General features: G+C 63.6%; 47 protein-coding genes and 1 riboswitch (2 of these 48 only partly in view). Of the genes, 13 read left to right on the forward strand and 34 right to left on the reverse strand.

Features of this window, described 5'->3' with window-relative positions; all coding sequences use genetic code 11:
• From G4G27_RS23295 to ugpC, 10 genes are all read right to left on the reverse strand, one after another.
• On the reverse strand, positions 1–1,262 hold the 5' portion of the coding sequence (locus G4G27_RS23295) for a GH1 family beta-glucosidase (protein WP_183110832.1). The gene continues 85 nt to the left of window position 1, outside the view; the window shows 1,262 of its 1,347 coding nt (coding positions 1–1,262); its start codon is at positions 1,260–1,262; the stop codon falls past the left edge of the window.
• Complete coding sequence (locus tag G4G27_RS23300) at positions 1,259–1,468, reverse strand: hypothetical protein (RefSeq protein ID WP_183110833.1); 210 nt, start codon at positions 1,466–1,468, stop codon at positions 1,259–1,261. The genes G4G27_RS23295 and G4G27_RS23300 overlap by 4 nt, the downstream gene beginning before the upstream one ends.
• Positions 1,465–4,545 carry a discoidin domain-containing protein gene (locus tag G4G27_RS23305; protein WP_183110834.1) on the reverse strand — a complete coding sequence of 1,027 codons (3,081 nt, stop codon included), beginning with the start codon at positions 4,543–4,545 and terminating at the stop codon, positions 1,465–1,467. The genes G4G27_RS23300 and G4G27_RS23305 overlap by 4 nt, the downstream gene beginning before the upstream one ends.
• 146 nt (positions 4,546–4,691) lie before the next feature.
• Positions 4,692–5,507, reverse strand: coding sequence for a carbohydrate ABC transporter permease (locus G4G27_RS23310; RefSeq protein WP_244624478.1), 816 nt, complete (start codon positions 5,505–5,507; stop codon positions 4,692–4,694).
• On the reverse strand, positions 5,504–6,382 hold the full coding sequence (locus G4G27_RS23315) for a sugar ABC transporter permease (RefSeq protein ID WP_183110835.1): 879 nt from the start codon (positions 6,380–6,382) through the stop codon (positions 5,504–5,506). The genes G4G27_RS23310 and G4G27_RS23315 overlap by 4 nt, the downstream gene beginning before the upstream one ends.
• 124 nt (positions 6,383–6,506) lie before the next feature.
• Positions 6,507–7,910: a sugar ABC transporter substrate-binding protein gene (locus G4G27_RS23320; protein ID WP_202049628.1), complete on the reverse strand. Its 1,404-nt coding sequence runs from the start codon at positions 7,908–7,910 to the stop codon at positions 6,507–6,509.
• Positions 7,907–9,319 (reverse strand): glucoamylase family protein, encoded by a 1,413-nt coding sequence (locus G4G27_RS23325; protein WP_183110836.1) that lies wholly within the window; start codon positions 9,317–9,319, stop codon positions 7,907–7,909. The genes G4G27_RS23320 and G4G27_RS23325 overlap by 4 nt, the downstream gene beginning before the upstream one ends.
• Before the next feature lie 85 nt (positions 9,320–9,404).
• Positions 9,405–12,344, reverse strand: a complete 2,940-nt coding sequence (locus G4G27_RS23330; protein ID WP_244624479.1) for a TonB-dependent receptor — start codon at positions 12,342–12,344, stop codon at positions 9,405–9,407.
• Positions 12,341–13,405, reverse strand: coding sequence for a LacI family DNA-binding transcriptional regulator (locus G4G27_RS23335; RefSeq protein WP_183110837.1), 1,065 nt, complete (start codon positions 13,403–13,405; stop codon positions 12,341–12,343). Before G4G27_RS23335 ends, G4G27_RS23330 begins: the two co-directional genes overlap by 4 nt.
• 165 nt (positions 13,406–13,570) lie before the next feature.
• The gene (ugpC, locus tag G4G27_RS23340) at positions 13,571–14,680 is read right to left on the reverse strand and encodes a sn-glycerol-3-phosphate ABC transporter ATP-binding protein UgpC (protein ID WP_183110838.1); all 1,110 of its coding nucleotides are present in this window, start codon (positions 14,678–14,680) and stop codon (positions 13,571–13,573) included.
• Between the two features lie 337 nt (positions 14,681–15,017).
• A riboswitch (cobalamin riboswitch) is annotated at positions 15,018–15,243 on the forward strand.
• A gap of 107 nt (positions 15,244–15,350) precedes the next feature.
• Here ugpC and metE point away from each other — a divergent pair.
• Positions 15,351–17,654, forward strand: coding sequence for a 5-methyltetrahydropteroyltriglutamate--homocysteine S-methyltransferase (gene metE / locus G4G27_RS23345; RefSeq protein ID WP_183110839.1), 2,304 nt, complete (start codon positions 15,351–15,353; stop codon positions 17,652–17,654).
• A 268-nt stretch (positions 17,655–17,922) separates the two neighbouring features.
• Here the strand turns inward: metE and G4G27_RS23350 are convergent, their stop codons facing one another.
• Positions 17,923–18,264: a hypothetical protein gene (locus G4G27_RS23350; protein ID WP_183110840.1), complete on the reverse strand. Its 342-nt coding sequence runs from the start codon at positions 18,262–18,264 to the stop codon at positions 17,923–17,925.
• Positions 18,265–18,416: 152 nt separating this feature from the next.
• Here G4G27_RS23350 and G4G27_RS23355 point away from each other — a divergent pair, with 152 nt between their 5' ends.
• On the forward strand, positions 18,417–19,523 hold the full coding sequence (locus G4G27_RS23355) for an RNA ligase RtcB family protein (RefSeq protein ID WP_183110841.1): 1,107 nt from the start codon (positions 18,417–18,419) through the stop codon (positions 19,521–19,523).
• Positions 19,520–20,140 carry a peptide chain release factor H gene (gene prfH / locus G4G27_RS23360; protein ID WP_183110842.1) on the forward strand — a complete coding sequence of 207 codons (621 nt, stop codon included), beginning with the start codon at positions 19,520–19,522 and terminating at the stop codon, positions 20,138–20,140. The genes G4G27_RS23355 and prfH overlap by 4 nt, the downstream gene beginning before the upstream one ends.
• On the opposite strand, the gene G4G27_RS23365 is transcribed toward prfH, so the two are convergent.
• The 5 genes from G4G27_RS23365 to G4G27_RS23385 all read right to left on the reverse strand — a co-directional run bounded on the left by G4G27_RS23365 (position 20,137) and on the right by G4G27_RS23385 (position 25,070).
• Positions 20,137–20,451, reverse strand: a complete 315-nt coding sequence (locus tag G4G27_RS23365; protein ID WP_183110843.1) for a hypothetical protein — start codon at positions 20,449–20,451, stop codon at positions 20,137–20,139. The genes prfH and G4G27_RS23365 overlap by 4 nt on opposite strands.
• Positions 20,452–20,462: 11 nt before the next feature.
• Positions 20,463–21,881: an MBOAT family protein gene (locus G4G27_RS23370; protein ID WP_183110844.1), complete on the reverse strand. Its 1,419-nt coding sequence runs from the start codon at positions 21,879–21,881 to the stop codon at positions 20,463–20,465.
• A gap of 1 nt (position 21,882) precedes the next feature.
• Positions 21,883–23,154 carry a GDSL-type esterase/lipase family protein gene (locus tag G4G27_RS23375; RefSeq protein ID WP_183110845.1) on the reverse strand — a complete coding sequence of 424 codons (1,272 nt, stop codon included), beginning with the start codon at positions 23,152–23,154 and terminating at the stop codon, positions 21,883–21,885.
• Positions 23,151–23,963: a DUF459 domain-containing protein gene (locus G4G27_RS23380; protein ID WP_244624480.1), complete on the reverse strand. Its 813-nt coding sequence runs from the start codon at positions 23,961–23,963 to the stop codon at positions 23,151–23,153. Before G4G27_RS23380 ends, G4G27_RS23375 begins: the two co-directional genes overlap by 4 nt.
• A gap of 585 nt (positions 23,964–24,548) precedes the next feature.
• Positions 24,549–25,070 (reverse strand): DUF1993 domain-containing protein, encoded by a 522-nt coding sequence (locus G4G27_RS23385; RefSeq protein ID WP_183110847.1) that lies wholly within the window; start codon positions 25,068–25,070, stop codon positions 24,549–24,551.
• A 178-nt stretch (positions 25,071–25,248) separates the two neighbouring features.
• Between G4G27_RS23385 and G4G27_RS23390 the strand changes: the two genes are divergently transcribed.
• A complete protein-coding gene (locus G4G27_RS23390; RefSeq protein WP_183110848.1) occupies positions 25,249–26,796 on the forward strand; it encodes an amidohydrolase family protein in 1,548 nt (515 codons plus the stop codon).
• 87 nt (positions 26,797–26,883) lie between these two features.
• Here the strand turns inward: G4G27_RS23390 and G4G27_RS23395 are convergent, their stop codons facing one another.
• The 3 genes from G4G27_RS23395 to G4G27_RS23405 form a co-directional block, all read right to left on the reverse strand.
• Complete coding sequence (locus tag G4G27_RS23395; RefSeq protein WP_202049629.1) at positions 26,884–27,123, reverse strand: hypothetical protein; 240 nt, start codon at positions 27,121–27,123, stop codon at positions 26,884–26,886.
• A 123-nt stretch (positions 27,124–27,246) separates the two neighbouring features.
• Entirely contained in the window at positions 27,247–28,467 is a 1,221-nt protein-coding gene (locus G4G27_RS23400; protein ID WP_183110849.1) for a serine hydrolase domain-containing protein, read from the reverse strand.
• Positions 28,468–28,549: 82 nt separating this feature from the next.
• On the reverse strand, positions 28,550–30,931 hold the full coding sequence (locus G4G27_RS23405) for a penicillin acylase family protein (protein WP_183110850.1): 2,382 nt from the start codon (positions 30,929–30,931) through the stop codon (positions 28,550–28,552).
• A gap of 196 nt (positions 30,932–31,127) precedes the next feature.
• Between G4G27_RS23405 and G4G27_RS23410 the strand changes: the two genes are divergently transcribed.
• Both G4G27_RS23410 and G4G27_RS23415 read left to right on the forward strand, forming a co-directional pair.
• Positions 31,128–32,177 carry a hypothetical protein gene (locus G4G27_RS23410; protein WP_244624481.1) on the forward strand — a complete coding sequence of 350 codons (1,050 nt, stop codon included), beginning with the start codon at positions 31,128–31,130 and terminating at the stop codon, positions 32,175–32,177.
• Positions 32,174–32,599, forward strand: coding sequence for a DUF5990 family protein (locus G4G27_RS23415; protein WP_183110851.1), 426 nt, complete (start codon positions 32,174–32,176; stop codon positions 32,597–32,599). Before G4G27_RS23410 ends, G4G27_RS23415 begins: the two co-directional genes overlap by 4 nt.
• Positions 32,600–32,601: 2 nt before the next feature.
• Here G4G27_RS23415 and G4G27_RS23420 read toward each other — a convergent pair whose 3' ends face one another.
• Positions 32,602–33,186, reverse strand: coding sequence for a DUF308 domain-containing protein (locus G4G27_RS23420; protein WP_183110852.1), 585 nt, complete (start codon positions 33,184–33,186; stop codon positions 32,602–32,604).
• Between the two features lie 137 nt (positions 33,187–33,323).
• Between G4G27_RS23420 and G4G27_RS23425 the strand changes: the two genes are divergently transcribed.
• Positions 33,324–33,776 (forward strand): MarR family transcriptional regulator, encoded by a 453-nt coding sequence (locus tag G4G27_RS23425; protein ID WP_183110853.1) that lies wholly within the window; start codon positions 33,324–33,326, stop codon positions 33,774–33,776.
• 500 nt (positions 33,777–34,276) lie between these two features.
• Here the strand turns inward: G4G27_RS23425 and G4G27_RS23430 are convergent, their stop codons facing one another.
• The 6 genes from G4G27_RS23430 to G4G27_RS23455 form a co-directional block, all read right to left on the reverse strand.
• Complete coding sequence (locus tag G4G27_RS23430; protein ID WP_183110854.1) at positions 34,277–35,728, reverse strand: TolC family protein; 1,452 nt, start codon at positions 35,726–35,728, stop codon at positions 34,277–34,279.
• Positions 35,729–35,740: 12 nt separating this feature from the next.
• Positions 35,741–38,935 (reverse strand): multidrug efflux RND transporter permease subunit, encoded by a 3,195-nt coding sequence (locus G4G27_RS23435; RefSeq protein ID WP_183110855.1) that lies wholly within the window; start codon positions 38,933–38,935, stop codon positions 35,741–35,743.
• Between the two features lie 122 nt (positions 38,936–39,057).
• Positions 39,058–40,329 (reverse strand): efflux RND transporter periplasmic adaptor subunit, encoded by a 1,272-nt coding sequence (locus G4G27_RS23440; protein WP_183113994.1) that lies wholly within the window; start codon positions 40,327–40,329, stop codon positions 39,058–39,060.
• A gap of 2 nt (positions 40,330–40,331) precedes the next feature.
• A complete protein-coding gene (locus G4G27_RS23445) occupies positions 40,332–40,742 on the reverse strand; it encodes a hypothetical protein (RefSeq protein WP_183110856.1) in 411 nt (136 codons plus the stop codon).
• Positions 40,743–41,049: 307 nt separating this feature from the next.
• On the reverse strand, positions 41,050–41,667 hold the full coding sequence (locus G4G27_RS23450; protein ID WP_183110857.1) for a TetR/AcrR family transcriptional regulator: 618 nt from the start codon (positions 41,665–41,667) through the stop codon (positions 41,050–41,052).
• Between the two features lie 58 nt (positions 41,668–41,725).
• On the reverse strand, positions 41,726–42,304 hold the full coding sequence (locus G4G27_RS23455) for an NAD(P)H-dependent oxidoreductase (protein ID WP_183110858.1): 579 nt from the start codon (positions 42,302–42,304) through the stop codon (positions 41,726–41,728).
• A gap of 77 nt (positions 42,305–42,381) precedes the next feature.
• Here G4G27_RS23455 and G4G27_RS23460 point away from each other — a divergent pair, with 77 nt between their 5' ends.
• The 3 genes from G4G27_RS23460 (at position 42,382) to G4G27_RS23470 (ending at position 44,696) form a co-directional block, all read left to right on the forward strand.
• A complete protein-coding gene (locus G4G27_RS23460) occupies positions 42,382–42,780 on the forward strand; it encodes a helix-turn-helix domain-containing protein (RefSeq protein ID WP_244624482.1) in 399 nt (132 codons plus the stop codon).
• 235 nt (positions 42,781–43,015) lie between these two features.
• On the forward strand, positions 43,016–43,837 hold the full coding sequence (locus tag G4G27_RS23465; protein WP_183110859.1) for a phytanoyl-CoA dioxygenase family protein: 822 nt from the start codon (positions 43,016–43,018) through the stop codon (positions 43,835–43,837).
• Between the two features lie 13 nt (positions 43,838–43,850).
• On the forward strand, positions 43,851–44,696 hold the full coding sequence (locus tag G4G27_RS23470; RefSeq protein ID WP_183110860.1) for a phytanoyl-CoA dioxygenase family protein: 846 nt from the start codon (positions 43,851–43,853) through the stop codon (positions 44,694–44,696).
• 18 nt (positions 44,697–44,714) lie between these two features.
• On the opposite strand, the gene G4G27_RS23475 is transcribed toward G4G27_RS23470, so the two are convergent.
• The 5 genes from G4G27_RS23475 to G4G27_RS23495 all read right to left on the reverse strand — a co-directional run bounded on the left by G4G27_RS23475 (position 44,715) and on the right by G4G27_RS23495 (position 52,101).
• Positions 44,715–46,094: a glycoside-pentoside-hexuronide (GPH):cation symporter gene (locus G4G27_RS23475; protein ID WP_183110861.1), complete on the reverse strand. Its 1,380-nt coding sequence runs from the start codon at positions 46,092–46,094 to the stop codon at positions 44,715–44,717.
• Between the two features lie 61 nt (positions 46,095–46,155).
• Positions 46,156–47,049: an FCD domain-containing protein gene (locus G4G27_RS23480; RefSeq protein WP_183110862.1), complete on the reverse strand. Its 894-nt coding sequence runs from the start codon at positions 47,047–47,049 to the stop codon at positions 46,156–46,158.
• Positions 47,050–47,056: 7 nt separating this feature from the next.
• The gene (locus tag G4G27_RS23485) at positions 47,057–48,952 is read right to left on the reverse strand and encodes a cellulase family glycosylhydrolase (RefSeq protein WP_183110863.1); all 1,896 of its coding nucleotides are present in this window, start codon (positions 48,950–48,952) and stop codon (positions 47,057–47,059) included.
• Positions 48,945–49,841, reverse strand: a complete 897-nt coding sequence (locus G4G27_RS23490; RefSeq protein WP_183110864.1) for a hypothetical protein — start codon at positions 49,839–49,841, stop codon at positions 48,945–48,947. Before G4G27_RS23490 ends, G4G27_RS23485 begins: the two co-directional genes overlap by 8 nt.
• Positions 49,828–52,101 carry a TonB-dependent receptor gene (locus tag G4G27_RS23495; RefSeq protein WP_183110865.1) on the reverse strand — a complete coding sequence of 758 codons (2,274 nt, stop codon included), beginning with the start codon at positions 52,099–52,101 and terminating at the stop codon, positions 49,828–49,830. Before G4G27_RS23495 ends, G4G27_RS23490 begins: the two co-directional genes overlap by 14 nt.
• Before the next feature lie 282 nt (positions 52,102–52,383).
• Between G4G27_RS23495 and G4G27_RS23500 the strand changes: the two genes are divergently transcribed.
• Positions 52,384–53,790 (forward strand): amino acid permease, encoded by a 1,407-nt coding sequence (locus tag G4G27_RS23500; protein WP_183110866.1) that lies wholly within the window; start codon positions 52,384–52,386, stop codon positions 53,788–53,790.
• 15 nt (positions 53,791–53,805) lie between these two features.
• Here the strand turns inward: G4G27_RS23500 and G4G27_RS23505 are convergent, their stop codons facing one another.
• From G4G27_RS23505 to G4G27_RS23515, 3 genes are read right to left on the reverse strand one after another with little or no spacing between them, the layout of a single operon-like run.
• Positions 53,806–54,048, reverse strand: a complete 243-nt coding sequence (locus tag G4G27_RS23505) for a hypothetical protein (RefSeq protein WP_183110867.1) — start codon at positions 54,046–54,048, stop codon at positions 53,806–53,808.
• A 44-nt stretch (positions 54,049–54,092) separates the two neighbouring features.
• A complete protein-coding gene (locus tag G4G27_RS23510; RefSeq protein ID WP_183110868.1) occupies positions 54,093–54,950 on the reverse strand; it encodes an SDR family oxidoreductase in 858 nt (285 codons plus the stop codon).
• Complete coding sequence (locus tag G4G27_RS23515; protein ID WP_202049630.1) at positions 54,947–55,870, reverse strand: NAD(P)-dependent oxidoreductase; 924 nt, start codon at positions 55,868–55,870, stop codon at positions 54,947–54,949. The genes G4G27_RS23510 and G4G27_RS23515 overlap by 4 nt, the downstream gene beginning before the upstream one ends.
• A 158-nt stretch (positions 55,871–56,028) precedes the next feature.
• On the opposite strand from G4G27_RS23515, the gene G4G27_RS23520 reads away from it, so the two are divergent.
• A complete protein-coding gene (locus G4G27_RS23520; RefSeq protein WP_183110869.1) occupies positions 56,029–57,027 on the forward strand; it encodes an MBL fold metallo-hydrolase in 999 nt (332 codons plus the stop codon).
• 12 nt (positions 57,028–57,039) lie between these two features.
• Positions 57,040–57,671 carry the 5' portion of a fumarylacetoacetate hydrolase family protein gene (locus tag G4G27_RS23525; RefSeq protein ID WP_183110870.1) on the forward strand. Its footprint extends 310 nt past the window's final position, so the window shows 632 of its 942 coding nt (coding positions 1–632); the start codon lies at positions 57,040–57,042; its stop codon lies off the right edge, out of view.

Genomic DNA, 57,671 nt, shown 5'->3' on the forward strand with positions numbered 1-57,671 from the left:
TTCACATGCACGATGCCGAAGCGTTTCGAATAGCCGAGCGACCATTCGAGATTGTCGAGAAACGACCATAGCATATAACCGCGAACGTCCGCCCCGCGCTCGATCGCCGTACCGATCGCTGCGATATGTTTCTTCAGATAATCGACCCGCAGCGGATCATCGACCTTGCCGCCCTCCGCCGTGGGTGGATCGTAAAAGGCCGCGCCATTCTCGGTGACGTACAGTGGCAGATCGCCGTAATTGTCCTTCACCCAGAGCAGCACGTCGGTCAGCCCTTGCGGGAAGACTTCCCAGCCGGTGGTCGTGTGAGTCGCCTGTTTCTGTTCAACCGGCCCTGCCTTGAGCGGAAAGCTGTCGTCCGCCTGCGTGACATTGCGGGTGTAATAATTGACCCCGATGAAATCGATCGGCTGTTTGATCAGATCGAAATCCGCCGCCGGCCAGTCGGGCCAGGCCTCGCCGAAAATCTCCTTCAGCTCGGGCGGATAACGGCCATGGATCGCCGGTTCGAGATATTGGCGGTTCATATAGGCCTCGGCGCGGCGCGTCGCCGCCATGTCATCGGCCGAGCCGGACGCGGCATATTTCGGCTCGAGATTGACCACCAGCCCGATCTCGTTCTTGCCCACCTCGCGATACGCCTTCACCGCCGCACCATGGGCGCGCATCAGGTTATGGCTGGCGATCGGCGCCTCGAACATGTTGCGGTGCCCCGGCGCCAGCGCGCCGTGCAGATAACCGCCATCGGTCACCACCCAGGGTTCGTTGAGCGTGACCCATTTCTTCACGCGCCCGTCGAGCCGCTCGAACAGCACCCGGCCATAATCGGCAAACCAGTCGGCAATGTCGCGATTGAGCCAGCCGCCGCGATCGTCGAGTGCCACCGGCAAGTCCCAGTGATAGAGCGTGCACAACGGTTCGATGCCGTTCTTGAGCAGCATATCCACCAGCCGCTCATAGAAACCGAGCCCCGCTTCGTTCACCCGTCCGGTCCCGTCGGGTAGCACCCGGCCCCAGGCGACGGAGAAGCGATAGGCCTGCAGCCCGAGCTCTTTCATTAGCGCGACATCGTCCTCCATGCGGTTGTAATGGTCGCACGCGATGTCGCCGGTATCGCCCTTCGTCGCCATCAGGCGCGGGTCGTGGCTGAAGCGCTGCCAGATGCTCGCCCCCGCGCCATCGGCGAGCGGCGACCCTTCGATCTGATAGGCAGCGGTGGCGCATCCCCAGAGGAAATCGGCGGGGAAGGGCGTCTTCGTCATTTCTTGTCCTTCTTGATATCGGTCTTGGTCGTAGAGGTGGGCACCGCACGCCGATGTTCGATGAGATAGCCGCGCGGCAGGAATAGTTGGTATGCATAGTCATCGGGCACAGCGGCAGGTTGCGGATGCTGCCCCTCGACAGGTTCAGGGCGCGGGGATGGTGATGTCATGGCAAGTCCCAGGGCCATAAGCGTCGCAGCGATCATCGTGATACCTCCACGATGATAGGACGACCGGTCACCGGGACGAGCAGCACGCCATTGCTGAAACGGGCCGGCTTGCCATCGATCGTCGCGCGGCCCGGCCTGGTCTTCCACGGCCAGGGCAGGATGAATCCCCCCTTTGGCTTGGCGGAGCCGCCGATCTTGACCGACAGTTTCGCGGGCGTCGCGCGCATCGTCAGGTCGAGGCTGCCATGCGGCGTGCGCAAGCCCCTGATCGATGATCCCAGCCCGTCGAGATAGGCGTCCGACAGCCCCGCGCCGAGGACCAGCGCGCCGTCATCGGCACGCTCATAGGCGAACATGTCGAGCGCTGCTCGGATGAAATCCGACGAGATCCAGGCATGCGGCATATCGCCGATAAAGCGTATCTCACGCGGCGCTTTGCCGACGACCTCGGCCCATCCATTCCACGCCGCCGGGCGCCGGTCGGCAAAGAAGAAATCGAGCATCGGATCGACCCGTTCGCGCTTGCCCAGCCGGATCATCGCCGACACGTTGCGTAGCTCGTACGGTGTATAATCCTTCCACGCCTTCTTGCCGTCGCGACGTAGGATGAAGTCGCGCCAGTAACGATCGAACGTGCCCGCCAGCAGTGCCGGATCGAGCCGTGATTGTTCGCCCGCCGGGTCGAGCCCCATCGTCGTCGAGGTCGCATCGAAATCGCCAAGACTCGTCGCGCCGGGTATAAAACCGATCTTCCAGTGCGCTGCCGCCGCGCCGATCGCGGCGTGCACATCGCTCTGGAACTGATCGCGATGCTGCACGATTGCTGCGGCCTCTGGCTTGCCCAGCACCTGCGCCGCATAGGCCGCATCCTTGTACCCACGAAGCGCCCAGAAATCGTCCCACAGGCTGTATTGCGCCTTGGCCGAATAACCCTCGTGGCTGATCGACGGCGGCATCAGGCCGTACAGCCATTTGTCGGTGCCGGGCGTCCGCGTCTCGGCGCGCAGGCTTTCCATATAGCGCTCGGCACCGAGGATTGCGGGCCAGTATTTTGAGAGGGCCGCGCGGTCGCCGGTGTAGCGATAGAGCTCGGTCGCGAGGAAGATATATTCGCCGTGACTATCATTCTCCGGCACCGGATCGGCGCCCTTGAAATCGACGCAGCACGGCACTTTGCCATTGGGGAGGATGTACGGCGTGTACCAGTCGGCATATGTCGCGACGATCTCCGGCTGGCCGAGGCGCAGCAAACCTTCGGAGATCATCGCTCCGTCGCGGATCCACGACCGCGCATAGCTGCGCGTGCCCGGGCGCAGCATCGGCCCGTCGCGGCTCATGAGGATATGCGCGAGGCCGGTCCGAACCGTGTCGGCCAGCACCTGTTTCGCGGGCGGCACGGTGATCACGACCCGGTCGAGCCGCTCGCGCCAATAAGCGCGCGTGGCGTTCTCGGCCGCGTCGAACGCCGCAGCATCGGCGACCGGTGAGAACGGTTTGCCCGGTGTCGAAGCGGTGAGATAGAAGGTCCGCGCCTCACCCGGCGCGAGCGCGACGTCATAGCTCAGCGCCGCAGAGGCAAGGCCCGTCTCGTCCTCAACCGCTTCCCCGGCGAAGGCCGGGGCCCAGTCGCGAGGGCGGCGTAACTGGGCCCCGGCCTTCGCCGGGGAAGGGTCAGGGGGGAGCGCGCCGCCAGCATCAAAGCGCGCGATTTTCACATCGGTTGGTGATGACAGTGCTTGCACGATCGTCAACGTCGCTCCGACGTCAGGCGCACCACGGACTGCCAGTTCCCCGTCGCGCCACGATAGCCGGGAAATCTCGCTCACCCCGCCGCGCTGGCTGAGGAATTGCGCGGGCGGATTGACCTGGAACGGGCGCACCGCCAGCACCAGCCTCGCCTTGACCGACGCGGTGCTTTTGTTGCGCAGTATATAGTGCAACATCATTCGCCCGTCGCGCGCCGCCGGATCGGAAAACGCGCGCGTCTCGAGCGTCCAGCCCGGGCTGTCCCATGTCACCGACGGGATCGGTAAGTAACCGTCCGCCAGGCTCGGTATCGCCTTGACATCGGCCCAGCCGAAACGCTTGCCGCCGATCTCGACGAACGGCTCGATCGAGAAGCTGCCCTTGCCGATCTCGACCGCGCCATCCTCACCGATCAGGCCCGACGCCGCGCCGCCATCGGTACCGATCAGCGTCCAGTAACTCTGTTCGCCCGAAAACCCGCGCGGGTAGTTGCCGCGCGGTGCATCCCTGGCGAGGGAAGCGATAAAGGCATTGGGCGTCGCCGCCCAGTCGAGCGGTTTCACATCGATCTCGGCGAGCCGTGCCACGCCGCCGGGCACGATGCGCAGATAGCGCGCCTCACTCTCCGGCAGCGCGATCGGATCGTCGCCGCCATCGCTCGCCACGACCGAGCGGCGCAAGTCCCAGCTGCTGCCGTCGATCGATGTCTCGACGCGATAATCGGGCGGCGGACTAGCCCAGCGCAGCACCACCCCGCCGAATTCCTTCGCCCCACCGAAATCAATCGTCAGCGGCGCCTTGCCTGACCATATACTCGCAAGCTTGCCGTCCATCGCCAGCGTGGCATCGCCATCCGCGGCGCCCGGTTTTGGCGCGGGAAGAGCGGCGGCGATCGCAGGCAATGCGGTCAGTTCGAGCTGGTCGATATCCAGACTGCCCTTGCCGCCATCCTTGCCGCGGCTGACCACGAATTCGATCGACGCCGCCTGGCGCAGCACCTTGTCATTTGTCGGGCCCCAGGCGAATCCGACGTCGCGCTTGCGGAAAACCAGCTTCTGCCAGCCCGGCTTCAGCCTGATATCGGGCCGCGATACCCACCACACATTCTCGCCGCTCGCATCGACCAGCTTGAATTCGAGATTGTTGACGCCCCCGCTCCAGCGCACCCATAGGCTGATCGCGTAATTGTCCGGCAGCGTGACCGGTAGCGGCCGCCGGACATAGGCATAGCCCGACACATGCGCAAAGTCCCAGTCGAGCCGCAGCGCCTTGCCATCATGGCCGGGGACGGTCGATGCGGTGGCGGAAACCCCGTCAGACGCCTTGGCTTGCCAGGAGCCGACCAGGTCCATTGTATCGAGAGCCACCCCATCCCGTTCGCCCTGAGCTTGTCGAAGGGCCGTTCTTCCTTCTTGCCCGGCGTGCGAGGAGAGCCGCGCTTCGACAGGCTCAGCGCGAACGGGGGTGAGGGGCGCATTGCATGCAACGAGCGCGGTCAAGGCAACGCACACCCTCATCCCTTGACGCTCCCGGCGAGCAGTCCGGAGATGTAATAACGCTGCAGCACCACGAACAGGATCAGCACCGGCAGCAAAGTCACCACGCTGCCCGCCATCATCAGTTCGAAATCCTGCACATGTTCGCGGCTGAGATTGGCCAGTGCGACCGGCAGCGTCGCCTTGTCGCCGTCATTGAGGATGATCAGCGGCCACAGGAAATCGCTCCAGCTCCCGAGGAAACTGAAGGTCGCCAGCGTCACCAGAATCGGCCCGAGCGAAGGCAGCACGATGACGCGGAAGATGCGGAACTCGCTCGCCCCGTCGATCCGCGCCGCCTCGAGCATCTCGTCGGGAATGGCCAGCGCATATTGCCGCACCAGAAAGATGCCGAACACCGTCGCGATCGACGGCACCAGCACACCGCCGAAACTGTTGACTAGCCCCAGCTCCTTGCAGATCAGGAACAGCGGGATCATCGCCACCTGCGCCGGGATGACCAAGGCGGTGAGCAGAAACCGAAAGATCCGGTCGCGCCCGCGGAAATTGAGCTTGGCGAAGGCATAACCCGCCATCACGTTGAAGGTCAGCGACAGCGCGGTGGCGAGGCACGCGAGCAGCAACGAGTTGGCGAAGTAGCGCGCCATATCGGTCGAGGCGAACAGCGTGACGTAATTGGTCGTGGTCGGATCGGCCGGGATCAGCGGCGGCGGGAAATGCGCCGCCTCGCCCGGCTGCATCACCGATACCGACAGCATCCACAGCAACGGCGCGACGGCGAACAAGCCGAGCAGCACCATCAGCGTGTTGGTAAGGAGCGCGCCTTTTCTCACTGGTCGCTCCAGCGCTGCGACAGTTTTAGCTGAACCAAAGTGATCGCGAACAGGATGACGAACAGGACGAACGCGACCGACGTCGCGAAGCCCAGATTCCACCATTTGAAACCCTGTTCAAACATGAAATACAGGACGGATACAGTGCTCTCGACCGGTCCGCCCTGTGTCATGACATAAGGTTCGGCGAACAGTTGGAAATAACCCGCCATGGTCAGGATCGACACGACCAGCATGACCGGCGCGAGCGCGGGCAGGGTGACGTGGCGGAACTGCGCCCAGCGTCCGGCGCCGTCGATCTTGGCGGCTTCGTACAGCTCCTCCGGGATGGTCTGTAGCCCGGCGAGCAGGATGATCATGTTGTAACCGAAATTCTTCCACACCGCGAAAATGACGATTGCCGGCATCGCCCAGTTTGGATCGCCGAGCCAATCGACCGGATCGATCCCCAACCCGCCAAGCCCCCAGTTGATCAGGCCATATTTGGTGTGCAGCAAATAACGCCAGATCACCGCCACCGCGACGAGCGTGGTGACGACCGGCGCGAAATAGATCGTGCGGAACAATCCCTTGAACCGCGCCAGTTTCGAATTGATCAGCAGTGCCGCGCCGAGCGACAGCGCGATCGACAACGGCACGCCGAGAATGACAAAATAGAGCGTGTTACCGAGCGCCTTCCAGAACAAATGCGTGCGCAGCAATGTGAGGTAATTGTCGAGCCCGACGAAGCGCAGATTGCAGATGTCGGCGAGCGAATAAATGTCGAAATCGGTGAAGCTCAGCACCAGCGCGGCGACCACCGGCAAGAAGAAGAACAGCCCGAGCGCGACCAAAGCGGGCGCGACGAAGATCCAGGCGGCGCGCTCGCGCTTCATGGGCAGCGCACCCCCACGTCCGTTTGTGCTGAGCTTGTCGAAGCACCGTTCTTATTCTCAACAGAAGGAAGAAAGGACGGCCCTTCGACAGGCTCAGGGCGAACGGGGGCGGGTACAGCGAATCTCACTTTGCCGTGCCCTGATCCAACATCCAGCGCCGTTTGGCGAGGATCGCATCGGCGCGTTTATCCATCTCAACCACAGCCTGATCGACCGTCATTCGGCCATGCGCGGCGGCCTCCGCGACCAGTCGCACTTCGGTTGCGATGCGCTCCCATTCCGGTACCTTGGGCGTCGGCTTGGCGCGCAGCAATTGATCGGCAAAGGCGCGCGCATAGCGATCCTCGCGCAGCGACGGTGCGGCCCAGGCGCTGCGCCGCGGCGGCAGATCGCCGGTCAACGCATGAAACCGAATTTGCGTCGCGGGCCGCGACAGATATTCGATCAGTTTCCAGCCCGCCGCCTGTTTGGTCGACGCCTTGAACAACACGAGGCTCGAGCCGCCCGCGTTCGAACTGCCCGGACCGTCGGGCCCCGGCACCGGCGCGGTCATCCAGATGCCCTGGCGATTGGCCGGCAAGCGGCGCTTGAACTCGCCGATCTGCCACGGACCGGTGATGTAGAAGCTGAAGAAACCGCGATCGAATTCATCCCACACATTGGAGATTTCGGTGTTGGTCGCGATCGGTGCGAGCTTGTCGTGAAAGGTTTCGAGATAGAAAGCGAGCGCCGCCTTGAATCCGGCCCCACGGAAATTGCCATAGCGCCCGCCATCGCGCAGCATTTCCTGGGGCTGGTTGAGCCCGAGCGTGGTCAGCGGTTCATATTCGTTGAGTGGGAGGAGGGCGGCGTATTTCCGTGGGCCGACCAGCTTCTTGATCGCGCGCATTTGCGCGCGCCACTCGGTCCAGTCGCGCGGCGGATGGTCGTACCCCGCCTGTTGCAGCAGGTCGCGGCGATAAAAGAGCAACCGCGTATCGACATACCAGGGCACACCGTACAGCGCGCCGGCGACGACATTCGAATCCCACACGCCCGGGAAATAATCCGTGCGATCGATCGCCGGTGTCGCCGCGACCTGCGCATCGAGCGGCGCGAGCGCGCCCAATGCGACGAACTCCGGCACCCAGCTATTGCCGAGCTGCGCCATGTCGGGCAGCGCGTCGCCGGCAAAGGCGGTGAGCAATTTCTCGTGCGCGGCGGTGAAGGGCAATTGCTGCACCCGCACCTCGATGCCCGGATTCTCCTTTTCGAATGCCGGGATCAGCTGGCCGATGACTTCCCCTTCGCGGCCCATTGCCCACAGGTTGAGCGTGGTTTTTGTGGAGGGCGGCGAACAGCTTGCGAGCAGGAGCGCAATCACGCCTGCCAAAAACCCGCCGTTCGTGCTGAGCTTGTCGAAGCCTGTCCTGAGCGACTGCCGCAGGCAGGCAGTCGAAGGGGACCGTTTTTTCTTCTCGACGTCGGAGAAGAAGAACGGTGCTTCGACAAGCTCAGCACGAACGGAAGGGGCGGGCGTCAAACTCAACCCAGCCACCCGCCCTTGAAACCGGCCAGCTTCAACCCCCGTCGGATATGCGGGTTCTTGCGCATCGTCGCCCAAATCAGGCCGGTGCGCCAATTCTCGATCCCCAGCACGATCGGCCCCTGATCGATCCCCAGATAATCCGGCCCGACCCAGCCGGCCCCAGGCGTGATCTTGCCATGGTCGAGCCGTGCCTTGGGATCGGTCAGCGTCGGATTGAATGAATCGATAAAGCCGTATTTGCCGTAAATCGCCCTGCCATAGTGCCGGTGCAGCGCCTCGATCGCCGGCACCGCGATCTCCGGCGCGAAGGCGATCGAGGTCGCGGCGGCGGTCGGTGCGATCGTGCCGTCGTCACGGTCGCCCGGCCCGCGCGCGGAATAACTGAAGAACTGGCGCTGCTTGCCGTCGATCGTCGTCCGGAAATCCGCCGGCCCGTCGCACGCGGTCAGGCCCCAGATATCGCCGCCATAGCCCTTGAACTCGCCCGGATTGGCCGCCGCATAGGCCTTGTGCGCATAGGTCGCGCGGCGCGTATTCTCGAAATAATCGATGCCCTTGGCGGTCATATAGCGATCCGCGATGCCACGGAAATCGACCCATAAATGACTATATTGATGCACGAACAGCGGCGGATAATGGAGATAGGGCTTGCCGCCCCATTTGTCGGTCCATTGCGGTTCGAAGCGCGAGGTCCACGCATCCCAGGTCTCCGGCTCGACCGCATGAGTGGGGGATGCGAGCGCAAGCAGATAAGTCAGCAGGCCTTCGTTATAAATGTCCCAGTCGCTCGGGATAAAGCCGTTCTCCGGCCGCCAACCCATGCAGATCAATGGCGCGCGGGGGCGGATCCAGGTCCAGTCGGCGCGGCCGTAAAGCTCGTCGGCCAGCGCGCGGATCCGCCGTTCATCGGGATGGTCGCCATCGAACCAGCTCTGCGCGAACAGCATCCCGCCGAACAACAGGGTGGTGTCGACCGTCGACAGTTCGGTGTCGCGAAAACGATGCCCGGTATCGCGCTCGAGGAAATGGTAGAAGAAGCCCTTATACCCGCCCATGCCGGTCGCGGCAGGCCCCTGCGGCAGCGCCGCGAAATATTCCAATGTAGTCAGCGTCCGCGCGCGTGCTTCGGTCCGTGTGATCCAGCCATTGACCACACCGACCGGATAAGCGGTCAGCGCGAAACCCACCGCGGCAATGCTGGAGAAGGATTGGGTCGGCCAGCGATCATGCGCGAGCCCGGTTTTGGGATCCGTCGTGTCCCAGAAGAAGCGAAAGGTCCGTTCCTGCAGATCGCCGATCAGCGCCGGCTCGCGCGGCCCCTTGGCAATCCCCACACCCGGTGCACAACCCGCACCGAACGCAACCACCGCCAACGCCGATCCGTGCAGAAGCTCGCGGCGCGTGGTCATGGGAAACTCCGTTATTACGCGAAACTAAAAAATCCCGGCGGCGCCCGACAAGGGGATTGGGGGACGCCGCCGGTAGGGGGGGAGGTTAGAAGCGATATCCGGCGCGGAACTGGATGCGCCGGGGGAGGGTGAGCAAGGCGTTGCCATCAGGCAATAGCGGGTCAGTGCTTGAGAAGAAGCCGTCGAAATCCTTGAAGTTCTTGTTGTTGAAAGCATTCAACAAATCCACGGCGAAGCTTATTTCGTGATCGCCAAACAATTTCTGGCGATTCTCCAAAGACAGATTGACCTCGCAATAAGCGAAAACTCCGCCAATGCAGTTTTTCTTGGGGTAGATGCTATAGTTTTTGGCTCCACCCGGCGAACTGTCGGTGCCATCGGTGACCGGATAGGCAGTACCGCTGCCGAGAGTAGTTAGCGTGGAAAGCTGAAAACCGGCCGGTAAATCGACGATGCCAGATATAACAAGGCGGTGCCTTTCGTCGCTGTCCTTGATAGGACGCCAGCCATAGCTGTCGGGCACCAGGCCATCGAGGCTGAACAGGTCGCCGCCGTTCTGCTCGGCCTTGGAGAGGGTGTAGGCGATATTGAGGCCCCAGCCCGACGATTTCGTATAATTTTTATCGAGCGTGAAGTAGATCGCCTTGTATCGGGTATCGAGGCCGTCATAGCCAATCAGGACATTGGAATAACCGAACGGAACGACTGGACCTGTGTTGCAGCATCCGCCCAGGCCATTGTTGTTTCGCGTGGCGAACAGATGCGTGTAGCCATTGCGGCCCCGAATATAGGATGCCGTGAGCGATGCCTGCCAAGGCCCGAATTTCTGGCGTACGCCGAGGCTGGCCTGATCATTGACTGGCGGCTTGGCGTTGTTCTTTACCGCAAACAGTTCCGGCAGGCCGGATGTCGATGTATTGCGCAACGCGATCAGGCCTTCGCGGGTCAGATAGCTGTTATTCCATTGCACCGTCGGTAGGCCATTGCGCGGTAATCCGTCCTGGGAGAAGCGGAAAACACCCACCGGATTCAAACGGCGAGCGAGCTCATCGACCGTGTTGCTGAAATTATTGCGATCGTAGTAGCGACCGACACCACCGAAAATGACCGTCGATTGATCCCCTTTGACATCATATGAGAAGCCAAAGCGCGGGGCGAAGGCTCCCTTGAATGGTGGACGGTCATGACCATCCGTGATGTAGTTTTCGGGGTCGAAGTAGAAGGTCTTCGGCAGCGCGCGGAGCGCCGCCGCGGCGCTGGCTGGCGTTATATATTCGTTGGCGAAACCGTTCGTCTCGTAATCCCAACGCAGGCCAATGTTCAACTGCAACTTGTCCGTGACGTCCCAATCGTCCTGGAGATAAAGGCCGACCTGCGTATTGGACGACTGAATCAGTGAATTGCCGAGGCCCAACCGAGCTTCTGCGGGAAAGCTGAAATTCAGATCGTCGGTCGGGGTCGGGGTGCCGCGATCATCATTGAAGTAGGTATAGCGCGGCTGAATATATGCCTGATTGTCGAAGTCGATATCGGTTATTTCTACGCGCGCACCAAATTTGATCGTATGACCGTCAAAACCCGAATAAGTGAAATCGTCGCGAATGGTATAGCCTTGCTGTACCTCTCGGCGGCTTGAATCTTTGCCGCCGATTATCAATACCCCGGCATATTCACGAGATGGCAAGCTAGGATTCAGCGACACCGGGTTGAAGTCATAGTTCAAATAGTTAGTATTGAATTCATTGACAAATTTGTCGCCGGTATATGTCCACTTGAACTGGTAGGTATCGACGGTGTTTAGCTTGTTTTCAGCCGCCTCATAAGAGGTGATGTTGCCAAAGTTTTGAATATCGCTTTCTTGACGACGACTAAATGACAGATCGAACACCTGTCGCTCATCGGGGGTCAATGTCAGCTTGCCAAAGTAGAAATCACCGCGAAACGGGCTAACAAAGGAGCCCTCGAAGTCGCTAATAGGACGTCCGGTGCTGGCTTCGAACGCTGTCCGCAACGCCGGGCTGCCCCCCGCCTTTACGTTGAAAGCTCGATCCTGATCATTTCCTTCATAGGTGCCGAAAAAGAACAGCTTGTCCTTGATGATCGGGCCACCCAGCGAGATTCCATATTGCTTACGTGAGAATTTTGGTTCCGGAAGGTTATCGCGCTTGTTGATGTAGTCTTTCTCGGAAAGACCTTTGCCGGTGTATTGACCAAATACCTCGCCATGAAAATCATTGGTTCCCGACTTGGTCACTGCGGTGATAATTGCGGCGCCGGCCTGCTCATACTCGGCCTTGTAATTCTGGGTAAGAACGCGGAACTCTTGCACCGCGAGCTGGCCGAACGGGTTGCCCCGGCTATTCTGCTGACCGGCGACGCCGCCTTCGCGCAGCTTGTTCTTCAACGACACGCCATCGATAAACACATTGACCTGACTGCTGGTCGATGCGCCCGAAGTGAATCCCTTGCCATTCTCACTGTCGTTATAGCGCACGCCAGGCGCTAGCGCCGCGAAGGACAGGAAGTTGCGGTCAGTCTGCGGCAGTGACCGAATTTGTTGCTGGCTGATATTGGTCGCCACTTCGCTCGTCCGTGACTCGACCAGCGACCCTGCCGTCACGACGATGTCCGTGTCATCACCCGCTGGGGCCGTCCCGGCATCGGCGACTGCCGTGGCGAGCGTCACATTGAGGCTAGCACTCTGGCCGATCCCGACGCTGATGCGCTGCTTCTTCTCGGTGCCATCGGCACCGGTCACCGTCACGTCATACGACGCCGGCCGCAGGCCGTTGAGCCCATAATTACCATTCGCATCGGTCGTCGCTCTAAACGTCTGGTTGGTCCCGATATTGACCGCCGTCACGGTCGCGCCGCTGACCGGTGCGCCGTCCGCGCCCGTCACCTGGCCGCGCACCGATGCGGTCGTGGTCTGCGCCGCCGCCGGCGCCGCCATCATCAGCGTGCCGCCAAGGATGGTCGTCGAGACCAAGGCGGCCCGTAGCCCTGCTTTCATGAACGCGTTCATACTACTCTCCCCTGCGTCCGATTTTTCGGACCCGTTGTTGATGCGCCTGTTGTCGATAGGATGGCGTCGCCGCGCGCGCTGGACGCGCGCACGACGAGTTCTGGTGTCAGGAATTCGGCTGTCGCCTCGGGCGCTTCGTCCGCCTCTATCGTTGCGACCAGCCGTTCGAGCGCGCTTTCACCGAGCTGGGCGATATGGACGCGCATCGTGCTGAGCCCGGGGGTGACGTAGCGCGCGATCGGCACATCGTCGAAACCGACGATCGCCACCTCCCGGGGGATATCGACGCCCGCATCGGCCAGCGCGATCATGCAGCCGATCGCCATGATGTCGTTGGCGGAAAACACGCCGTCGACGTCGCGTCCGGCAAGATCGGCTGCGGCAGTGATTCCGGCTTCCTCGCTGAAATCGCCGGCCAGCACGATCGGATCATGATCGCCGAGCATTTCGGCCACCGCTTCGCGAAAGCCCAGCGCGCGTTCATCTGCATCGGCATTGCCCGCCGGTCCGGCGAGGTGTGCGATGCGCTTGCACCCCTGCGCGACCAGGTGTGCGACGGCGGTGCGCGCGCCGGCCTGGTTGTCGATCGCGATCGATGCATGGCGTGCACCCTCGATCCGCCCGTTCATCACTACCGTGGGCAATCCCTTGGGCAAGTTATGCGCCAGGAAATCGGCGTCGAGTTGCGGCGACATGACCAGTAGCCCGTCGACTCGCCCGCGCATCGCGCGCAGCGCCGCGGCGGTCTCCTGCGCGCTACCATGCATGTTCGACAGCAACAGCTGCAGCCCGCGGCGGTGCGCGGCATAATCGATGCCGCGAATGATCTCGGAAAAGAATTCACCGAACAGATCGGGCAGCACGACGCCGATCGTGTTCGAGCGTCTGGTCGAAAGACTCCGCGCGCCGAGGTGCGGGACATAGTTGAGCGCATCGGCGGCCTCGATCACGCGCGCGCGGGTCGCCGCGGTCACGCTGGCATGACCGTTGAGCGCGCGCGATGCGGACGCGACCGATACCGATGCGGTGCGTGCAACATCCCTGATCGTGGCGGTGGGCATTGCCCCTTCAGTCCCTCTCGCTACGGGCCGGCCCCGGATCATCCGGCGACTCGGTCCGATGGTCGGCCTGCGTTCTCGCGACGCTTGTAACCGGTTCCACGAGAGTTCTGTAACCGGTTACACGGGGTGCTGCCAGCGTTTTTTAAAAGAGATTGATCCGCTTCGTCAGGCGGCGGCGCTGGCCGCTTCTGTCCGTGGCCGGGCCAGCGCTTTGCCTTCGGCATCGAACAGATAAAGATGCTCGCTCGGCAAGCCGACCGCGATGGTCGCGTCGACCGCCGGCCGCTCGGGCAAGGCGCAGATCAGCGGCTCGTTCAGCCCGGCAAGATCGAGATACCCGAAATGCGCGCTGCCCAGCGATTCGACGAAGCGCACCACCGTCTCGATCCGGTTGACCTCCCCGTCGATCGCGAAATGCTCCGGCCGGATGCCCAATGTTACCGCCGCCCCCGTCGCCAGCGGGCTCGCATCGATCGCGGTATGGATCTCGGTCCCGCCCGCCAGTCGCACCACCGCACCGCCCGGCGCGTTCGACACCAGAACCGCCGGCAGCAGATTCATTTTCGGCGACCCGATAAAACCCGCAACGAAGATCGTGTCGGGATGCGCATAAAGCTCGGCCGGGGTGCCGACCTGCTCGATCCGGCCGGCCGACAGCACGACGATGCGGTCGGCCAGCGTCATCGCCTCGACCTGGTCGTGCGTGACATAGATCATCGTCGTGCCGAGCGTCTTGTGCAGCCCGGCGAATTCATACCGCATGCGCACGCGCAGTGCCGCATCGAGATTGGAGAGCGGCTCGTCGAACAGGAACACCTGGGGCTGGCGTACGATCGCGCGGCCGATCGCGACGCGTTGCCGCTGACCGCCCGACAATTGCTTCGGCTTGCGGTCGAGCAAATGGCCGATATCGAGCGTCGCCGCCGCTGCCTCGACCGCCGCGTCGATTTCCGCACGCGGCAGATGCTGCAGCTTCAGTCCAAAGGCGAGATTCTCGCGCACGTTCATATGCGGGTAGAGCGCATAGGATTGGAACACCATCGCGATGCCGCGATCCGCCGGCGCCACGTCGTTGACCACGCGTCCACCGATCGACACCTCGTCCGCGCTCAGATCCTCGAGCCCGGCGATGACTCGCAACAGGGTCGATTTGCCGCATCCCGAGGGGCCGACGAACACGACGAACTCGCCGTCCGCGATGTCCAGGTCGATGTCGCGCAACACCGCCGTCGTCCCGAAGGATTTCGATGCGCCCGCCAGCCGCACGTCCGCCATTCAGCCTCTCCCGCCGACGCTGATCGCCGGTCGCAAGCGTTCAAGTAACCGGTTACACGGCGGGGCGCTATCCCCAGCTGATATGGCTTGAAGCGATCAGGTCACCGCCTCACGCACCCGCCGTTCGTTTCGACGAAGTCGAGAAACAAGCCACTAGCGTTGCGCAGGGTTTCTCGACTTCGGCCCAGAGGGCCGAAGTTTATCCTGAGCGCCTGCCTTGGCAGGCAGTCGAAGGGCTCGAAACGAACGGAGTGAGGGAGGGTAGCTCGAAGTGTTAATGATAACATAACAATATAAAGATATCTTTATATCACACTTGACGCCGCGCTCATTCGCTGGGATGCTTGGGTGTCGAGGTTCTCCGCGGGCATGTCGTTCGTGGAGCTAAGACGGGAAGCCGGTGCGGCCATGGAGCGATCCATGGCCAATGCCGGCGCTGCCCCCGCAACTGTAAGCGGCGAGCGGCGGCCATCAAGCGTCACTGGCGGTGCGAACCGCCGGGAAGGCCAGGCCGACGTGACGACCCGCGAGCCAGGAGACCTGCCTCGTCACGATAACGTCCACCGGCGGGGTGCCCGGGCTGGTCGCTTGTGTGTCGTGACCGTTTCTGCCGGGCGCGCGCGCTTGTGTCCGTGCCCGGTCCCTCGCCCTTCATCGGGGTATGAGGAAAATGACCGTCACGATCGCCACATTGGGTTTCCCGCGTATCGGCCCGCGCCGCGAACTGAAATTCGCGCTCGAACGCTATTGGTCGGGTAAATCGAGCGAAGCCGACCTGCTCGAATCCGCCGCCGGCCTGCGCACCGCCGCCTGGGCGCGCCAGCGCGCGCTTGGCACCGACTGGCTGCCCTCCAACGATTTCTCGCTTTACGATCATGTGCTCGACACGAGCATGATGCTCGGCGCGATCCCCGAACGCTATGCGTCGGCCGACGGTGATGCGACCCTCGCCACCTATTTCGCGATGGCGCGCGGATCGACCGGCGACGGAGCAGCGGACTGCGGTCACGCCCATACCCGGGGCGGCGGCGAGACCGCGCTCGAAATGACCAAATGGTTCGACACCAACTATCATTACATGGTCCCCGAACTGGTCGCCGGACAACGCCTCGCGCTCGGGTCGGCCAAGATCGTCGAGGATTATCGCGAGGCCAAGGCGCAAGGTTTCGAGACTCGCCCGGTGCTGCTCGGCCCGGTCACCTGGCTGTCGCTGGTCAAGGGCCGCGATGTCGATCCGTTCGACTTTCTCGACCAGGTCGTCGGCCTGTACGGCGCAGTGCTCAGCCAGCTTTCCGCCGCCGGCGCCGAATGGGTGCAGATCGACGAGCCGTGCCTGGTGCTCGACCTCAGCTATCGTCAGCGCCATGCCATTGCCCAGGCCTATGCCCGGCTGTCGCGCTATGGCGTGAAGCTGATGCTGACGACCTATTTCGGCGGGCTCGAGGACAATCTGCCGTTCGCGCTGACCTTGCCTGTCGCCGGCCTGCACGTCGATCTGGTGCGCGCGCCGGAACAACTCGGCGCGGTGCTTGCCGAGGCGCCGAAGAGCCTGCTCCTGTCGCTCGGCGTGATCGATGGTCGCAATATCTGGCGCGCCGATCTGCCCGCCTTGCTCGACCTGCTCGAACCGATCGCCGCGACGCGCGACCTGATCCTCGCGCCATCATGCTCGCTGCTGCACACCCCGATCGATCTCGCGCTTGAAACCGGACTCGATCCGGAGGTCGCACAGTGGCTTGCCTTCGCGGTGCAGAAGATCGAGGAGCTCGGCATCCTCAAACGCGCGCTCAATGACGGCCGCGACAGTGTCGCCAAACCGCTCGCGGCATCGGCACGGGCGGCGGCCAATCGCCGCACCTCGCGGCTGATCCACGACGCGGCGGTTGCCGCGCGTATTGCCGCGGTCACACCGGATCTGCTGCAGCGTCGCTCGGCCCATGCGCCGCGCCGGGCGGAGCAACAGGCGCGCCTCGCGCTGCCGCTTTTCCCGACCACCACGATCGGCTCCTTCCCGCAAACCGCGGAGGTGCGCCAGGCTCGCTCGCAACATGGCAAGGGCCTGCTCGACGACGCGGCCTATGACGCGTTCCTGCGCGAGGAAACCGAGCGCGCAATCCGCTGGCAGGAAGATGTCGGGCTCGACATGCTGGTGCACGGCGAATTCGAGCGCAACGACATGGTGCAATATTTCGGCGAACAGCTCGCCGGGTTCGCCTTCACGCGTCAGGGTTGGGTGCAAAGCTATGGCTCGCGCTGCGTGCGCCCGCCGATCCTTTATGGCGACGTGTCGCGCCCGAAGCCGATGACGGTCGACTGGTGGCGCTTCGCACAAGAACTGACCATTCGCCCGGTCAAGGGCATGCTGACCGGCCCGGTCACCATCCTCAACTGGTCGTTCGTGCGCGACGATCAGCCGCGCAGCGCAAGCTGCCGTCAGATCGCGCTGGCGATCCGCGACGAGGTGGCCGATCTCGAAGCGGCTGGCGCCAAGGCGATTCAGATCGATGAAGCGGCTCTGCGCGAAGGTCTGCCGTTGCGGCGAAAAGACTGGCAACATTATCTCGACTGGGCGGTCGAGTGCTTCCGCCTTTCCGCCGCTGGGGTGGCCGATGCGACCCAGATCCATACTCATATGTGCTATTCGGAATTCAACGACATCCTGACGTCGATCGGCGCGATGGACGCCGATGTCATCTCGATCGAAACCGCGCGGTCGCAAATGGAATTGCTCGCCGGTTTCGCCAGCTATCGCTACCCCGCCGATATCGGTCCGGGCGTCTACGACATCCACGCCCCGCGCGTGCCCGGCATAGATGAGATGGTCGATCTGATGCGGCTCGCCCGCACGCACCTCGATGCCGACCAGCTCTGGGTCAATCCCGACTGCGGCCTGAAGACGCGCAATTGGGCCGAAGTCCGTCCCGCGATCGAAGCGATGGTCGCCGCCGCGCGGCAGCTTCGCGCCGAGGCCTGAGGCGTTGAAATTCGGGGTGCGGTACTGGTTCTGCGGACTTAAGTGCCGCACCCCGCAGACTTGCCGGCTTGCAAAATCCGCCTGGCCGGCCTATCCGCCGCGCTCGTTGTTCCACCACTCAAGGAAAGGAGTGAACCATGCGACTGCTCATGCACCCAGCACAACCACTCCCGATCTCCGAGTTCAGGAACAATCAGCATGGGCACGTCCCACTGGGGTGACTTTGGTCGCCTAGACTATTTCCGCGGCAATAGCGTCGCGGCACTTTTCATCTTCTTCGTTTGTCAGTTTTCATCGCCCCGATGGTGCGAGCCATGCACCGCCGGTAAAACTCAAAAAGGATCGCGATCAGGACCGCAAGTTCATCGGCCTCAAGCGCCACACGAAACAGCAAGCGCCCTACACCAAGTCGCTCAACGAGAATCTCGCCCCGCTCCGCCGTTTCATCCAGAAGCGCGTCGGGCGGCGTTGGGACGATGTGTTCAGCGAAATCTGCGCCGACCTCGACAGCGGCAGCACGGTCAAGATGCATGTTCGCCAGCATCTCTGCGACTTCGTCCTGTTCGGCATCTCGCATGGTCGGCGTGGCGAGTTGCTGCACGATGGACACGAACTCCTGCCCGATCGCCGCAACTGCGTATGGCCCGAATTCTACGTCGATCCCGATGATGGCCTGTTGAAAGATCGGGTCTGGTTCTGGCGCGATCGCGGTGAGACAGTTGCTCTGGGCCAGAAAGGCCTCCGCTGGAGGGGCTCGCTGTGATGACTCAGGCCACTATCCGCATCATCGCCTCGCCGGAAAGCTGGATCGAGCAGGCAGCAATCGACCAGCTTCATCAGACCGCGCGACTACCGGGCATCGACAGGATCGTCGGCCTGCCGGATCTCCACGCCGGCCGCGGTATCGCGGTCGGCGCCGCGTTCTGGTCGCGCACCCATGTCTATCCGCACCTTGTCGGTAGCGATATCGGCTGCGGCATGGCCTTGTGGCGCGGCTCGATGCCGCTGCGCAAATTCCGCCTCGACGCGGCCGAACGCAAGCTGCGCGGGCTGGAGGATCCCTGGTCAGGCGACCACGCAGCGCGTCTCGCCGGTGCCGGCCTTCCGCCAACCCTGATGGGCGAGGCGTTGGGCAGCATCGGCGGCGGCAACCACTTTGCCGAGATCTTGCGCATCGACGAAGTCGTGGACGAAACCCTGTTCGCATCGCTCGAACTCGACACGGACCTTGTCTATCTGATGGTGCATAGCGGCTCGCGTGGTCTTGGCCACGCCATTCTCGAACGCCATCTCGCCCGCTGCAACACCGCTGCCCTGATCGCGGGCGAGACTGGCTGCGCCGCCTATCTCGCCGAGCATGATGATGCGGTGCGCTGGGCGATCCTCAACCGTCAGATCATCGCCGACCGCTTCTTCGACCGCCTTGGCATGATGGGCACGCGCATGCTCGACATCTGCCACAACAGCGTCACCGCGCATCTTGGCGGCTGGCTCCATCGCAAAGGTGCCGCACCCGCCGACAAAGGGCTGGTCGTCGTGCCCGGCTCGCGCGGCGAGATGACCTATATCGTCCGGCCCCGGCGCGACGCGGCGGACGTCGCGCTCCACTCACTGGCGCATGGCGCGGGCCGCAAATGGAGCCGCAGCGAGGCACGCGACAAGCTGGCCCGCCGATTCTCTGTCGCGGATCTGGAGCGAACCAAACTCGGCAGTCGCGTGATCTGCGAGGATCGCGACCTGATCTACGAGGAGGCGCCGCAAGCATATAAGGATATCCATCAGGTCGTGCGCGATCTCGACCAGGCCGGGCTGATCGATCTGGTCGCCACGCTGCGTCCGTTGATCACTTACAAGACGAGGCGCACATGACCGAAATCATCCTTCACCTCTCGGCCGGCCAGGGTCCGCGCGAATGCGAATGGGTCGTCGCCGAACTGGCTCGCGCCTTGTGTCGTGAAGGCGAAGCGGCGGGGCTGACCTGCGAACCGGTCGAGCCGCTCGCCGGCCCCGCCGCGTCGGTCCTGCTGCGCATATCGGGCGCGGGCGCGGAAGGTTTCGCCACTGCGCACACCGGTACGATCCGCTGGATCGGCGCCAGCCCGTTTCGCCCGCTGCACAAACGCCGCAACTGGTTCGTCGGCGTGACGCCTGCGCCGCTTGCCGACGAGATCCCCGACTTTCGCGAAGAGGATATCCGCTACCAGACGCTGCGCGCCTCCGGCCCGGGCGGACAACATGTCAACAAGACCGACAGCGCGGTCCGCGCGACGCATGTCCCGACCGGCCTCGTCACTGTGTCGCAGGATCAGCGCTCGCAATTCGCCAACAAGAAGATCGCCCGGCTGAAACTCGCCATGCTGTTCGGCGAACAACGCCGTGCGGGCGAGGCGGGCGGCAAGCGCGCACTATGGGGGCAAAACCGCGAGCTCGAGCGCGGCAACGCGGTGCGTAGTTATGAAGGGTCGGGGTTTCGCCCCAGATCCTAGCGCTGCGCCAACTGCACTTCATCCGCGCCTGACCAACGTGTCCGCTCGACCCGAGCCCAAACCTTGTGCAGCCGCGCATGGCCCGAGCCGAGCCCCGCATCGGCGGTCGTTTCCTCCCAGGCATTGGCCGCCGCGACCAGCTTTACCGTTCTCGGTCCCGGCGTCAGGTCCTCGACCCAGCCGGTGATCGCCTGTGCGTTGAACAAGGCGAGCAAGGCGGTGGTCAAAGCGATGATCGTCGCGGTCCAGCGCAATGCACCGGGCGCGCTATCGTCGGGCATCTCGGTCGGGAATTCATAAGCGTCGATCATCGTTCGCATCCTCAGAAACGGAAATAGATGAAGGGCGCGACCCCTTCGTAACGCATCGCATCGACCACCAGCATCGCCACCGCCAGCCCCGCCGCGACCAGCGGTGCGGGCACGGTACGGATGCGCTGCGCCGCGCGGGTCAGGCCGTCCCAGGGCAGCGCGTGGATCGCCAGCCCACCAGCGATCAGCAGGACCACCAGGGGCGTCGCGGTAACCGTGCCGATCGGCGCAAAGATCCCGCCCAGATAAGCCAGCGCATCCCCGAAACTTGCCGCACGGAAGAATATCCAGCCAAGCACCACGACATGAAAGGTGAGCGCAATCTTTGCCCAGCGCGGCAGCACGATCCCCGCCGTCGCCGGCATCCGCGCCCATAGCCGCTCGACCACCAAAGCCGTGCCATGCAACCCACCCCAGATCACGAAGGTCCAGCTCGCACCATGCCATAGTCCGCCGAGCAGCATGGTGATCATCAGGTTGCGATAGACCCGGAAACGGCCGCCCTTATTGCCGCCCAGCGCGTCGATATAGAGATAGTCGCGCAACCACCGCGACAGGCTGATATGCCAGCGCCGCCAGAATTCCTGCAGCGATTCCGCCCGGTACGGCCGGTCGAAATTGCGCGGGAAACGATAACCGAGCAGCGCCGCCAGCCCGATCGCCATGTCCGAATAGGCCGAGAAGTCGCAATAGATCTGTACCGCATAACCATAGGCGGCAAGGATCAAGTCGAGCGAGCCATAGAGCTGCGGCGCGGTGAACACCGGGTCGACGAACTGCGTCGCCAGTTCCGACGCGATCACCGCTTTCTTGAACAGCCCCCACACGATCAGCAGCAAGCCCATCGACACCATGCCGCGATTGAGCTTCGGCACCGCCTGCAATTGCGGCACCAGATCGGCCGCGCGCACGATCGGCCCGGCGACGAGGTGCGGGAAGAACGACATCAGCAGCAATATGTCGAGCAGCCGCGCCGCCGGCACGCGGCCCTTCGCCACATCGACGACGTAGCTGATCCCCTGGAATGTGAAGAAGGAGATGCCGATCGGCAGGATCACCTGCATCAACGCCGGATCCTGTTTGATCCCCGACAGCGCGAGCAGACTGCCCGCCTGCTCCGCGAAAAAGCCGAAATATTTGAAGAAGCCGAGCATCAGCAGATTGGCGGCCACCGCACCGATCAGCAGGCTTTTCCGCCGTGCGGCCCCGCTCCTTCCTGTATCGTCGCTGCGCGCGATCAGCACCGCCGCGCCCCAGTTGATCACCGCCGACACGATCAGCAGCGGCACGAAGCGCCAATCCCATGCGCCATAGAATACCCAGCTGCCGACCAGCAGCACCAGCTTGCGCCAGTCGTTCGACCGCAGCGACCATACGGCCGCGAACATCACCAGGAAGAACAGGCCGAAGGTGAGGGTGGGAAACAGCATCTCACTTCGCCTCCATCGCGTGGTTCAGATCGTCCTGCAGTGCTTGTGCGAGCATAGCGCCACCGGCATCGCGGAAATGGACATGGTCGCCGCGCATCATCGCGGGCACCGCGGCGGCCCAGCGTGCGGCGGAGCAGGGACCACCCATCCGCGCTTGCCAGTCCCAATAAGCGAGCCCCAACTCACTCGCGACCTTGCGCTGTATCGCCCGCACGCGACCCAGCGCAGGCGGCGCGAACAACGGCGCCGCTCGCGTTGCAGGACCTTCCGGCTCCGGGCACCCGACCACCACGCCGGGCGCGTTGTTTCGCAACGCCGTATTGCGGCTCAATGCATCGGGTGCGCCGAGCAACAGGATCGGCACGTCGTTGGCCAGCCGCCGGATCCGACCGACCTGCCCGCGCAAAACCTCTTCATAACCGTCTGCATCGAAACGCGGCGCGAACCCCTCATTGGTACCGAAGGCGAGTATGATCAGATCGGGCGCATAAGCCCTCAACTCCTCAGTCAGCACGGCATCGTCGGTGCGTCCGAAATGCACCAACTGCGATCCGACCACGCCGAGATTGGACAGCGTCACGCCGCCGCCACCATTTTGATCGGCATCGCGGAACGTCGCCCAGGACGTGATCGTCACCGGCCGATCGAGCGACGTGACACTGACTGAGGATTGCACTGAGCCAACCCGCATCGTGTGACAAACCGGGGTGATTATATCGGCGGCGAAATCGATCCGCTGCTCCGCCTCCGTCCCGGTCCGCACCGCCACTTGCCCGGCGTCCGGCCCGGCGATCCCGCACAGCACGAACCGGTCGAACATCATCGCCGCGTCCGCGACCAGCCCCATCGTCGCCCCAGCCTGCGTCGCTGTCAGGCTATAGCTCGACAGACCGAGCGGTGGACGCGGTGCCGCCGATCCCTTTCCAAACGTCGTCGCGATCCGCCAGCCGGAGGACATCGAGGCGGTGATTCCGCGCGTGATGTATCCGTCATAGGGTCGCCCGGGTGGCAATATGCCACGCCCGCCGCCACCCATTTGCGCCTGAAGCAATGCACGCCAGCTTCCAGTCAGCACATCGCCGGCCGTGTGGCTGTCGCCGATCTGTACGATATGCACGGGGGTATGATCGCGTCCCTCGCGCGCCGCCGTCAGCTTCGCGAAATAAGGCGCCAGCGTATCCAGGTTGCATACCGCCTCCTCGCATGGGGCGGGCGCGTCTGCCGACGCGATGCCCGGCACCGCCAGCAAGCTAAGGGCCGCGAATATCCTCATTGCGCCACCGCGGCGACCGGCGCGGTTTCCGCCGCGTCGATCTTGCGCGTCGCCTCGACATAACCGCGGATCCGCTCGCTCAGCCCGTGCGTGATCCATTTATAGCCGGTCATCGACATATGGATGCCGTCGGCCTCGCGCACCAAAGTGCGTTTGCCGGTTGCGGGATCGTCGAGATAGACGGCGTAATTGCCTTGGGCGTCCGACGCGATCGGTAGCGTATCGATGAACGGCACGCCCAGCGCCGCCATTCGCCTGGCATAGAATTGGTTGATCGCGCCGACGTCGCCATCGAGTTCCGCCTCGCGCATGCGCGGAAGGCCGACCCAATAGACCATCGCATGATGCGCGCGCAGCACCCCGACGAAGCGATCGATCCGCACCCCGATCTGCTCCTGCCATTTGGGCCCCATCAGAGCGGCATATTCACCCTTGTCGGTGATGATCCCCTGCGCGTCATTCGCCCCGAAGGAGATCACCGCGACATCGATCGGTCCGTCGCCGAGTTGCTCCGCCGCCTTTGTCTCGAGATTGAGCCGTTTGTAGCGGGTGAAGCCGGTTGCCGGCTGGCTGAACTTCAGCACGTCATAACCGGCTTTGTGAGTCAGCTGCTGCTGCAGCCCGAACGCAACCCCGTCGCCGAAACTGTCGCCGAACACCGCGACTCGCACCGGCCCGCCTTTACGGATCGTGCGCAGCAATTGCCGCTGCGCCGGCGCCGCGCAGCTGAGCGCGGCTGCTATCTCAGGCGGCTTCTCGGTAAGCGCGGCAGGTGCCGCGCACACAGGCGCCATTACTGGCGATTTCAAGGACTCGCCACGGCCGACAAAGCTGAAACCGATCGCCGCGCCCGCGCACACGCCGACCAACAGGACCGCGGAGCGGTCCAGTACTAAGCCTGGGACTATCATGTGAAAACCGTCTGTTCGAGTATGGCGTCGTTTTAAAACGGTTTACGAAAAAAATCCAGAGAAATATTGAACTATAGTGTAATTTATTTGGAAAATACAAGTATAGAACTACATCAGTTCTTTAAACCGAGCGAGCGCGCTGCAGGCTAAATACGGGTTGTCGCCATTATTCGAAGGTTATTTGTGAATGCGTCGACAGAAATACCTGTCAGTATTGGATATCGTTACTGTCCGATCGAATTATCCGAGACCTCCCTCACCCGTTTCCTGAACTCATAAAAGGACAGGGGAGGGCGCCTGTGCACCAACTTTGATCTGTGCTCAATTCAGCCATGCAATCTCATATCATGCACGACCAGCCGTGCGGTTCCAGCGGTGAACCGTTTTTTATGCGGTGTGTCTGCCTTCCGGCGCGCATGACGAAATAAGGTGCCGCGCTGTAAAGTGTCAGGCGCTTGCCAGCCTCGCGTTGGCGAACGCCGTTCAGACCTTTGTCCGCACCTGTCCGATAAAGTCGCGCTTGCCCAGCTCGATGCCTTTCATGCGCAGGATGTCGTAGGCGGTCGCTGTGTGGAAATAGAAATTGGGTTGCGAGAAGGAGAGCAGGAATTCCTCCGCCAGGAAGTCGCGATGGTTGGATCCGAATTCGAACCGTATGTCCCGCCCGACAAAGCTCTCCACCTCGTCCGGATCGATTGCTCCCAGGTCCGTGATCGTGCCCGCGATCAGCGCGCGCAAGCCATCGAAACTGTCCGGCGGCGTGGTGTTGTCGGGTGAGAAGGTGCCGCGTCGGACCCCCTTGATCGCACCCAGCGAATGCACTGCGGTCGACTTCACCTGATAGGCGAGGGGCAACATGTCGTCGATCAGCCGCGCCTCGATCAGCGCTTCGGGCGCCAGGCCGGTATCCGCGCAGAACGTCTCGGCCTTGTCGATCATCCGCGCCACCGACCCGAGCAGTTGCAGATAGGACGGGATCGTCGCGGCATAGAGAGTGAAGGCCATGAATATTGTCCTGCTGCTGGTGGAGAGAATGGGACGATAACGCTCACGCGTGGTCGCCGCCAGTCCGCGATAGCGGTGAAAGGAGGGGGGAGGCTTGCGATCCCGCAAGCCTCCTTCCGGCATGGCGGCAGCGGATCGACCCTGCTAGCCTGGCCCGAGATCAATATGGGGGAAGGTCATGTCCCAGCGTCTGACGCGGCGGCTGCTTATCGGCGGCGCGATGGCGACCGGAGGCCTGGCGAGCTGGCCGGCCCGCGCGGCGGCGCTGGCCGAACGCTCGACCCTGTTTCGCGAAGTCCTGCTCGTTGATGGGACAGGCGCTGCGCCACGGCTGGCCGACATACTGCTTACGGGCGACCGGATCGCGCGGATCACGCCGCCAGCCGCCAGCGGATTGGGCTCGGCCGCTCGCGTCATTGCCGGCGAGGGGCGTATCCTCGCCCCGGGCTTCATCGACACTCACAGCCATGGCGATCCGCTAAAGGAATCATTCGAATCCTTCCTCGCGATGGGCGTCACCACGATCGTCCTTGGGCAGGATGGCGACGGGCCCAGGATCAGGAAGGACCTCGACCCGCGAAGCTGGATGAACGCGATCGATCGCGTCCGCCTCGACGTCAATGTGGCCCTGCTGGCAAGTCATGGCACGCTCAGGCGTGCCGCCGGCGTGTCCGACGCGGTCCGTCATCTCGACAGTGCAGCGCTGGAACGCATGGCGGCGCAACTCGAAATAGAATTGCGCGCCGGGGCGTTCGGCCTTTCCTATGGGCTGGAATATGTGCCCGGCATCTATTCGGAGACCGCCGAGCTGACCAATCTCGGCCGAGTGGTCAGCCGCCATGGCGGTGTCGTGATGAGCCATATGCGTTCAGAGAATGACGACGAGATCGAGGCGTCGATCGACGAGCTGATCACATCCTCGCTACCCGCTCGCCCGCACATCTCGCATTTGAAAGTTGTGTTCGGTAAAGGCGAACAGCGCGCGCGCGAATTGCTTGCGTCACTGGCCGCGAAACGCCGCCAGGGGATCGATCTCACCGCCGACGAATATCCCTATACCGCCGGCTATACCGGGATCGACCTGCTGTTCCCGCAATGGGCGCTGCCGCCCACCGACTATGCATCGGTCGTCGCCACGCGCCGGCAGGAGCTGCGCGATCATCTGGAAAAACGCATGATCCGTCGCGGCGGTCCGGAGGCCCTGCTGCTGGGGTCGAAGCCCTATGCCGGCAAGACCGTCGCCCAGGCGTCGCAGGAGGCCGGGCTCCATTTCGCCGATTTCCTGATCAAGCTGGGTCCCGAGGGCGGTTCCGGCGCGCACTTCACGATGGACAAGGCGTTGCAGGACACGCTGATCCTCGATCCCTTCGTAGCGATCTCGACCGATGGCCGCCCGGGCATGCGCCACCCTCGCGCGACCGGAACCTATGCCAAATGGATCGAGGAATATGTCGTGCGCGACCGCAAGCTGCCGATCGAAGAAGCGGTCCGCAAGGCGACGGCCTTTCCCGCCGGAATCATGCGCTTCGCCGATCGCGGCGTGATCCGGGTCGGCGCGAAGGCCGATCTCATCCTGTTCGATCCGGCCAAGGTCAAAGCTCGCTCCACCTATGTGGATCCGTTTGCCATGGCCGAAGGATTCGACCTGGTGATGGTCAATGGCCGGGCTGCCTTTGCGGGCGGCAAACGGGTCGGCTTTCCCGGACGCCTGTTGCGCGCAGGATAGTCAGCTCGTGAAGCTATAGACGCGAGCGTCAGATTCTGGCGGTTAGGCGACTGGCGGTCACTGGCGCGATGTCCGTTGATAGCAAACCTACCGCCTAGGTTTGCGGAAATTCGGATCAAAGTTGGGATTGGGTTTAAACTCACCCGTTATATTGCCGTGTTCATCGACCTTCCATGCACCACTTATCGCTTGCGGCGGCACGGCCTCAGTATTGTTGTAGCCACCGCCGATTGCGTAGACCCAGCCGTTCGGCTGCGATTGTGCCTCAGCTTTCGCTTGCTCTGTAATTTCGGGGATGGGATTTTGCGCGTCCTGCATGATGGGCATGAATATGGAAGCTGCCTCCACAGAGCAAGATGAGACGGAGTGTCTGCAATTGGGCAAGCCTTCGGTCGCCATCAATGTTCGCTAGTGGTCGATTGCCAATTATGCGCTTTATCAGGTCATGGCCTAGTTTGTCGGCTTGGTACCCGGCCTGCTTAATGCTTTGCACAAACCGTCTGTGGCCAGCGCGATACGCGATTCCGGCCTGTTTCGGTTGGCGGCTTCATTCTCCACGCCGCGTGTTTCGGTGTTGAGCGCGACCAGGCTGCCCATATGCTGGTCGGGACACAGGCTGAGATAGGTGCGAAAGCCGTTCTGGTCGCCATTATGGCCGATGAATCGGATCCCGTCGCTCTGGTCGAGAAAGAAGGACAACCCGCTCCACGTCGTGGTCGCCATCCGCCCTTGCGTGAAATCCTCGCCCGCGGCGATTTGCGGCCGCCACATTTCCTCGAGTGAGGATCGCTTGAGGACCAGGTCGTAATCGGCCTGGCGCGTCGCATCGCCAAGCAGGAAGGCCATATATTTCGCCATGTCGGGCATGGGCGCATTGAGCCCGCCATTCGACACGGTCACGCCGGTATCGGCGTCGAACGGCGCGGCGACACGCTTGCCGTCGCGGATATAATAACTGTGCGACCGGTGCGGCAGCAGATAGGGCGGCGTGCGGTCGAAATAGCTCTCGCGCATGCCGAGCGGCCGCAGGATATTCTTGTCGATATAGACTTCGAAATCCTCGCCGGAGAGCCGCTCGATCACCTGGCCGAGATAGACGATGCCCGGATTGGAATAGCTGAACCTGGTGCCGGGCCGGAACTGCACCTCGGTATAGGGCAGCATCGCCACCAGCTGCGCCCAGGCCTTGGGCTCGAATGGCTGCCAGTCGCGATCGCGCCAGCGCCATGTCGCGCCGCCGAAACCGGCGCTGTGGCTCATCAACTGACGCAGCGTGATCGCCGCTGTATCGCCGAACGGATTATGCACCGCGGCAAGTTCGGGCACATAACGGACGATCGGGTCGTCCAACGTCAGCAGCCCGCGATCGCGCAGCTGCATGATCGCGATCCCGGTCATCGTCTTGGTGATCGACGCCCAATGATAGATGGTTTGCGAGTCCACCGGCAGATTGGCATCCGCGTCCTGCTGCCCGATATGGTCGGCAACCACGACACGACCGTCGCGCACGACATAGAAGCTGCTGCCGACAATGCCCGATCGCTTGATTTCGGCGCGTTGGAGCTTGCGGAAATCGGTCAGCGCTTTGTCGAAGGCGCGATCATCGGCCAGGGCAGGACCGGGAAGCTGCGAGACGGCGATCAACAAGCAGGCAGCGAGCCGATAGGACATGGCGATCTTCCTCGTTCCAGGGCGCTGCGGACTCAATTTACGAACGAAGGGAGGGAATGATCTCGCCCGCACCGATGATGTCCTATGACGGCCGCAGCGTGGTGCGCGAGACGGCGTTCGCATCGACCGCTTCACGGCTGAACGGCATCGGCTGCATCTGGCCCGCCACCCAGGGTTTGTACATGTCGCGATAGTGCGGCGACTGTGGATCGATCGACTGGCCGGGCAGGACCAGCATCAGCGAATTGTCCCACCCGCCGACATCGATCACCTGCAAATAGCTGGCGCCGCCACCGACACTCCAGCCCGGGCCGGAACTCAGCCAGCGCGCCATCACGGTATAGCCGTCGCCGCCCGACCCTTCGCCCTCGATTGGCGGAAAGGCGGCGGCGATCGCCGGGATCGCCGATAGTGGATGGCGGAGCCGCACCTGGTGGAGCGTGCCGTAGCGCCATGTCGTGGAATCGGGACCGAGCCGGCCGCGCGCCTCGGTCCAGGCGGAGACAAGCGCCTCGTCGAGCATCGCATCGCGCGCGGCGCGCGGATCGGCGCCGAGCCGCGCATCGGGGTGCGCGAGCAGATCGAGCAGCACCGACGGCGCGATCTCGGTCACGAGAGCCTTGGCCCGTTCGGGCACGATCGCGGCGAGCATACGCTTGCCGATCTCGCGCCAGGTCATTTCGAACAAAGCCGCCGCCCCGCTCTCGACCGCGATCCGCGCATCCCAGTCGCGCAGCATTTCCACTGCGGCTTTGGCGGCAGCGGAGGGCCGCTTCGGCAGGAGTTCAAGAAACAGGCGCGCCGGCGTCGACAGCGTGTCGTGCTGCAACGCGACGCTGTCGGCCAGGCTGTGTTTGGCCTGGCTCGCCAGCACCTGCGCGATCCGATCGTAACGATAGGGATCGCGGAACGAAAAAGCGGGAATGCGGTCGCGTGGCCAGTCGACGGGCAGGTTATTCTGGTTGGCCGAGGCGAACCAGCCTTTGGCGGGATTATACTCGCTCGGCAACGATGCGAAGTCGCGCATGCCGGTCCAGTCATAGCGCCCGTCGCCCGGCACCGGCAGCAACCCGTCGCCCTGTTTGCGCACCGGCGCGAAGCCGATCACCTGCCAGCCGGTATTGCCGTCGACATCCGCATAGTGGAAATTGGTCGGTGACGGATGCAGCGTAAAGGCCTTGCGCAGGCTCGCCCAGTCCTTGGCCAGATTGATCGCGATCATTGCGAACACGCCATCGCCGCCCGGCTGCATCGAGACCGCGCCAAGCACGGTGGCGCGACGCCGCGCCGGATCGTGTGAGACCACCGGCCCCTGGACAGAATAGCGCAATATTGCCTTTTCCGCCGCCGCACCTTTGACTGCGATCGACTCCTCGACGCGCTCGAACTTCTTCCAGCCGCCGTCATGGCGATAGCGCTCGGGATCGTCGGGGTGGAGTTCGAGCACGAACAAATCGTCCTGGTCGATATGGAAATTGGTGCGGCCGAACGCGAACCGGTCGGTATGGCCTTGCATGATTCCCGGCAGGCCGGGCGCGCCGCCGCCGATCACGTCGAGTCCAGGTGCGGTCAGGTGCGCTACGTGACGCGGGCTGAAGCCGCCAATGCCGAGATGCGGATCGTTGGCCAGGATCGGCCGGCCCGTGGTGGACCGCGCCGGTGCGACCGTCCAGGCATTGCTCCCGGCATTGGCGCGCGCGGCCGCACCAGCCGCGCCGGCTGGGTCCGCGACCGGCCGCTCGGGCTCGAATGGTAGTCGTCCGAGCCGGAGTACGCCTAGATCCGCCTCGCTCACCGCCGCGGTATCGAGGCCCTCGGGCACGCGCATCGTCCAGACCGGGCGAAGCGGCGCGACCACGGCGTCGAGTTCGAGCAGCCCCAGCGCGGCGAGCTGCGCGCGGCGTATCTCGTCATCGGCATTGCCGGCCTCGCCCTCGCGCGCAAGTACCAGCTCACGGACGTCCCATTTGATCGGTGCGATCTTGAGGATTCGGTATTCGTCCGGCAGCAGGTCGGGGTTTGCGGCGACCTCATCGATACGGGCGTTGATCCCCGCGACATAAGCGCGCGCGCAATCGAGCATTTCCGGCGGTACGCGGCGCAGCTCGGCATCCAAATCGCCGCGATAATGGAACAGGCGTGCATTGGCGTCGTGTTTGGCGAAGCGCGCGCCGAACGCTTCCGAGAGCCGGCCGAGCTCGCGGCGATGCGACAGATCGATCTGGAACAGACGGTCCCGTGCGACGACATAACCTTGGCCGAAAAACGCGTCCGGGATCGATCCGGCGCGGATGTGTGGGGTGCCGAACGTGTCATCGACGATCTCGATCGGCGCACTCAGGCCCTGCACGGCTTGCTTCCTCGCAATCAAGACGGCGCGCGGCCGCAACAGTATCGCGGCGCCGGCAGCGCTCGTGACGAGCAGTGCGGTCGACCCCAGTAGGAAAGAACGACGGTTGAGCATCGGTAATCCCTGCTGTCTCAATCAAAACGGGAAACTGGGCCTGCTGCGAGCGCGTGTCCATGCGGCAAGTGTTCGACGGTCATAACCAGCGGCTATCGGCGCGGTATCCCAAACGAAGGGTTTAACTTTGCCGATACCCTTCTAGCCATCGCAAGGAGGCGTTGACCGGCCGGCCCGCGACGATCAGCATGGTGCGATGACCCATCGGAGCATTCTTCCCGTCGATCTTGATGAGGCTTTGCGCGATACCGGTTCGAAGCTGGAAGTGGGCCGCCGCATCGACGGGGACTTCCGTAATATCGTCCGATTGCTGGGCACAATTGATCCGCACCATCTTTCGCAAGCCGAAGGGGATATCGTGTCGGCGGCCGCGCTCTACCGCTGGCGTCGCGCGCCACTCTGGATAGAGCGATTTTTCCGAACAAGATTGACGGACCAGCATCAGCTGGATCTCGTCGACGGACTTGAATATCTCTTTCTCTTCCACCGCGACGGAAGACTGAGGGAGGCCGCCCTTCGCAAGATTCAGGGACCGATCCCGAACGCCTTCATTCTTGCCGCGATCGCGTGGCGGCTGAATGATTGGGTCGATCCGATCAGGGCCGCCGCAGTCGCCTGTGTGGAGCGAACATTCTCTCGCACCTCGCCGCAGGTGATGGCGGAGGCGGCATTGGTTTTGTTGGTTCGGCAAGGAACATGGGGCCGCTGGGGATCGGAACGGGGCGTTCTTGATGCGGCATTTGAGCGCCGTGACGTTGCGGACATTCTCGCGGATATCATCGCGAAGCGGAGCACCGGTCCCATGGCCACGATCTTCCGACAGTCCCTTCGGTCCAGTGTCCTGGACGACCATATCGAGCGGCTTGCGGTTGCCGCATCTCAACCATCGGTGCGCGCGGCGGCGACTCAGTCGCTCATCGATGGCTTTGCCAGTTGGACTGTGGGCTGGCGGTGGCAGTGGATCGACAAGTCGATGGGCGTCCGCCGGCGGGAAACCGCATTCGAGAAACGGCCTCTAACGACGCAGATCGACCGCGCTACAATGATCCGACGCGGCTTGAAGGATCGCGCAGCGACGGTACGACGCGTGGCGATGTCAGGCCTGATCCAGCATGAAGCCGCCCTTTCCGACGCGCACCGGCTCGCATCGGAGGCGCTGACCGACCGATCGAAATCTGTTCGCGAACGCGCCGAGTTCATTCTTTCCCGTGCGGCGAGTCGGCCAGCGGAGATAACTGAATTATGACCCGGGCAGACCAGATCGAAATCCGCCTGCGCATTGTGATCGAACAGCCGGTCGCGGGCGTGCTGCACAGCCTGCAATCCAAGGATGATGCGCCGCTCGATCCGAAACGATCGGACGCGGGCGAGCCGCTGGCATTCGATTTTCCGATCCGTATCGCGCCTGGCCCCAAATTCTTCGGCGATCAGGTGCGTCGCGAGGGACCGGAACGTCGCTTCGTCTATATCCGCATCGGACAATCGGCCGGCGATCCTTCGTCCCCTTGGACGCGCAGGATGAAAATCGACATCCACGATATCGAACAGACCCTGCTCGACCACGCGGCTGCGGGCGGCGGTGTGATCGAAATAACGGTCAATGGCACCGGCAAGGACGGCACACCCGCCTGCGCCACTGTGCGACCGATAAGAAGAAAAATCGCGTGATTTCAGCGACCGGCTGGTTCAGCGCTTGTCGCCGCGCGGCGACGCGCTGAAATGGTCGGCATGACCGCGGACACGAGGAAGTAGAACGCGCCGAAGCCGGCATAGGGCGCGATGCCGGCAATACCGGGCGGCGTTGCGCCGAACGACTGTTTGAAGAAGAATATGCCGGCGAGCGCCGACTGCGCGCCGCTCAGGATCATCGCCCACTGCGCACCGGAAGTCTTCCAGCGACGCACCCCGGTAAACAGCTGGAGGAGTCCGGCGAGGCCGGCCCAGACACCGAATACGGCATAGACCGCATTCATGCTCTGCCCCAGCGCGACGACGACCGCGATCGTGGTTGCGATGCTGACCACGACATTGAAGGATTGCGTCGGGTTGCGCTTCAATCCGCCGCTCTGGCGCGCATCCACCAGATTGGCGAGCGCATCCCAGGCGGGATAGGCGAGCAGCAGCATGGCGGCGATCGACGGATCGCTCTTGCCCAGCGCGAACGCCGCGCCGACCCACGCCGCGGCGGCCAGTCCGCGGGTATAATAATAATTTTGAAGCCAGTTTTTGGAGATTGAGGCAGGGGTAGCGTTCATGTCACATCGCCTTTTATATACTGCACGATCTATTATCGCGATATATAATGCGGTAGCGGCCGAAAGGTTTCCTTGTCCAGCGATAATTTATCGCGATATGTAGTTTCGACGATATCGACACTCACAAGGCCGAACCCATGCCCCGTGCGAAAGCGCCCTCTCTCGACCAGCTTTTGTGTTTCTCGCTCTACGGCGCGAGCATGGCGATCAACCGCGCTTACAAACCGTTGCTGGACGAGCTCGGGATAACCTACCCGCAATATCTCGTGCTGAACGTGCTGTGGGAACGCGGCGAGGATACGATCGGCAGCATCGCCGAGCGCCTCGCCCTGGAATCGAGCACCGTCACGCCTTTGGTGAAACGACTCGAACAAGCGGGCCTGGTCGAGCGGCGCAGGAATCCGGCGGACGAACGTCAGGTCGTGGTGACGGCGACGCCGGCTGGTGTCGGCCTGCAGGCGAAGTCCCATTGTCTGGGCGAACTATTGTTCGCGGCGGCCGGTTTGCCCGTCGAAAAGCTGATCGAACTCAATCGTCAGGTCCAGGCGTTTCGCGATTCCGTGAGCGAATTTGCCGCAGCCAAATCATAGTTTGGCGGATCTGTTATCCAACCTGTCGAGCGGTGCGATGACGAGTATCTCGAACTGCCCTGCAATGACCTCCTTCGATACCGCCACCAGGAGCTAAAGCCAAAATAAGCGCCGACTAAGCTGGGTAGCGCATGGCACATTTCTGATCCATCACCCGCGTGCCGGCTCGCTCGATTCAACCGCTCGGCCCCCGCTGCCAGCCTGTCCCGATGGACCAGTTGATTCGAGCAGAACCGCAGGACGGGCAGAGCATGATCTCCGCGCCGGAAATTTCCCGATATTCCCGTAAGCGCCACACGATATTCCCGTGCGGTCGCGCGGAATTACCCGCAGTTTTTCCCGTGGTTTCCCGCAGAACAGCCAAAAAAGCATTTTCTCGCAGGATTTCCCGTAGCTGCGGGAAATCACGCCGCTTCCGGTGGCGGCTGCGGGAGTGCCCGACTCAACTGCATCTGGTCAGCGAGTCCCGAAACGAGGGCCTGATTCTCCGTGCTTCAGCTTCAGCGGCCGCTCCCGCCGCCCGCCTTCGCGCCAACGGCAACCGCGCGGTCGGCCTTGTCCCATCCGCCGCCGAGCGATCGGAACAGGTCGATCTGCGCGCCGGCAATCCGTGCGCTCGACGACGCGAGGTCCGCCTCGGTGTCGGCGAAGGTGCGCTCGGAATCGAGCACGTCGAGCGAATCGATCTGCCCGGCGCGCTGACGGGCGCGGGTGATGCGCATCGCAGCCGCGGCGCCATCGCGGGCCGATCGCAGCGCCGCGTTGCGTTCGATCTCGCGCGCATAGGTCGACAGCGCGGTCTCGGTCTCTTCGAGCGAGCGCAGCACGACGCCGTCGAACTCGGCCAGCGCCTCGCGGCTGTCCGCTTCACTGCCGGCGATACGGGCACGCGCCGCTTCCTGGTTGGGGAAGGACCAGCTGATCAACGGCCCGAGCAGCCAGCGCAATGCGCCACCGGTGAACAGGTCGCCGATGCTCGTTGCCGCCGTGCCGACCGATCCGCCGAGCGAGATCTGCGGATAGAGTTCGGCGGTCGCGACGCCGATCCGCGCGGTCGACGCGGCCAGCCTGCGTTCCGCGGCGCGGATATCGGGCCGGCGCGCGAGCAACGCGGCGCCGTCGCCGACCGGGATGGCTTGGTCGAGCGTCGGCGTGACGGTGCGCGCGGCGGCTGCGGCCGGCAGGTCTTGCGGCGTACGACCGGTCAGCGTGGCGAGCCGGAACAGGGCCGCCTGGCGCTCCGCCTCGATCGCCGGCACGTTCGCCGCGCGCTGGTCGCGTAGCGTGGTGATGCGCACCTGGTCGAGCTTCGCCGCGCGGCCCGCCGCGACTCGCTTGCCGGTCAGCGCCGCCGACTTGTCGAGCAGGTCGACGACGCGCTTGGCGACTTCGAGCCGCTCGGCCGAGGACGCGGCATCGACATAGGCGCGGGTCGTCGCGGAGACGACCGCGACGCGCACCGCATCGGCATCCGCATCCGCCGCCGCGACATCGCCGCGCGCCGCCTCGATGTTGCGCTTGACCCGGCCCGACAGGTCGAGCTCGTAGGACACGCTCAAGCCGACATCGAACGCGCTGTCTTCGGCAGCACTACCGGGCAGGCGCTGGGTCTCGGGCGACCGGCCATAGGTGCCGCTCGCGCCGATGCTGGTCTGCGGCAGACGGTCCGACCGGACGCCGCGCAGCGACGCACGCGCCTTGTCGAGTCGCGCCACCGCGACGCGGATGTCGGTATTGGCCGCCAGCGCATCGGCGACCAGTCCGTCGAGCACCGGGTCGCGGTACAGCCGCCACCAGTGATCGTCCGCTGCCGCCGCGGTGAAGGCGGGGTTGGCCGCGCCGATGAACGGCGCCGCCGCCTTGGGCGCGGGGATCGGCGCGACATAGTTGGGCCCGGCGGCGCACGCGGCAAGCGCGAGCGAGGACAGGGTGGCGAGAAGGATGTGTTTCATGATGTGCCGCTCCTATTCGGCAGGCTGAAGTGTGGGTGCCGGGCCTTCGTGACCCTGGGCGGCAACCGGGCGCTTGCGCTCGAACCGCTGGGCCAGCGCCCGGCACACCACATAGAAGGTCGGCGTGAAGAGCAGGCCGAAGCCGGTCACCCCGATCATGCCGAAGAACACCGCGGTGCCCAGCGCCTGGCGAAGCTCGGCGCCCGCCCCACTTGCCGTCACCAGCGGCACCGTGCCGAGGATGAATGCGAAGCTGGTCATCAGGATCGGCCGCAACCGGTCCTTTGCCGCGCGCACCGCCGCCTCGATCGGCGACAGGCCATCCTGATCCTCGGCCTGTTTGGCGAACTCGACCACCAGGATCGCGTTCTTCGCGGCCAAGGCAATCAGCACGACCAGCCCGATCTGGGTCAGGACGTTATTGTCCATACCCCTGAGGTTCACGCCGGTCATCGCCGCAAGCAGGCACATCGGCACGATCAGCACGATCGCCAGCGGCAAGGTGACGCTCTCATATTGCGCCGCCAGCACCAGGAACACGAACACCACGGCCATCGCGAAGACCAGAGCCGCAGTGCTGCCCGCCGCCTTTTGCTGGTACGCGATGCCGGTCCATTCATGGCTGTAACCGCTTGCCAGTGTGGAGTCGGCGAGCTTCTCCATCGCGACCAGCGACTGGCCCGACGAATAACCCGGCGCGGTGTCGCCATCGACCTCGACCGCGGGGGCGAGATTGTAACGGACGACGCGGTACGGCCCGGTCTTGTCCTTGAAGGTCGACACCGAACCGATCGGCACCATCTGGCCGGAGTTCGAGCGCGTCTTCAGATTGGCGATGTCGGCGGTCGTCTCGCGGAACTGCGAATCCGCCTGCGCGGTGACGCGATAGGTGCGCCCGAGCAGGTTGAAGTCGTTGACGAACGCGGAGCCGAGATAGACCTGCAGCGCCTCGAACACCCGCTCCGGCGGCACGCCGAGCATGTTTGCCTTGGTCCGGTCGACATCGGCGAACACACGCGGCGTGGCGGTTTCGAAGAAGGTATAGACCTGGTTCAGCCCCTTGGTGCCATTGGCCTTGCCGATGAGGTCGGTCGAAGCCTTGGCCAGCTGGTCATAGCCGCGCCCCTCCTGATCCTTGACCATCAGGCGATAGCCGCCGGCCGAACCGATGCCCTGGATCAGGGGCGGCGGCACGATCATCAACCGCGCTTCGGTGATGTCCGCGGTCGCCTTTTGCGCCTGGGCCATGATCTCGGGAAAGCTGACGCCGAGGGCCTTGCGCTCCTCGAAGCTCTTGAGCGGGAAGTAAGCGGCGGCGGCGTTCGGCGCGAGTGTCTGCGACGGCCCGTCGAACCCGGCGAGCATCACCGCGCCCTTGATGCCGGCACCAGGCAGGATGCGCGCGGCGACCTTGCGCATCACCGCGTCGGTGCGTTCGACCGAGGAACCGGGCGGCAACTGGATGACGGTCAGGAAGTAACCCTGATCCTGTGCCGGGATGAAGCCGGTCGGCGTCGCCCAGAACACGCCTGCCGTGATCGCGATCAGCGCGGCATAGGCAGTCATCATCTTTTTCGGTGCCGACACCAGCCGCCGCGTGAGGGCAGCATATCCAATGCTCAGCCGCTCGAACCCACGGTTGAACGCATCGGCGGCACGACGCAGCAGCTGCGTCACGCGGTTGCCCTTGCCCTGCTGCGCATTGGGCTTGAGCAGGATCGCGGCGAGCGCCGGGGACAGGGTCAGCGACAGGATCAGCGAGATCACCGTCGCGGTCGAGATGGTCACCGCGAACTGGCGGTAGAACGCGCCCGACAGGCCGGTGAGGAACACGGTCGGGATGAACACCGCGATCAGCACCAGCACGATCGCGACCAGTGCGCCGGACACTTCGTCCATCGATTTCCGCGCGGCTTCGAGCGGGGAGAGGCCATGTTCGAGGTTGCGCTCGACATTCTCGACCACGACGATCGCGTCATCGACCACCACGCCGATCGCCAGCACCAGACCGAACAGCGAGAGGTTGTTGAGCGAATAGCCCATCGCCGCCAGCACCGCGAAGGTGCCGATCAGCGAGACCGGAATCGCGACCACCGGGATGATTGCCGCGCGCCATTTCTGCAGGAAGACCAGGATGACGAGCACGACCAGCAGGATCGCCTCGAACAACGTGTCCTTCACTGCGTCGATCGACTGCGAGATGAACTCGGTCGGGTTGTAGATGACGCTATAGGCAAGGCCCTTGGGGAAGCGGGCCGACATGTCCTTCATCGCTGCGTTGACGCCTTCGGCCGCGGCAAGCGCGTTCGATCCGGGGCGCTGGAACACGGCGACGATCACGGTCGGCTTGCCGCTGAGATAGGTGTTGGAGCCATAGTCCTGTGCACCGAGTTCGACCCGGGCGACGTCCGAGACCTTGACCTGGCGGCCATCGGCGTCGGTGCGGATCACCACATCGGCGAACTGCTTGGGGTCGGTCAGGCGGCCTTGCGTCTCGACATTGAGCTGGAAGGCGTTGCCGGTGGCATAGGGGGGCTGCCCAAGCGTGCCGGCGGCGACCTGGACGTTCTGCGCACGAAGCGCGGCGACGATCTCGCCCGCGGTCAGGTCAAGCGCGGAGGCACGACCGGGGTCGATCCATACGCGCATCGAATAATCGCGGCTGCCGAACAGCTGCACGTCGCCGACGCCGTCGATCCGGCTCAACCGGTCGCGCACCTGAGTCAGCGCATAGTTGGAGATATAACCGCGATCGAGCGAATCGTCGGGCGAGACCAGATTAACCACCATCAGGAAGTCGGGCGAGGTCTTGCGCGTGACGACGCCGAGGCGCTGCACGTCTTCGGGCAGGCGCGGCACGGCGACTGCGACGCGGTTCTGTACCAGCACCTGAGCGGCATCCAGATCGGTGCCGATCTTGAACGTGACGGTGATGACCAGCTTGCCGTCACCGGTCGATTGCGACGACTGGTACAGCATGTTGTCGACGCCGTTGATCTCCTGCTCGATCGGCGCGGCGACCGTCTCGGCCACCGTCTCGGCGCTCGCGCCGGGATAGACCGCGCTGACCGTCACGGTCGGCGGCACGATGTCGGGATATTGCGACACCGGCAGGCTGAGATAGGCAATCGCGCCCACCAGAGTGATGACGACGGCGATCACCGCGGCGAAGATCGGCCGCGTGATGAAGAAGCGCGAGAAGCGCATAGGACTGTCCTCGAAAGAAGGAGTTAGTGCGTCGAGCTGATAAAAGCCCCGTTCGCCCTGAGCCTGTCGAAGGGCACCCGCAGCGCGTGGGCTTCGACAGGCTCAGGGCGAACGGGCGGTATTCAGCGTCCGCCCAAAGTCGCCTCGCCGGCCACCGGCAACGATACCTGGGGCGCCGGCGCCTGTGCCTGACCGCTGATCTTGCCGAGACGCGGCGCGACCTTGGAACCGGGCATCGCCATCTGGATCCCGGCGATTATCACCCGGTCCTTGGGCGTCAGGCCCGACCGGATGATGCGCAGGCCGTCGACCACCGGACCCAGCGTCACCGGCTTGGCGACCACCTGATTCTGCGCATCGACCGTCATCACCACCTTGCGCACCTGATCGGTCTGGATCGCGGCGTCGGGCACGAGCAGCGCATTCGCCGTACCGCTGCTGGCGAGGCGCATATTGCCGAACATGCCGGGCGTCAGGAAGTAGTTCGGATTGCTCAGCACCGCTCGGCCGCGGATCGTGCCGGAGCGCTGGTCGAGGCCATTGTCGGTAAAGTCGAGCTTGCCCTTCCAGCGATGCTCGCTCTCATCCTGCAACTGGATCTCGACCGCCGCCGCTTCCGCGCCGGGCTGCCGTTCGCGCTGCGTCTTCAGATACAATGCTTCCGATCCGTCAAAGCTAAAATAGATCGGATCGAGCGCATTGATCGTGGTCAGCACCGTGCCGCCAGTGCCTTCGCCGCCCGCCACCTGGTTGCCGGCATCGACCTTGCGGTCGGAGATCCGCCCGCTGATCGGTGCGCGTACCTGAGTGAACTCGACGTCGAGAGCGCGGGCGCGGACCCGGGCATTGGCAGCGGCGAGGGCAGCGCTTGCCGCCTGCACCTTGGCACGCAGCGAATCGACTTCACCGGCGGAGATCGCCTCGTCGTCGATCAGCTGAGTCGCGCGGCCCAGATCGGTCCGCGCCAGTGCAAGGGCGCTCGATGCGCTCGCCGCATTGGCGCGCGCCTCGGCCAGCGCCGCCGCGAACGGCCGCGCATCGATGGTGAAGAGCAACTGGCCCTTGCGCACGATCTCGCCATCGCGAAAATGGATGCCGGTCACTTCGCCCGCGACGCGCGGACGGATCTCGACCGACCGGCTCGGCGCGAAGCGGCCGACATAATCGTCCCATTCGCTGACTTGCCGAACCAGGGGTGCCGCAACAGTGACGGCGGCGGGGGGTGGCACCGCCGCCACTGCCGGGGACTGGTCGGCAAGCTTTGCGCCAGCCGCGCCGACCAAGGCGAGAGGGATGAGAATCAGCGCGCCACGCTGCCAGCCGGGCAAGCGGGCGAAGCCGTCGCGCAACGGTCGAACCGGCGAGCTGTTCTCGGCTTCGATAGGGGTAATCATGTTCACGCGGCGATCCTCCAGGCGAGCTGGCCGACCTGTCCGCCGGTCACGCTTGCCACTAATGTTTCGGCCTGGCCCATGCTGAACCCGGCATTCAGGAAATTGGCGACCTCGGACGCGGGCAGCGCATAACCGCGCTTCCATGCATGCACGGCGAGCCGGCGCAGCGTTTCAAGCTTCGGTTCGGCGAGCTTCGACGTGGTGCCGAGGCCGAACAGGCCGCCCAGCGCACGCGAGACTCGGCTCGGTTCGGACAGGCTGCTGATCCGGTCGCGCTTGGCCAGCGCGATGACGCTCCATTCCAGCGCCGAGAAGCCGGCGGGTGCGGTCATGTCGCGGCGCGCGTCCGTATGGGCCGCCGAACGGGCGGTCATCGGTGCGGCGGTCATGTTGTTGATGTCCAGATAGGCCATTGGAAATCCCCTTGGATGATGGCCGCACGGCGCCGTCCGCGAACGCGCATCGTTCGCGCCGGACTGGCCGTGGGGCATGTTCAAACGCTCACGGAAACGCCGCTAAGGGGGTGCCGCAATCGCTCGCTGGAATTGGTGAAATGCGAATGGCCGAAACCAGACGCGGTCGAATCAGGTGTTCGTCATCAGGGGTTCTCCCGTGCCGATCGTCGGGCTCACCGGAGAGTCCAACTTCAATACCAAGCGGTATATAACTTTGTGTTGCGCTGCGTCAACAGCTTTGTGTACCGCTGAGTATAATTATTTTCTAGCGGGTTGGCCAGATGGCGAGACTGGTATCGACGAGCTGCTGCAACTGGGTGCAGGACGCCCCCGATCCGGCCTGAACCGACAGGCCCTGAAGCAGGGCGTAGAGATAACGCGCGAGCGCGTCGGGTTCGAGAGTCTCGGGCAGATCGCCCTCGGTCTTGGCACGCTCGAATCGCGCGATCAGCGCGGCTTCCGACGATGCGCGTCGCGCGATGACGTCCGCCTTGATCGATTCGGCCTCGGGACCGCCGCACGACACGGAACTGATCACGCCGAGACATCCTTTCGGATCGCACGAACTCATCTGCATCTCGAGCGCGCCGACCAGGAAGCGTTCTGCAACGCCCCGTGCGGTCGGCGCGTCGAGCGCGGCAACGGTATAGGCAAGTTTTTCGCGCTCATAGAGATCGAGCGCCTTGTGGAACAACGCTTCCTTGTTGCCGAACGCGGCGTAGAGGCTGGGCTTGGTGATGCCCATCTCCGCGGTCAGCTCCGCCATCGACGCACTTTCATACCCGTTACGCCAAAATACGCGCAACGCGGCGGCGAGCGCCTCCTCGGTGCAAAATTCCCGAGGTCGGCCCTTTACGGGCGGAGGGGCGAGAGTCTGTTCCATACCGATCGGTATATAGTGTGTTTGCGCTGGACGTCCAGTACCTTAGCGAGCGTACGAATCAAGCGGCAAGCGCGGCGATTTCGCCCTGTGCGGCGGCGATTGCCGTGGTGCGGCCCTCGGGACTGGTTGCAACGCCTTCGGCGACGATGAACTCGGGCACGATACCGATGAATCCAAACACCGAAGCAAGATAGGATTCGAGATGCTCGAACGACGCGGCGGGCGAGTCCGCTCCATAGAAATTACCGCGCGACACGGCGACGATGACACGCTTGCCGGTCACCAGGCCTTGCACGCCCTCGGGGCCATAGCTGAACGTCTTGCCCGCGATCAGGATACGGTCGAGCCATGCCTTGAGCTGGCTGGGGATGGTAAAATTATACATCGGTGCGCCGATCACGACCACATCGGCGGCGATGAATTCTTCCAGCACGTCGGTACTCGCGAGCGCAGCTTCCGAGGTGTCCGCCGGCAGCGACGCGAGGTCGACATGGGTCAGCGGTTCGGCTGCGAGGTCACGGCGACTCATTTCGAGCGAGGGTGTCGCCGCAACCAGTCGCTGCACGACCCCAGCCGACAGAATGCGGCTGACCGAATTGTCGCCGAGGATGCTCGAATCGATATGGAGAAGCTTCATATTCCGTCCTTTAGGTATATATGAGTAACTGAGGCGGGATATGTGACCTGCCGGGAGCGCCGCAAGGAGGCACTATTTTGTCACTCGGGCACATCGCTGTAACCTTGCCGGGGCATGACGAGCAGAAAGCGAGCTGCCGTTCGGTCGCACCGGTGCTTGCGCGCGTCGGTGACAAATGGAGCATCCTGACCATCATGATCCTGGCGCGCGACGGATCGCGGCGGTTCAACGAACTGAAGCGGGAGATCGACGGCATTTCGCAACGCATGCTGACGCTCACGCTGCGTGGGCTGGAGCGCGATGGTCTGGTGACGCGTACGGTGTTCCCGACCGTGCCGCCGCGGGTCGACTACGAACTCACCGAACTGGGATGTTCGTTGTGCGAACCCGTGGTCAGCCTCGGGCAATGGGCGATGCGCCACCTCGACCAGATCGAGATCGCCCGACAAGCTTACGATCTGCGCCACGAAGCTTAGCGATACCGCGGCGCCCGGCGATAGCGGCGGCGATAGCACAAATTCCCGGCAACCCAATGGGCGCCGGCTGCCGGTTTGCGCCCGCGCTGTTCCGCGCTGCCAATTTTCTATTGGATTCTATAGAAAATAGATATAAATTGGCAAAACAGATCGAATAACGAGATAATTGCAAACGCCGATCGGGGCCGTGCGACGATCGCCCGGCTTGCCCGGTGGCTTATCATTAGGAGAAACCATGGCGACCCGACCGCATACCGAACCCCGCATCGATTCACGCGGCCGCGACTTCGCATGGCAAGATATTCCCGCCGATCGGACTTTGCGTCGGCTCGATCATGAGCAAGCGGCGGCATTTGATCGCGATGGTTTCGTGCTGATCCGGGACGCCTTCACACCGGACGAGATCGCAGCGGTGATCGCAACGATCGATCCGATCGAAGAGGCCTATGAGCGTTATGTCTCGGAACAGATGGGCGGGCAGTTTCGGCTCACCTCTTCCGGCACGATCACTTTTGCCGCGCATCTCGTGACCAAGTCGGACGTCTTGCGCAGCTTTGCCGCCCATCCGGCCATTCGCGACCTTTGCCGCGATCTCGCGGGCGATCGCGTGCGCCTCTATTGGGATCAGTCGGTCTACAAGAAGACGGGCAAGGCGCAGGAATTCCCCTGGCACCAGGATAATGGCTATACCTTTATCGAGCCGCAGCAATATCTGACATTCTGGATTCCGCTGGTCGATGTCGATGTGGACAATGGCTGCCCCTGGATCGCGCCCGGCAAGCACCGGCTCGGCACGCTTGAGCATTGGCAAACGCCGATCGGCCTGAAGTGCCTGGAGGAAGCGGAAGATGCCGTGGCGGTGCCGGCAAAGGCCGGCGACATCATCCTGTTTTCATCGCTGGCGCCGCACCGGACCGGACCCAATCTGAAACAGGGCACGGTTCGCAAAGCCTATATCCTGCAATATGCGCCGGACGGTGCTCATGCCCTTGCTGCGGACGGATCGACCGTGGCGCAGGACGATCCGGCGCGGCAATTTCTCATTGTGGACGAATGACGTGCATGATGGCGTGGATCCCACGGACCTGAAAGCGACGTTCGACCGCGATGGTTTCGTCGTCCTGCGCGGCCTGATCGATCGGCGCGATCTTGCGGGATATGCCGCGGCGGTGGATCGGGCGGTGGCGGTGCGCAAGTCGGCCGATCACCGCCGGCTGGAAGAGAAGAGCCGCTACGAACAATCCTTCCTGCAATGCCAGTATATCTGGGAGGATTTCCCGGAGGTGCGCGCGCTGACCTTTCATCCTGCGGTCTGCGAAGTGGCGGCCCGGCTGGTCGGCGCCGACCGGCTGCGGCTGTGGCACGATCAGGCGCTGTACAAGGAACCGGGCGGGCTGCCGACCCAGGCGCATCAGGATCATCCTTATTGGCCGATCGCCGAACTCAGGACGGTGACCGCCTGGATTCCATTCGTCGAAGCGGACGAAGCGACCGGGTGCATGGGTTATGTGCCGGGTTCGCACCGCGATGCGCCGCGCTATGTCGACATCTTTCGCGGCGGTGAAGATGCCGCATCGAACGTCGCGGATCAGGCGCGCTTCGTGCCGGCCTCGCCCGGTGATGTGATTTTCCATCACGGGTTGACCATGCACATGGCGATGGGCAATCGTTCGAATGCGATGCGGCGCGTCTATACCGCGATCTATTTCGCCGATGGTTGCACGCGCGACGCCGGCGAGATGCGTCACCCCTCGGTCGATCGTTGCGGCATAAAGCCGGGCGCGGCGATCGACGGTGCGGCAACCCCGGTCGCCTGGCCGATCGTGGATCACCCGGTTCCCGAACCGTGGCCGCAGATCGACGACGAACGTTTCCGTCGCGGCGTACAGCTCGGCATCATCCCCAGTCTTCCGTAACCGGGAGGGGGCGGGCGATCAGGCTTGCCCGTCCGCTTCGGCCGGCAGCCGCCGTCGATTGGCCAGCTCCTCGACGATTTCGGCATGCCGGCCGCCACGCAGTGGATAGAAGACCATGGCGACCCCGGCGAGGGTCAGGCCCAGCGCGGGCAGCGCGGTCATCAGGATCTTCATATGCGCCAGCGTTTCGGGCGTCTGGACCGTGTTGGCGCGATAGCCGATCTGGTCGAGCAGCCAGCCGAACAGGCCGGCGCCCAACCCGAGCGCCACCTTGAGGAAGAACTGACCAAGCCCGAAGACGAAGGATTCGGTGCGCCGCCCGGTCCGCCATTCGCCATATTCGACCGTGTCCGGCAGGATCGACCAGAAGCCCAGCGCCAGGCCCAGCCCGGTCACCTGCATCCACAGGAAGAAGGCGATCGCCATGCCGTTCGAACGGACATCGGTGAGCGAGAACCACAACAGTCCTACCAGCCCCCAGGCGATTGCCGCGAACCAGGTGTTGCGCTTGCCGATCCAGCGCGAGATCGCCATCCACACCGGCACGATGAGCGGGCCGGATGCCGCCACGATGCTCAATGCTATGCGCCCGCCGTCTTCGTTGCCGAGGTTGTATTTGAAATAATAGAGGATCGATTTGCCCAGCGCGGTCGAGCAGACCACCCCGGCGCAAACGCCGGCGAGCAGCGCCCATAAGGCGCGATTGTCGCGCAGCGCCGACCAATATTCGGCGAGGTTCGCCGGTGCGCAATCCTCTTCCGTTTCGGCGGGCTCGCGCGTGGCGAAGAAGACGATCGGCAGGACGAGCGACGCGATCGCCGCGAAGATCGCCGCCGCGGCGAAGAAGCCGGTGGCCGGATCGCCGCCACCCAGATGCGCCGCGAGCGGCTGAGTCGATATCGCGACCGTCAGGCCGGCAAGTGTCGCGAAGATGATGCGCAGCCCGGCCATCGACCCGCGTTCGGCCGAATTGCTGGTCAGCCGCGCCGACATCGCGGTGAAGGGAATCGAGACGACCGTATAGGCAATACGGAAGATGATGTGCGCGGCGAGCATCCACGCCGCGAGACCCGCGCCTTCGAGTGGTGGCCGGTAATAGAGCAGTAGGAAGGCAATGCCGACGAACGGCGTGCCGAACAGGATATAAGGGCGGTAACGGCCCCAACGCGTCCGCGTCCGGTCCGCGATGGCGCCCATCAGCGGATCGATCACCGCGTCGAAAATCGACGCGATCATGTAGATCAGGCCCGCCACGCCCGCTCGCAAGCCGACCACGTCGGTATAGAAAAACAGCAGGTACAGCGAAACGCTCTGCCAATAGAGATTGAAGGCGAAATCCCCGACGGTAAAGCCGAGCATTCCCTTCAGGCCGAGTTTCGGCTGCGCTGCCCCAGACATATCGCTCTCCCGTTATTTTCGGGAAAGTTAGATATAATTTTAATTTAATTCCAGAAAATTATCAGGTTTTGGCAGGATTTTTCCGTGGACGCCCGCGCTTGCGCACGATCGGCTCGTTCGGGTCGGCCTCTTCGATCACCGGTGTCGCCTCATAGGCCGCGAGCGCCACGGCGACCGAGCGCTGGAACGATGCGCCCAGCGCGAAGAAATCGCTGACCGATTGTTCGAGGCGCGCCGCATCGCGATGCACCAGCGCATCGACGATCTCACGATGCTTGCTGTGATGATCGAGCGTCAAATCGACCGCGCGGTCGGCGAAGAGGTTGACGTAGCGCTCGAGCCGGTTGCCCAGGTCCATCCACAGCTTGATCATCAGCGGCGATCCACAACCGGCGAGCAAGGCATAGTGGAGATTGCCATAGGCACGTTGCCACATCTCGCGATGCTCGGGGTCGTCGAAATTCTTCTGCACCTTCAGCGAGCGGTGGAGCTGGACGATCACCGTTTCCTCCCACCCGTCGTCGCCATTTTCGAGCGCCATCTTCAACGCAAGGCGATAGATGCGCAGATAGACGTTGAGCAGGTCGGTGTAATCGGCGAGCGACACCGGCGCGACGCGGTGACCCTTTTGATGTTCGTGAACGACCAGCCCGCCGGCCGACAGGAGCAGGATCGCCTCCCGCACCGGGCTATGCCCGACATTGTAGAAGCTCACCAGCTGATCGATCTTGAGCCGTTCGAGTGGTGCGAACACGCCGCGCACGATGTCGCGGCCGAGCCAGTAATGAACCGCCTGGGTCGGGCTGCGCTCGGGATCGACCGGGGCGATGTCCGATGGCGCGGGAAAAGTCGAGACGGACGGGAGGTCGGTGGGCATCGGCGAGATATGAGACACGCTTTGCTGGCGCGCAACCGACTTGCTCGATCCGGCGACTGGCGATCGGCGCTGTCGCATCAGCAAGCTATGCCCTGATCGCCGTCACGCGCACCTCCATAGCGCCGTTGCGCAATGCCCGGAGCATGAGCAGACCGGTCGGCGAATCCGGCATTCGTTCGCAGCCATCGGCCGACACGGTTGCGCCGAGCGGGAAATGGACGGACGGCAGCACGATCTCGGTCAGCGCAACGATCGCGGTGTCCGCTTCGAAGCCGAGCGTGAAGACGCCGGTGTCCGCGGCGAACCGTTGCGTGGCGATGACTCCCTGCACCGCACGGGCATAGGGCCGCGCAAAACCCGCGACCGCCCGGCCGCCGCTGTCCGGATCACCGCCCCCCGTCGCCTGATCGGCGCTGAAGATCGACAAATCCTCCTGGTTCCAGCCATCGCCGACCGCCGCGTCGTTGCGGTTCGTGGCGGTGTAGTTCCACTGCGTCGCGCTGAGCAGATGCGCATCGAGCGCGTCGTACATCGCGCCGAGTGCCGTGACATGGTCCTGCCATGGGCCGGAACCATGATCGCCCGCCGCCCAGTCGGCGAATGCGCGCCCCTCGTCGAGATCCATGGGCAGACCGAACTCGCCGATCAGCGTGGGGCCGCCGAGCTTGTCGCCGATGCGTTTGATCACCGCCAGTTCGGCCGGATATTGCGCGGCGCGGCGGGCATCGAAGCGCTTCGTCACCAGTGCTGCAAGATCGTACCAATGGCTCGCATTGACGCAGCGATCGGGCATGCCATCAGGGAAACCATTGCCGGCAAAGGCGCGGTAGGGATTGACCTCGGCGAAGATCAGCCAGTCCGCGCGCACGCTTCGCACCGTATCGGCGACGGCGTGGAAAAAGGGCAGCACATGGTCGCGTTCCGGATCCACCGCGTCGCCCTGCACATGAGTGAAATGGTCGGGCCTGAGCGCGGTATCGCCGTCATAAAGCCCGGCCATGGCGAACGGGCAAGCCACGCCATCGCGCCACAGCCGCACCGCGTCGGGATTGGCAGTGCGATGGCCCGCCAGTGCGACCTCGAAACCATTTCCGGTGCGCGCGAGCATGGGGATTTCGCGCGCCTTGCCGTCGGCGATCAGCAGCATGTCGAGCGGGCTCATTGCCCAGCCCGGGCGGATCGGTTCGGGATGCGCGGCGCTACGCTCGATATGACGATAGGCGAGCGGACGGCCGATCAGCCCGGTGTCGGGCTCGTTGAGCGTATCGAACCCGATCACGTCGGGAATATCCGCGACACGTTGCGCCACGGCGCGCATCGCATCGAGATAATCGCCCTGCAGCAGATCCTGGACTTGCCGACCGTCCGGCGCGAAATCGGGCAGGTAGGTGCGACCGCCGAAGAACAGGGTCCACATGATCGCGTTGGCGGGCAGGCGGTAATTGCTGCTCCAGCTCATCTGCGGATAGCTTGCTTGTCGGCCGCCCAGCCGTGCGTCGTAGCGCGCCTGCATCAGATGTACCGCGTCGGCCGCCGCGAAGCGCGTAAAGTCGAGCCCGACCGCTTCGAACGTCCAGCCGGGCGCGCCGTCGCCGCCGGTCATGCGCGACCAGACATCCTGGTGGAAGTCGATGAAGACGAAGAAACCATGCGCCGCCGCCTTGCGGCAGACCGCACGCAGATAGTCGAGATAGGCCTCGTCGTGCAGCCCCGGCCCGGCATGCGAGACCGCCTCCCAGCTGGTCAGCAGCCGCAGCGTGTTGAACCCCCAGTGCGCCAGCCGCGCGAGATGCGCATCGGCCTGGTCGAGCGGAAAGGGCCGTCCGACAAAGCTGACGACACGGTGATCCGCGAAATCATCGGGCAGATGCGTCCCCGGTACGGACGATGGCAGTTTGCAGTCGCCGCCCAGATTGACCCCTCGCAACAGCACGTGACGGCCGTCGCGATCGACGAAGCGGGTGCCACGGATATCAAGCATCGATCATGTCCTGCGCCGCGTGGAAACAGGTGCGCGCTTGCTCGATCAGGAACGCTGCCTCGGTCCAGCGATCGCTTTCCTCGCGCGGTTGACCATCGGGTCCGGTGACCATGCGGGGATAGAAAGAGCGTGGCGGGAGCAGTTCGGGCATGACGGTGAAATAGCCTCCTGGTGGTGCATCGGCGAGGAAGCCGCGAAAGCTTTCGGTCCACATGCGTTTGAAAAAACCAAGATGCGTCGCCGCCGCCGGGTCGCTCGCGCTGAGCTGGCCAACCGCGTTTGAACAGACGCGCAGATGCAGGAAGCGGGTGCGCGCGAACACCGGACGCATCACGTCGAACTTCATCTCCATGTCGCCATAGGTCAGCTCATGGCCGATATACCAATGCGCGAAATCGCCATTGAAGCGCAGCTCCGGAAAGCGCGCGACCAGGTCGAGCGTGCGGCGGATATCCTGAGTCATCGTCGCGCGGTGGGTCTCGAGGAATAGCGGATGACCCTCTTGCACCGCCGCTTCAAGCAAGGCCTCGGCGAGCCGCGCCATCTGGTCGTCATCCTCAACCCCGGTGCCGAGCTGCACCGTGGTGCAGTCGCAACCGGCGTCGCGCCACCGCACCGCGACGCCGCGCAGTTCCGCCGGGTCGTGGAAAACGCGCGCGATGCCGGTCGGGACCAGTCCGGCGGCGCGCGCCGCCGCTGGAGCGAGCGTCTGGATTGTTTCATAGCCGGCCTGTTTCAGCCCGGCATAGATCGCCGCCGTGTCGCCCGTTGGACCCGTCGACCAGTCGGGCAGATCGGCGATGGTGATGAAACTCATGCCGGCGGCGAGCCGCGGCGCGGCCGCGGTCCCGTCGCCCGTGCCAATGTCGGGCGGGTCAGAAAGCGACATCGAGCGCCAGTCCGATACTGCGTTGCGATTCATAGGTACGGAACTGGCTAAGGCTGCGCGCATTGCCGAAAGGCGTGGAGAACATCGTCACGGCGAATTGCTTGTCGAGCAGGTTCTTGCCGAACACCGACAGCTTCCAATGATCGTCCTTGCCGGCGATCGCGATCGCGGCGTTGACCAGCGTATAACCGCCCTGGCGCGCGCGCGGATTGTTCGGGAAGGCGATGAGCTGCGTCGAACGATAGCTTGTGCCAAGATCGAGCCGCAGCTTGAGCGCGTCGGACAGCGGGATGCCGTACGACCCGCCAAGATTGAGTTGCCAGCTCGGCGAGAAAGGCAGTCGTGCACCGGTCAGGTCCTGCTGCACGCCAGGCGACCCTGCCGGGGCATTGGGCGCGGGCACGCAACCCTCGGCCAGGGTCTGCCCGCCGAAACAAGGCGCATTGCGGAAGGCGCCCCATTCGGCATCGACATAGGAGCCGCTGAAACTGACCGTCAGGTCGGCGGGGTCGACCGGTCGCCAGGCAAGGTCGAATTCGACGCCGCGGGTCTTCGCATTGCTACTGACGATCGGATAGGTCGCGGTGACCGGATCGCGGCCGGCGGTCTGGTAATCCTTCACCTTGGTCAGGAATGCGGTGGCGTTGAGAGTCAGGCGCAGCGCGGGCCAGAAGGTGCGGATGCCGACCTCGTAATTGGTCGGCCGTTCCGGGGCGACCTCACGCAGCAGGCCGTTACCGATATTGGTATCGAACCCACCACCTTTGAAACCACGCGTTACCGTCGCGAAGACATTGGCGTCGTGGCTGAGATCATATTGCGCGCCGGCGCGCCACACCAGTGCCGTGGATTCGGTGCGACCGGTTGCCGCGTCGGTCAGGTTGAAACGCGGATCGACCCGGCTCTTGTCCGCCTCCACCCGTTCGTTGACGACACGCGCGCCGGCGATCAGCTTGAATCGATCGGACAGGTTGAGATTGGCCTGTCCGAACAGCGCCATGTTGCGCGTTTCCGCAACCACACGTGCCCGGCGGCTGAAAAACGGTAGCGGCACGGTGGGAAAGACCTGAATCGAACGCGAGCGCACGTCGGAGTCGAAATAATAGGCGCCGACTACATAATCGATCGCGTTGCCGACCGGCGATGCGAGGCGCAGTTCCTGGCTGAACTGGTTCTGGGTCAGGTCGGCATAATTGCTGTCGAGCAAATTGAACGGTGACGAGTCCGAATCGAGCCCGTCATGTGTTTGCCACCGGCGCCAGGCAGTGATCGACGTGAGCGTGTAGCCGCCGCCGAAGCGATAATCGCCTTGCACCGAAAAACCGCGGCTGCGCGCTTCGGAAAAGACATCGCCATTCACATTCTGCTCAAGATTGTCGAGACCGGGGACGATTCCGGCGGCGGCTGCAACCGCCTCGACCGCACCGGCCGGTGCGACGGTCTGGTACAGGGTCCAGATGCAGCAATCGGCGTTGCGTTCGAAATAATCGCCGATCGCGGTGATCGTCAGGTCGGGACTGGGCTCGAATTCGACCTTGCCGCGAAAGCCGAATTCGTCGCGGTTGTTGAAGCGGCGTCCATCGGCGAGATTGCGGACATAACCGTCCCGCACGTTGCGCCGCCCCGACAGCGAGAAGCGCAGTGTATCGGTCAGCGGCCCCGAGACATAGGCGCTGAAACGCCGGTCATTGTCCGGCCAGGCCCAGCTCACGCTGCCTCGCGCCTCGAACTCACGCGAGGGGCGGCGCGTTACGACATTGACCACGCCGGCCGATGCGTTCTTGCCGAACAGGGTGCCTTGCGGACCGCGCAGCACCTCGATCCGCTCGACATCAGGCAGGTCGGTGACCGACGAACCGGACTGACCGAGCACCACGCCATCCAGCACATAGGCGGTGCTGCCCTCGATCGCTTCGGACGAGAAGGTGCTGGTGCCGATACCGCGGATGAAGAAGCCGAAGTTGCGCGGGCCGGCTGCGTTGATCAGCGTGACGCTGGGCACCAGATATTGCAGGTCGCTGGTTTCGTTGAACTTGAGTGCGGTCAGCTGCTCATTGCCGACCACCGCGACCGACAGCGGCACGTCCTGGAGATTCTCGGCGCGGCGCTGCGCGGTGACGACGATGTCGCCGTCGTTCCTTTCGATTTCCGGCGCGGGGCTGGCGGTTTGCGCCAGTGCCGCGGGTGCCAACAGCGCAGACAAGGCAATCGATACGCCCGACAGCAAAATCCTGCGACGGCGATAACGCGGTGACATCATTTCTTTCCTCCCCGGTGAATTTTTATTATTTACCGTTTAATTTATCGAATCTGATCAATTGTCAATTGATTCGATCTGATGAAGGGCGGTTTCGATCGCTGAACGGCGTAAACCAGCGCAAGTGGAATGACGTTCGGCGGCGGCGGAGAACACCGGAGCGCCAGTGCGAGAGTGAATGGGGAAGCACATCACGAGCCTTGCCGACGGTCGAACTGATTGCGATACCGGCTGCTCCATAGTTTTTGCGGGCTGCGGTCGCGATCTCGTCACAAGGGGTGCTCAATGAGCAAGTTATTGAGAAGAAAAGCAATCCTTGTCGGTGATGAGCAACCGGCAGAGCAGCGCATGGTACGGACCCTGTCCTGGCCGCATCTCATCGCGCTTGGCGTCGGCGCGATCGTCGGTACCGGAATCCTGACCCTGATCGGCGTCGGCGCGGACCGCGCCGGCCCCGCAGTGCTGGTTTCCTTCGCGGTCGCCGGCCTGATCTGCGCCTGCGCGGCGCTCGCTTATGCCGAGATGTCGACGATGATGCCGGCGTCGGGCGGTGCTTATACCTACAGCTATGCGGTGCTGGGCGAGGTCTTCGCTTGGGTGATCGGCTGGAGCCTGATCCTCGAATATTCGCTGGTGGTCTCGACCGTGGCGGTCGGCTGGTCGGGTTATGCGACGCCGCTGCTCCATGGCTGGCTCGGTTATCCGCTGGAGCTTGCCAAAGGGCCGGCGCTTGGCGGCATCGTCAATCTGCCCGCCATCTTCATCATCGCGGTCGTCGCCGGGCTGTTGTCGATCGGCACCAAAGAGAGCGCGACGCTGAACGCGGTGCTGGTGCTGGTGAAGATTGTGACGCTGACATTGTTCGTCGCGGTGGCGTTGCCGCATTTCGACGCGGCCAATCTCGACCCGTTCATGCCGTTCGGTTTCGGCAAGACCATGGCGCCCGATGGCATCGAGCGCGGCGTGATGGCGGCCGCAGCAATCATCTTTTTCGCATTTTACGGCTTCGACGCGATCGCGACCGCGGCGGAGGAGACCAAGAATCCCGCACGCGACCTGCCGATCGGCATCGTCGGATCGATGCTCATCTGCACGATCATCTATATGGTCGTGGCGGCTGCCGCGGTCGGTGCGCTTCCGTTCACCAGCTTCGCCGATAGTCCGGAGCCGCTTGCGCTCATCCTGCGCGACCTGCGGCAGCCGGGCATTGCCACGATCATCGCTGCGGCGGCGGTGATTGCGCTGCCCACCGTGATTCTCGCCTTTCTCTACGGGCAGAGCCGCATCTTCCTGGTGATGGCGCGTGACGGCTTCCTGCCGCCCGCGCTCGCGAAAATCTCGTCGCGCGGGACCCCGGTGCGCATCACGATGATCACTGCGCTGCTCGTTTCGATCATCGCCGGCGTGCTGCCGATCGACGAGATCGCGGCGCTCGCCAATGCCGGGACGCTCGCCGCATTCGCCGCGGTCGCCTTGTGCATGCTGGTGCTGCGTCGTCGCGCGCCCGACGCGCCGCGCCCGTTCCGCACACCAGGCGCGCTGGCCGTCGGGCTGATCGCGATCCTGGGGTGCGCGTATCTGTTCTGGAGCCTGCCGAGCAAGACGCAGCTCTATTTCCTGATCTGGAACGGCTTCGGCTTGCTCGTCTATTTCGGCTATGGGATCCGCAAGAGTCTGGCGAAGTCGGGATGATGATGGCCGCCGCCGCTATTTCTTCCGTTTGTCTTCGTCTTCGAACCGGTAGTGAAACGACCGACGCTCACCGGGCGACAACGCGCGGAAAACGAAGAACGCGGTCACGGCCAGCGCCCCTATGACGAACATCAATATCAAATAACCGACATCCGCACGCATTTCGATCTCCATGGCCACCCGACTCTGAAGATGCGCCATTTTACCATGCGATGACGCAAAGACAAAGATGCGGACCAGCGAGGCATGGATCGCCATTGCCCAGGGCGACCACTGGGAGAATCGGACTGCGGCTATCGGACCTAGGTGCCGGGGCGCGGCGTATAGCCATCCGCTGCGATGATCGGCAGATGGGTAAAACGCTGGCCGTCGGGCATGCGCATCCAGGCGCCGGCCGCCAGCGCGCCGCCATCGACCAGGATGGTCGATCCGCTGACCCAGCCCGACAGGCGATCCGATGCCAGAAACAGCGCCGCACCGGCGGAATCGTTGGGGCGGCCGAAGCGGCCGATCGGAAACCAGTGGCGCAAATGATCGCGGTTTTCCGGTGGCACACGTGAATCCGCCACGACCTGTTCGGTATCGGTGGTCTCGGGTCCGATCGCGTTGACGCGGATGCCGTCGCGGCCGATCTCGACGGCCAGGCTCTTGGTGAAGCCAGTGATGGCGGTCTTGAACGCGGCATATACGGCGAAATTCGGGATGCCGCGAAACGCCTCGATGGTCGACAGATTGACGATGCTACCGCCCGCGCCGCTTGCCCGGATCAGCGGCAGGGCCGCGCGAGTGACAAGGAAGATATGGTGCAGATTGATCCGATAGAGCGATTCCCAGTCGTCGGGCGTGGTATCCTCGAAGCGCTTATGGATGCCGAGAAAGTCCCCGACATTGTTCACCAGCACGTCGAGATGGCCGAAGCGATCGCGGATCGCCGCCATGACGCGGTCCACATCGCCTTCTTCGCGGACATCGGCTTCGATCGCCAGCGCGTCGGGCAGTGCGGCCGCGGCAACACGCAGACGATCGGGGTCGATCTCGGCAATCGCCACATTCATGCCGACCGATGCGAACAGCTCGGCGACGGCGCGGCCAATCCCTGCGCCGCCGCCCGTGATCAGGGCGACCTTGCCGGCGAGGCCGAGCGCTTCATCGGCGCTCATGCGTCGATCCTCGCGACGATTTTCCCGATCGCGCGCGTGATGTCCCCGGTCCGGTAGCCAAGCGCGCGTCGGCTTTCGTCCGCCGCGTACGCCAGGGTCACTGCGCGACCATGGATGATATAATTGTCGGGCAGCATCGGATGCTGTTCGTCGCGAGACTCCAGGGTTCTGGTCGAACCCGCCGCATCGAAGATGCGCTGAAAGAAATCGCGATAGGAAAGATTCTCGTCGCCGATCAGATAGGCGTGCCCTGACTCGGCATTATCGATCGCGCCGGCGATCGCCTCGGCGAGCGAAGCGGCGCTCATATAATTGGTGCCGCCCGCCGGCGCGAAATCGGGGATGTCGGGCCGCTCGCCGCGTGCCCAGGCGACCAGGCCGCGATATCGTTCGGTACTGGGGCCAGGGATGGTGCCGACGATCGAGGGCGGGTTGAGCGTCGCGACGTTGAAGCCCGGTGCGGCAAGCGCACGTGTATTCTCGTCGGCGAGCTGGCGCGCGCGGACATAGGCGCTGGTCCCGGCCAGTTGCGGCATGACCTGATGATAATAGCTGCCGATCTGGACAAACCGTCCCACACCAGCGTCGCGCGCCAGCCGGGCCAGCGCGGGGACCCCCTCAATCTGCGCTGCGCGCCAGAATTCGGCATCGTCCTGGCCGGCGCCTTTGTGGCGGACATCCTGCCCGGCGGCGAAGACGATCGCATCAAAGCGGCTGAGCTGCGCGGCGGTGAAGCTTTGTGCGACATAATCGCCGATCACTTGCGGGTAAGGCGCGACTTCGTCCGGTTTCGCGACGCGCGCCGAGACCGATATTTCATGGCCGAGCGCGGACAGATGAGCCGCCGCGTGCGACCCGATCATGCCGCTGCCGCCGATGATCAGCACCTTCATCGCACCATCCTCCCAATCGTTCTTCACCGATTTTCCCAGGTTTTCCGGGCGCGACGACAACGGCGCCATCCCCATTTGGCGGGCGCGCGGGTCACCAAATGAGGGTCGCGGGCGCGGAACGCCTTGCCCTAATCTGCCATGGTGCCGTCGCCGGCAGAGCGGCAATCCGGAGAGGCAGTCATTCGATGGGTTCATGGGCTTACCGCAAGGGTCTGCACGACCTGGGCAACGGAAGCTGGGCCTATTTACAGCCGGACGGCGGCTGGGGCTGGAGCAACAGCGGTTTCATTTCAAGCGGTGGCGAGAATGTGTTGGTCGATACGCTGTTCGACTTGCCGCTGACCGCCGAGATGCTGCGGACTTTGCGTGCATCTATTCCCGGCGCGGAGCGGATCGGCACCATCGTCAACACCCATAACAATGGCGACCACACGTTCGGCAACCAGCTGGTCGAGGGCGCGCGGATCCTGACCACGCGCGCGGTGGGCGAGGGGATGGAACATGAAAGCCCCGACCGGTTGCTTCAGGTCCTCGCCAACCCCGACGTGCTTGGCGATGGCGGGCGCTTCATGGCCGAAATCTTCGGCAAGTTCGATTTCACCGGTATCAAGCTGCCGCCAGCGACCGACCTGTTCGAGGGATCGTTCGACCTGACGGTCGGCGACAAGGTGGTGCGGCTGATCGATGTCGGGCCGGCGCATACGACCAGCGACCTGCTGGTCCATGTGCCGGAGGACCGGCTGGTCTATACCGGCGACATCATGTTCCATCAGGGACATATCGTGATCTGGGCCGGGCCGATCACCAACTGGATCCGCGCATGCGACCTGATCCTGAGCTGGGACGTCGAGACGATCGTGCCCGGTCACGGCCCGATCGCGGACCGCAACGATGTGCGCAACTTCCGCGATTATCTCCACTATCTGCATGACGAGACGCGCACGCGCTATGATGCCGGGATGAGCTTTCAGGAAGCGGCGTTCGACATCCGCTTTGGCAAGTTCGATCATTTTGGCGATGCCGAGCGTACCGTGATCAACGTCCATGCGCTGTACGGCGAGTTCGCCGGCGAGCGACCGGCGGTACAGCCCGGCGAGATCTGGAACCTGATGGCGCGCTACGCCAGGGAGCGCGCGGCGCTCGGCCGCTGTAGCGGCTGCGCCGATCCGGCGCACCGGCATTAGGATGCGGGCGGCATGAAGCTCGTCACTTTCGAACGCACCGATGGGCAGTGCCATATCGGCGCGCTGCGCGCGGGCGAACGCGAGATCGTCGATCTCACCGCTGCCGGCGATGCCGTGTTCGCGGATATGCTCAACCTGATCGATGGCGGGGATGCGGCGCTGGATCGGGCACATGACGTCTTTGCGGCGGCGGCGCAGGTCGTTGCGATCGATCAGGTCGGGCTATTGTCGCCGGTGCCGGAGCCGCGCGCGATTCTCGATTGCCTGTGCTTCGAAGAGCATCTGATGAATGCCGGCCGTTACCGGCATGTCGTCACCAATGGCGCGCCGCTGGTCGACAAGGCCGATGGACCGCCGCCGATCTTTCGCGAACTGCCGCTCTACTACAAGGGCAACCGTTTCAGCGTGGTCGGCGCGGAGTCGGACATCGTCTGCCCGCGCTATAGCCGCTTCCTCGATTATGAACTGGAATTCGGCGTGTTCCTCGGCCGCCGGGGCAAGGACTGGAAAGTCGAGGAAGCTGCCGATGCGATTTTCGGCTATGCGATCTTCAACGACGCCAGCGCGCGCGATCGCCAGATGCATGAGATGCGCGGCATGCTCGGCCCGGCCAAGGGCAAGGATTTCGACACCGGCAATGTCAT

This window comes from Sphingomonas sp. So64.6b (assembly GCF_014171475.1).
Lineage (GTDB): Bacteria > Pseudomonadota > Alphaproteobacteria > Sphingomonadales > Sphingomonadaceae > Sphingomonas > Sphingomonas alpina_A.

Bases quoted from the DNA above. Each gene is read 5' to 3' on its own strand.
- G4G27_RS23300 (WP_183110833.1), bottom strand. From the start codon at position 1,468: ATGATCGCTGCGACGCTTATGGCCCTGGGACTTGCCATGACATCACCA.
- G4G27_RS23315 (WP_183110835.1), bottom strand. From the start codon at position 6,382: ATGAAGCGCGAGCGCGCCGCCTGGATCTTCGTCGCGCCCGCTTTGGTC.
- G4G27_RS23325 (WP_183110836.1), bottom strand. From the start codon at position 9,319: ATGACCACGCGCCGCGAGCTTCTGCACGGATCGGCGTTGGCGGTGGTT.
- G4G27_RS23330 (WP_244624479.1), bottom strand. From the start codon at position 12,344: ATGAACGCGTTCATGAAAGCAGGGCTACGGGCCGCCTTGGTCTCGACG.
- G4G27_RS23335 (WP_183110837.1), bottom strand. From the start codon at position 13,405: ATGCCCACCGCCACGATCAGGGATGTTGCACGCACCGCATCGGTATCG.
- ugpC (WP_183110838.1), bottom strand. From the start codon at position 14,680: ATGGCGGACGTGCGGCTGGCGGGCGCATCGAAATCCTTCGGGACGACG.
- metE (WP_183110839.1), top strand. From the start codon at position 15,351: ATGACCGTCACGATCGCCACATTGGGTTTCCCGCGTATCGGCCCGCGC.
- G4G27_RS23355 (WP_183110841.1), top strand. From the start codon at position 18,417: ATGACTCAGGCCACTATCCGCATCATCGCCTCGCCGGAAAGCTGGATC.
- prfH (WP_183110842.1), top strand. From the start codon at position 19,520: ATGACCGAAATCATCCTTCACCTCTCGGCCGGCCAGGGTCCGCGCGAA.
- G4G27_RS23365 (WP_183110843.1), bottom strand. From the start codon at position 20,451: ATGATCGACGCTTATGAATTCCCGACCGAGATGCCCGACGATAGCGCG.
- G4G27_RS23370 (WP_183110844.1), bottom strand. From the start codon at position 21,881: ATGCTGTTTCCCACCCTCACCTTCGGCCTGTTCTTCCTGGTGATGTTC.
- G4G27_RS23375 (WP_183110845.1), bottom strand. From the start codon at position 23,154: ATGAGGATATTCGCGGCCCTTAGCTTGCTGGCGGTGCCGGGCATCGCG.
- G4G27_RS23385 (WP_183110847.1), bottom strand. From the start codon at position 25,070: ATGGCCTTCACTCTCTATGCCGCGACGATCCCGTCCTATCTGCAACTG.
- G4G27_RS23390 (WP_183110848.1), top strand. From the start codon at position 25,249: ATGTCCCAGCGTCTGACGCGGCGGCTGCTTATCGGCGGCGCGATGGCG.
- G4G27_RS23395 (WP_202049629.1), bottom strand. From the start codon at position 27,123: ATGCCCATCATGCAGGACGCGCAAAATCCCATCCCCGAAATTACAGAG.
- G4G27_RS23400 (WP_183110849.1), bottom strand. From the start codon at position 28,467: ATGTCCTATCGGCTCGCTGCCTGCTTGTTGATCGCCGTCTCGCAGCTT.
- G4G27_RS23405 (WP_183110850.1), bottom strand. From the start codon at position 30,931: ATGCTCAACCGTCGTTCTTTCCTACTGGGGTCGACCGCACTGCTCGTC.
- G4G27_RS23410 (WP_244624481.1), top strand. From the start codon at position 31,128: ATGACCCATCGGAGCATTCTTCCCGTCGATCTTGATGAGGCTTTGCGC.
- G4G27_RS23415 (WP_183110851.1), top strand. From the start codon at position 32,174: ATGACCCGGGCAGACCAGATCGAAATCCGCCTGCGCATTGTGATCGAA.
- G4G27_RS23420 (WP_183110852.1), bottom strand. From the start codon at position 33,186: ATGAACGCTACCCCTGCCTCAATCTCCAAAAACTGGCTTCAAAATTAT.
- G4G27_RS23425 (WP_183110853.1), top strand. From the start codon at position 33,324: ATGCCCCGTGCGAAAGCGCCCTCTCTCGACCAGCTTTTGTGTTTCTCG.
- G4G27_RS23430 (WP_183110854.1), bottom strand. From the start codon at position 35,728: ATGAAACACATCCTTCTCGCCACCCTGTCCTCGCTCGCGCTTGCCGCG.
- G4G27_RS23435 (WP_183110855.1), bottom strand. From the start codon at position 38,935: ATGCGCTTCTCGCGCTTCTTCATCACGCGGCCGATCTTCGCCGCGGTG.
- G4G27_RS23440 (WP_183113994.1), bottom strand. From the start codon at position 40,329: ATGATTACCCCTATCGAAGCCGAGAACAGCTCGCCGGTTCGACCGTTG.
- G4G27_RS23445 (WP_183110856.1), bottom strand. From the start codon at position 40,742: ATGGCCTATCTGGACATCAACAACATGACCGCCGCACCGATGACCGCC.
- G4G27_RS23450 (WP_183110857.1), bottom strand. From the start codon at position 41,667: ATGGAACAGACTCTCGCCCCTCCGCCCGTAAAGGGCCGACCTCGGGAA.
- G4G27_RS23455 (WP_183110858.1), bottom strand. From the start codon at position 42,304: ATGAAGCTTCTCCATATCGATTCGAGCATCCTCGGCGACAATTCGGTC.
- G4G27_RS23465 (WP_183110859.1), top strand. From the start codon at position 43,016: ATGGCGACCCGACCGCATACCGAACCCCGCATCGATTCACGCGGCCGC.
- G4G27_RS23475 (WP_183110861.1), bottom strand. From the start codon at position 46,094: ATGTCTGGGGCAGCGCAGCCGAAACTCGGCCTGAAGGGAATGCTCGGC.
- G4G27_RS23480 (WP_183110862.1), bottom strand. From the start codon at position 47,049: ATGCGACAGCGCCGATCGCCAGTCGCCGGATCGAGCAAGTCGGTTGCG.
- G4G27_RS23485 (WP_183110863.1), bottom strand. From the start codon at position 48,952: ATGCTTGATATCCGTGGCACCCGCTTCGTCGATCGCGACGGCCGTCAC.
- G4G27_RS23490 (WP_183110864.1), bottom strand. From the start codon at position 49,841: ATGTCGCTTTCTGACCCGCCCGACATTGGCACGGGCGACGGGACCGCG.
- G4G27_RS23495 (WP_183110865.1), bottom strand. From the start codon at position 52,101: ATGATGTCACCGCGTTATCGCCGTCGCAGGATTTTGCTGTCGGGCGTA.
- G4G27_RS23500 (WP_183110866.1), top strand. From the start codon at position 52,384: ATGAGCAAGTTATTGAGAAGAAAAGCAATCCTTGTCGGTGATGAGCAA.
- G4G27_RS23505 (WP_183110867.1), bottom strand. From the start codon at position 54,048: ATGGCGATCCATGCCTCGCTGGTCCGCATCTTTGTCTTTGCGTCATCG.
- G4G27_RS23510 (WP_183110868.1), bottom strand. From the start codon at position 54,950: ATGAGCGCCGATGAAGCGCTCGGCCTCGCCGGCAAGGTCGCCCTGATC.
- G4G27_RS23520 (WP_183110869.1), top strand. From the start codon at position 56,029: ATGGGTTCATGGGCTTACCGCAAGGGTCTGCACGACCTGGGCAACGGA.